The organism is Methylorubrum zatmanii, from assembly GCF_014845115.1.
GTDB classification, from domain to species: domain Bacteria; phylum Pseudomonadota; class Alphaproteobacteria; order Rhizobiales; family Beijerinckiaceae; genus Methylobacterium; species Methylobacterium zatmanii.
The window spans coordinates 56282-103320 of record NZ_NKUI01000011.1 but is presented as its reverse complement, the minus strand read 5'-3'; the positions used below and the strand labels follow the sequence as shown (position 1 = coordinate 103320).

Below are 47039 nucleotides of genomic sequence, written 5' to 3'. Positions count from 1 at the left end.
GCCGGGCCACAGCGTCTTCTGGCCGCCCTCGGGGTAATCGTAGAAGCCGCGCTTGTTCTTGCGACCGAGGCGGTTGTGGGTCTCGACCATGGTGACGAGAATCCGCTTCTGCTCCAGATCGATCGCCGCCTCGCCGAGCTGCGCCTCCGTGGCCCGCAGGATCTTCAGGCCGAGATCGAGCGCCACCTCGTCGTTGAGGGAGAGCGGCCCGACCGGCATGCCGGCCATCCGGGCCACGTTCTCGATCATCGCCGGGGGAACGCCCTCGGCCAGCATCTTATGGCCCTCACGGACATAGGCCAGGACGCAGCGATTGGCGAAGAAGCCGCGGGAATCGTTGACGACGATGCCGGTCTTCTTGATGGCGCGGACATAGTCGAGGGCGGTGGCGATGGCGCGGTCGCCGGTCTGCGCCCCACGGATCACCTCCACCAGCAGCATCTTCTCCACCGGCGAGAAGAAGTGGATGCCGACGAAGCGCTCGGGCCGCTTCGAGGCCTGGGCGAGTCCCGAGATCGGCAGGGTCGAGGTGTTGGAGGCGAAGATCGCGTGCTCCGGCAGCGCGGCCTCGACCTTGGCGATGACCTCGGCCTTCACCGCCGGATCCTCGAACACCGCCTCGATCACCAGATCGCAGTCCGACAGGGCGGCGTAATCCGGCGTGGCGGTGATGCGGCCGAGCAGGGCGTCGCGGTCGGCGGTCTTGGCCTTGCCACGGTTGATCTGGCCGGTGATGAGCTTGTGGCAATGCGCCTTGCCGGCGTCGGCGGCCTCTTGGTCGCGGTCGATCAGCACCACCTCCATTCCCGCCTGCGCGGTGACGTAGGCGATGCCCGCGCCCATGAAGCCGGCGCCGATCACACCGACCTTGCCGACCTTTGTCGGCTCCACGTCCTTGGGCCGGCGGGCGCCCTTGTTGATCTCGCCCATGGAGATGAACAGGGTGCGGATCATCGCCTGCGCCTCCTTGGTGCGCAGGATATGGGTGAAGTAGCGGCTCTCGACCTTGAGGCCGAGATCCATCGGCAGCTGCAGACCCTCGTAGACCGAGGCCAGGATCGCCTTGGCGGCGGGGTAATTGTCGTGGGTCTCGCGGCGGTAGATCGCGTTGGCCGGCGGCCAGATCATCATGCCGGCGGGCGAATAGACCTTGCCGGAGGGCGCCTTGAACTTCGGCACGTCCCAGGGGGCGACCGCCGAACCGCCTTCGCGGATCCAGGCCTTGGCCCGCTCGACGATCTCGGCCGCCGGGGCGACGGCGTGGACGAGGCCCATGTTCCTGGCCATCAGCGGCCGGATCTGCTCGCCCTTGAACAGCATCTGCAGGGCGTCGCCGGTCTGCATCAGCCGCGCCACCCGCTGGGTGCCGCCGCCGCCGGGGAACAGGCCGACCTTGATCTCCGGCAGGCCGACGCGGGTCTTGTCGTCGTCGGCGAGGACGCGGTGGTGGCAGGACAGGGCGAGCTCGAAGGCGCCGCCGAGGCAGAGGCCGTGCACGGCCGCCGCGAAGGGCTTGCCGCAGGTTTCGAGCTTGCGGAACACGAGGCTGAGGCGGCGCGCCTCCTCGAAGAAGTGGCGCATCGCCACCTCTTCCCCTTCCGAGGCCTTCAGCCGCTCATACTCGGCGCCGAGGCCCTGGAGCATGGTCAGGTCGGCGCCGCCGGAGAAGTTGCTCTTCCCCGAGACGATGACGCAGCCCTTGATGGCCTCGTCGGCCACCACCGCGTCGACGATGCCCTCCAGCTCGGCCATCACCTCCATGGTGATGACGTTCATCGAGCGGCCCGGCATGTCCCAGGTCGCGAGCGCGATGCCGTCGGCATCGGTCTCGAAGCGGAAGTTTTTCGGAGCTTCGGTCATCGCTCTTCCTCGGGCCTCGTCTGGGAAGACCGGCGGCGGAGAGCCGCCGGCGCTCATGCTCTGGGGCGCCGTCGATCCGGCGCGTCCCGCGGATTACTTCTGCGGCGTCGGCATGCCGCCCGGCAGGCCGCCCGGAGCGCCGCCCTTCTGATCGCTGGCGGCGGCCATGGTCAGCATGTTCAGCAGGCGCGTCACCACGGCCTGGGAGAGCAGGTTGACCTCGGACTTCGGGTCGGCATTCACCGCCTGGAACTTCTGATAGGTCTTGTCGTCGTAGATCTTTTCGAGTTCCTTCAGCTCGTCGAGGCTGAACTTCTCGGCGTATTGCTTCGACAGGCCGTCGAGCAGTTCCTGGCGCTGCTTGTCGAACTCGGCCTTGGCCTCCTTGCGGACCTGCGCGGCCTTGTCCTCGGGCATGGTCGAGACGGTCTTCTCCAGAGCGCCGCCGAAGCCGGTATCGAGGTTCTTCAGAACCGTCTTCTCGGTGAGCTTGGTGGCGACGGCGAGCTTGTCCGCGTTGTCGTCGGCCTTCGCCGCGAGCGGCAGAGCCAGCGCAACGGCGAGGCAGAGGGCGGCGGTTCTCGTCTTCATTGTGGCGTTTCTCCCTGAGACGGTTCGGACCGGGCCCGGAAAAAGGGCACGGCGCGGGAGGCCCTTAGCAGCGTTTTCGCGGGGAGGGCAGGGTGAGGCGGCGGCGGGAGGCCGCCCGACCCGATCACACCCGCTCGATGATCGTCGCCGTGCCCATGCCGGCGCCGATGCAGAGGGTCACGAGCGCCCGCTCCTTACCGGTACGCTCCAGCTCGTCGAGCACCGTGCCGAGGATCATCGCCCCGGTGGCGCCGAGGGGGTGGCCCATGGCGATGGCCCCGCCGTTCACGTTCACCTTGGCCGGGTCGAGGTCGAAGGCCTGCCGGAACCGCAGCACCACCGAGGCGAAGGCCTCGTTGATCTCGAACAGGTCGATATCGGCGAGCGTCATCCCGGCGCGGGCCAGCACCTTCTTGGTGACATCGACCGGGCCGGTGAGCATCAGCGCCGGGTCGGAGCCGATATTGGCGAAGGCCCGGATGCGGGCGCGGGGCCTGAGGCCCGCCGCGTCGCCGGCTTCCCGCGAACCGATCAGCACGGCGGCCGCGCCGTCGACGATGCCCGAGGAATTGCCGGCATGGTGGACGTGGTTCACCGCCTCGACATCGGGATGGGCATCGACCGCCACCGCATCGAAGCCGCCCATCTGGCCCATCTGCACGAAGGAGGGCTTGAGGCTGGCCAGCGACTGCATGTCGGTCGTGGGCCGCATATGCTCGTCGCGGTCGAGCAGGGTGATGCCGTTGATGTCCTTCACCGGCACGACCGAGTTCTTGAACAGACCCTCGTCCCAGGACTTGGCCGACCGCTTCTGGGACTCGACGGCATAGGCGTCGCAATCGTCGCGGCTGAAGCCGTATTTGGTGGCGATGAGATCGGCCGAGACGCCCTGGGGCATGAAGTAGGATTTGACCGCGATCGCCGGGTCCACCGGCCAGGCGCCGCCGGCGGCGCCGAGGCCGACGCGGCTCATCGATTCGACGCCGCCGCCGACGGTGAGGTCGTGCTGGCCGGCCATCACCTGGGCGGCGGCGAAGTTGATGGCGTCGAGGCCGGAGGCGCAGAAGCGGTTGATCTGCACGCCGGGCACGTGGTTGCCGTAATCGGCGACCAAAGCCGCCGCGCGGGCGATGTCGCCGCCGGCCTCACCGACCGGATCGACGCAGCCCAGCACCACGTCGTCGACCCGGCGGGTATCGAGGCCGTTGCGGTCCTTCAGGGCCCGCAGGGCGGTCTCGGCCAGGCGCAAAGCCGTCACCTCGTGCAGCGAGCCGTCCGGCTTGCCGCGGCCGCGGGGGGTGCGGACGTGATCGTAGATATAGGCCTCGGGCATCGTACGGTTCCTCGTCTTCCCGGTCGCCAGCAACTCCGTCCCTCCCACCCAAGTCAGGCTTGCCCGGTTTGGGCAAGCTCTCGCGGATCTCGGACGAGCCCCGAGATCGATGGGGAAGAGGGTTCGTGCGCGGCCTTAAAACGCCTCGGCCGGCAGCGCCATGGTGGTCTCGGCGCCGGCCTTGATCCGTGTCAGCCGGAGAGAGGTCTCCGGCAGCATCCGCTCCATGAAGAAGCGGCCCAGCACCAGCTTGGCCTCCAGGCGCTCGTCGCCGGCACCCTGCGCCTTCCGCGCGAGCACGGCCTTGCCGATCCGGCCCCACATGTAGCCCAGCACCACCTGCCCGAGCAGGTGCATCAGGTCGGTCGCCCCGGCACCGGCATTATCGGGCTTGGTGAAGGCGTTCTGCATCAGCCACATCACGGCGGCCTGGAGATCGTTCAGGCCCGCCTGGAGCGGCCCGACGAGGGGCTTCATGCCCTCGTCCTCGCCGTGATCCTTGATGAAGGTCTGCACCTCGGTGAGGAAGGCCATCATCGCCCGGCCGCCATCCTTAGGCAGCTTGCGGCCGATCAGGTCCATGGCCTGGATGCCGTTGGCGCCCTCGTAGATCATGGCGATGCGGGCATCGCGCACGAACTGCGACATGCCCCATTCCTCGACATAGCCGTGGCCGCCGAACATCTGCTGCGCCTCGACCGCATTGGCGAAGCCCCGGTCGGTCAGCACGCCCTTCACCACCGGCGTCATCAGGCCGAGCATGTCCTCGGCCGCCTGCCGCTGCTGCGCATCCTCCGAGCGGTGGGCGATGTCGGAGTTGAGCGCCGTCCAGAGGATGAGGGCGCGGGCCGCCTCGTTGAAGGCGCGGATCTGCATCAGGGTGCGGCGCACGTCCGGGTGGACGATGATCGGGTCGGCGGCCTTGGCCGGCTCCTTGGCACCGGTGAGCGCGCGGCCCTGAAGCCGCTCCTTCGCGTAGGCCACGGCGTTCTGGTAGGCGACCTCGGACTGGCCGAGCCCCTGGACGCCGACGGCGAGGCGGGCCTCGTTCATCATCACGAACATGGCCGCGAGGCCGCGATTCTCCTCGCCCACGAGCCAGCCCTTGGCGCCGTCGTAGTTCATGACGCAGGTGGCGTTGCCGTGGATGCCCATCTTGTGCTCGAGGGAGCCGCAGGAGACGGGGTTGCGCTCGCCGAGGGATCCGTCCGCGTTCACGAGGAACTTCGGCACCACGAAGAGCGAGATGCCCTTGGTGCCCGACGGCGCGCCCTCGATCCGGGCGATGACGAGGTGGACGATGTTCTCCGACAGGTCGTGCTCGCCGGCCGAGATGAAGATCTTGGTGCCGGTGAGGCTGTAGGATCCGTCGCCGTTCGGCACCGCCTTGGTCTTGAGCAGGCCGAGATCCGTGCCGCAATGCGGCTCGGTCAGGTTCATGGTGCCGGTCCAGGCGCCCTCGACCATCTTGGGCAGGTAGGTGCTCTTCTGCTCCGGCGAGCCGTGGACGAGCAGGGCCGCGATCGCCCCCTGGGTCAGGCCGGGATACATGCCGAGCGCGAGGTTGGCACCGGAGACGAATTCCTGCATCGCCGTGTTGAGCACGTGCGGCAGCCCCTGGCCGCCAAATTCCTCCGGCACGGAGAGCCCCATCCAGCCGCCCGCGGCATAGACCTCGTAGGCCTGCCGGAAGCCCGTCGGCGTGACGACGCTGCCGTCCTCGCGGCGGGTGCAGCCCTGCTGGTCCCCCAACAGGTTCAGGGGCGCGAACACCTCGGCGGCGAGCTTACCGCCCTCGCTCAGCACCGCCTCGACCAGATCCGGAGAGGCTTCGGAAAAGCCGGGCAGATTGGCGTAGCGCTGCAGACCGAGAACGTCATTCAAGAGGAACAGGGTGTCCTCGACCGGGGCCCGATAGCTCGGCATCGCGTCAGCCTCCCGCATGTCCTGGCGGGCCGCCCATCAGCGGGGCGGCTTCGACTCCAGATAGTTCATATGTAAACCATCTAGCAGCCGGCCCGCAAGGCCCGCCTCGCGGAAGGTCGCGACGGATTGTCATCCTCTCGGCGGTCGCCGCCGCGCGGCCAAGGCAGAAGAACGCCCCGTCAATGCCTCCTCTCAGCCGGATCCAGGCGGCAATGCGGTGTCCTTTCCCAATTCTTAACCCAGCATTTACCAAGAGCGGAAAAAGTCCCTTTTGCCAGAACCGCATTCCGCCGCTTCGCGCCTGCCACGCGCGTTGGCGGGCCGTGTGGATCGCCGGACGCTGACGACCTCGGATCTCCGCGAGATGAAACAGACCGCCCCGATCAGCCTCGACAGCTTCGACCCGGAGGTGCTCGCGGCTGCCCGCGAGGTCGCCCGGCGGGCAGGGGTGCCGCTGGAGAGCTGGATTGCGTCGGTCGCCACCCCCGAGCCGCCGAAGCCGACGCCCCGCCGCCGCCGCACCGACGCGCGGCCGCAAGCGGCCAAGCCGGGGGACAACGCCGACACGGGAGCGAGTCCGCAGGCCGGAGACGAGACAGAGCGGAAGCCGGCGGCGCCCGCGCCCCGCAAGGAGGCGATGCCGGCGCGGCGCCGGGAAGCCTCCGTCGCCGCCACCGCGCCGGATACGGCACCGGCCGCCTCGATCGAGGCCTCGCTTGGCGCCATGATGCGGCGGCTCGACGCCCTCGACCGCACGATCAGCGAGGAGCGCGAGGCCTCCCGCGCCGACGCCGCCCGACTCATCGATGAGATCGAGGCTCGGCTCTCCACCGTCCGCCGGCCGGACACCGCCGGGGCGATGCCGGAGGCGCTGGTCGAGCGCTTCGCCGATATCGAGCGGAAGATGGGCGAGATCGTCGGGCAGCTCAGCGCGCCGCGCCCCCTCGGCCGGCGCGGGCGTCCGCTCGCCAGCGAGGTGCGCGATGCCGTCGCCGAGGTGCGCCGCCGCCAGCGCGAACTGGAGGACGGCATTGCCGCCTGGAACGCCTCCGATGCGACCGGGACGTCTCAGAGCGCCGCGCCGACCGAAGACGCCCCCGTCGAGACGGCTCCCCACCAGCCGGGAGAGGGCCATTTGCCGTCCCCGGCCATCCTCGAGCTCCAGCGCGAGACCAGCCGACTGCGCCAGTCCCTTGGCGGCCTCGCCACCAGTCACGACGTGGGCGAAATCGAACAGACCATGCGCGCCGTCGCCAGCGATCTGCGGCGGGCCCGTGATCCGCAGGAACTCGCCACCATCGCCGCACCGATCGAGCTGATGCGCATCCAGGTGGAGCGGCTGGCCGAGGATGTCGCCGACAACGTTCATGCCCGGGTCGCGGGCGAGGTGGAGCGCTTGGCCGCGAAGGTCGATGAGGCCCTCTCCGGCGTCGCCGCCGGCCCCGCCGACCAGACCGCCCTCGACGGCGTGTTCGGCGAACTCGACGAGATCCGCCGCCTCGTGGCGGCCCTGGCCGGGCCGGAGCGGATCCAGAGCCTCGCCCAGGGCGTCCAGGCGATCAGCGCCCAGCTCGCGCAGATGCAGCGGGAGGCGCCGGGCGTCGCCGCCCTGCGTCCGTTGCTGGAGGAGATCCGCAGCGAGCTGAAGACGCCGGACGAATCCCGCGCATTGCTCGGGCGCTTCGAGGCGATCGCCGAGCGGATCGACCGGGCCGAGGCGGGTTCGGTCGGCGATCTGATCGGGCGGCTGGAGAGCTTGGCCGACAAGGTCGACCGCGTCAGCGCCGGCGGCAGCGGCCTCGACGCCCTGGAGCGGCACGTCCTGGCCCTGGCGAATAGGCTCGACGCGCCGCGCGGCACCGATCCGGCGGTCAGCCGCCTGGAACGCTCCATGGGCGATCTGCTGGCACAGGTCTCGGCGCTGCGCAGCGGGGCGGGCCTCGAAGCCGCCGTGGAACGCGCGGCCCGCGAGGCCGTGGCGGGCGCGGCCGGACAGCTCAAGGCGAGCGGCGGGGATCTCGGGCTTCTCCGGGCCGATCTCGCGGAACTGCGCGACAACCAGAAAAACGCGGACCAACGCCTCCAGGCCACCCTGGACGGTGTTCAGAGCGTGCTGACGCGGCTGAGCGAACAGCTCGACCGCACGATGATGACCTCCGCCGCCGCCCTCACCGCCGCCGCGCCGCAGGACCGGGCCCAGGGCGAGCGGATCGCCCACGAGCGCCCCGCCGCACCCAAGGCCGCCGGGCAAGCCCCGGCCCACCCGCGCCGGGCTGCGCCGACCGGGGACAGCGCTCAGGCGGAGCTGAACCGCCTCGCCGACGAGCTGCTGGAGCCGGGAGCCGGCCGGCCTGGATCGACCCGTCCGTCTGCGACGGAGCCGGCGCCCGGCACCGACATCAAGACGAGCTTCATCGCGGCGGCCCGGCGCGCGGCGCAGGCGGCCCAGACCGAGTCGGCAGCCGAGGCACCGACGGTGCAACGGCGCGACAAGGCGATGCCGACACCGACCGCCATCGCCGAGGCCTCGCCGGTGGCACGGATCCGCGGCGCTCTGGAAAGCCGCCGCCGCACCCTGTTGCTGGGCTTGGCCGCCGTGGTGCTGGCGCTCGGCGCCTATCAGGCCTTCCTCGCGGGGAATGGCAAGCCGGCCACCGACGTCGCCTCGACCGCCGCCGATCCCCGCACGGCACCGGCCGCCGGTTCGGATGCCGCGAGCCGCCCGGCCGAGGTGAAGGCGGAGCCGGCGCAGGGTGGCCCGGCCCAGGGTCAGACCGAACCCCGCACGGCGTTGCCGGACCCGGCCACGACGCAATCCATCGCCGAGGCGAAGGCTCCTGCCGCCAAGGCGGGGGAACCGGGCAAGCGCGCCTTGCCTCCGGTCGCGGGCATGAGCACGCTCGGCCCGGATCTCGCCGGCCTGCCGCCGGCCCTGGCCCAGCTCAAGCAGGACGCCCTTGACGGCGACGCCGCCGCGATCTGGGAGCTGGCAACCCGCGCGGCCGAGGGCCGTGGCATGACCCGCGACCTCTCCTTGGCCGCCAAGCTCTACGAGAAGCTTGCGAATGCCGGCTTCGCCCCCGCCCAGTTCAAGGCCGGCAACGCCTACGAGAAGGGCTCGGGCGTGGTCCGGGACATCGCTCAGGCGAAGCTCTGGTACGGCCGCGCCGCCGAGCAGGGCAATGTCCGCGCGATGCACAATCTCGCTGTCCTGCATGCCGAGAATCCGGCGGCCAACGGCAAGCCCGACTTCGCCCTGGCCGCGAGCGCCTTCCGCCGGGCGGCGGAACACGGCGTGCGCGACAGCCAGTACAACCTCGCCGTGCTCTATGCCCGCGGCCTCGGCGTTGGGCAGAATCTCGTCCAGTCCTATCTCTGGTTCTCGGCCGCCGCCGCCCAGGGCGACGAGGAGGCGGGCCGCAAGCGGGACGAGGTCGCCGCCAAGCTCGCTCCGAAGGATCTGGCCGAGGCCAGGAGCCTGGCCGCAGGCTTCAAGCCCCACATCGTCGATCCGGCCGCCAACGAGGCGCCGCCGCCGAAGACCGCCGCCACCCCGCCGATCTCCCTGATGGGCGCACCCTCGCCCGGCCTGCCGAACCCCAACCCCTTCCAGAAGCGCGTCGGCGCGTAGGCGGGATTTTACGAAAGCCGGAACGGACACCGCACAGGCCGCGTCCCGCAAGGGGCGCGGCCTGTGGCGTCACGGACCCCGGCCACACCGCCGGCACCGGCCGATCCGCATTTGCGTGCGGCACACAGCGGACCTCGCGAGCTCATCGCCGATGCGGAGAGAAAGCCGCGTCATCGCAGCCGCCGGGCATTGCTCGCAAAAGTTGCAACACCGAGCGAAACTCCGCTCACCATCGGATCAATCAAATACAATAACGTTCGAGCAGCGAGAATAATCCGCAGATATTTTTACTGATTTTCTGGATTAAAATTCATCACATTATTGTGTCCAAACGCACTTTTCATCACTATCCTGCGTGTTACTTGTGCTTATGCCTCTTCATTGGGCGACAATGAACATGAGAGGAGCACAACATGCTGCGTCTTGCATCGGTTACCTCGATCCTCCTGCTGGCCTGCGTCGCCGCGACGCCCGCCCATGCGCAGACAGCGCGCACGAAGGCGGGCAGCTGGTCGGCCTTGCCGTCCCAGGTCCTGCCCCCGCCGCCGCGCATCGCTGATGGCGGGTTCGGCGCGGCACCGTTCGCGGCGGGCCGGCCCTCGGGCTATTGCGACATCGTGGTGAAGCGCGGCGGCGGCAATCCGACCCAGGACATGACCGGCTCGATCGGCCACGCGAAGAGCTATCAGGCCGGCGGCGGCGGCCCGGCCCGGCAGCGGATCTGCTCCCGCTGAGAGAGCGAGGGGGAGGGTGGCGCTCGGGCACGACGATCCCGTCTCCGGCCCGGTCGGCCGAAAACAGGATCAGACCAGCGGCGCCATCTCCGCCTGGCGGGCCGGCCGCTCCATCTCCGGCTTCTCGTAAGCCGTGACGTCGAAATCGTCGCCGGGCAGCCGGGCCAGGAAGCGCTCGGCCATCTCGAACATCAGGATGTCGGGACGCACCCGCTCGACATAGGCCCAGTCGAGGCTCGACGACCAGACGAAGTGCATCTCGCGGAACGATTCCGCGAGCAGGCCGGTGAGCATGATCGGCGCGAAATGCGCGTAGGAATCCCCGAACAGCATCAGGGTGCGCGGATCGGCCTGGGGGGAGGGGTTCCGGTAGATCACGTGGGCGCCGACATGCAGGTCGCCCGCCCGGCCCGCCGCCTCGTAGGATTCGACCAGAGGGCTCGCGTAGAAGCGGGTCGCGTCGCGCTGCACCGCCCAGTTCACCACCGTCTCGCGCGGCCGCTCCGGCAGCTTGTCACCGAGATCCCACAGGCCCTCGGTGGGAAAGCGCGGGCGCTCGGCGATGTCGGGCGGGGGCACGGCGCCGCAGGCCCGCAGCAGGGCCCGATAGCCGATCAGGCAGCCGTCATAGGTCCAGTGCGAATCGGTACGGCGATAGAGCGGCTCGGCGCCGTCGCGCGCGGCACGCAGGGGGGCGACGAGATCGACGAACCCGCTCAGGCGGTCGAGACGCCGGGCGAGGCGCCGGGCCGGCGACAGGCGCGGGTCGTAGCCGAGATCGATGGTCCGGTCGTCGTAGATCGAGAGCTTTTCCGGCACGACGGTGTGGACGTAACGGATGCCGAGCGCCTGGGCGCGGGCGGCGCGGGCCTCGATCAGCCGCGCCCAGCGCCGCAGGTGCCACCAGCCGGAGAGGGAGCGCCGATACTGACCGAGCACGCCGTTGGTGCCGCCGATCAGGAACAGCCATCCCTCGCGTCCCCGATGGATGATCTCTCTGTTCCTGCGGGCCATCGCAGCTTCCTAGACGGGGCGGGGGCTCCTGAACAGCGCGCACGCGCCACAGGTCGACGGCTGGATCCGCCTTCTCGTCGCGCCATCTTGGCGGAAAGCGCGCCGGATCGGCGGCCGCCTTCTCGAGAAAGCCCTTCGCGTTGCCAGAGCCCGCGCCGCTGATCCTGACGCTGCAGATGGACGAGGCGGCCTTCGCCCGGTTCGACGGCCTGAGACGACGGCACTTTCCGGAAGCGCTGAACCACATCCCCGCCCACGCGACCCTGTTCCACCACCTGCCGGGCGAGGACGTGGCGGCCGTCACCGAGACGGTGACGGCGCTGGCCCGAACGCAGGCGGTCCCGGAGGTCGCCGTCACGGGCCTGCGCTTCACCGGACGCGGCGTCGCCTACGTGCTCGTCTCGGAGGCCTTGTCCGCCTTCCGCGAGCGGGCGGCGGCGGCTTTCCGCGACCGGCTCACCGCGCAGGACCGGCAGGGCTGGCGCCCGCATGTCACGGTTCAGAACAAGGTGGCGCCCGAGACCGCCCGCGCCCTGCACGCCGCCCTCTCGGAAAGCTTCGCACCCGCGCGCTTCCAGGCGCCGGGTTTGCTGCTATGGCGCTATCTCGGCGGGCCGTGGGAGCGGGTCGCCGCGATCCCATTCGGAGGACAGGCATGAGGCTGCCCGGTTTTGCCCGCTCCGGCGGCGGATATCTCTGGCGCGGCTCCACCGCCATGTGGCTGCGGCTCCACCTCAACGAGGTCGGGCCGCTGGTGTCGCTGCTCGCCCTCAGCACCCTGGGCTACGGCTTCTTCGCCCTGGCCCGCGAGGTCGGCGAGGGTTCGACCGCCGCCCTCGACCGCAAGATCCTGCTCGCCCTGCGCAACCCGGCCGACCTCGCGGATCCGATCGGGCCGCCCTGGCTGGAAGAGACGATGCGCGACATCACCGGCTGGGGCAGCGTGGTCACCATCGTGTTTCTGACGGCCGCCGCGGTCATCTACCTCGCCCTGTCGAACCGGCGGCGGGTCGCGGTGTTCGTCCTCGCCGCCGTCGGCGGCGGCGAAGTGGTCTCGACGGTGCTCAAGCTGTTCTACCACCGCCCCCGGCCCGACCTCGTGCCGCACGGGATGGAGGTGTTCACCGCGAGCTTCCCCTCCGGCCACGCGATGATGTCGGCCATCGCCTATCTGACGCTCGCGACCCTGCTCGCCCGGGTCGAGCGCCGCCGCCGGGTCAAGGCCCTGCTGCTGGTGCTCGGCATCGGCATGACCGTCGCCGTCGGGATCAGCCGCCTCTATCTCGGCGTGCACTGGCCGAGCGACGTGGTGGCCGGCTGGTGCGTCGGCGCCGCCTGGGCCGCCCTGTGCTGGTTCGTCGCGCTCCAGCTCCAGCGCCGGGGCGAGGTGGAGGATCCCGACCCCACCCCCGCCACCCAGGGGCCGGGCACAGGGCCCGGTGCCGGAACCGGGGTGACGGGCTGATGCGTTCCGGCCTCGTACCCGACGCGGCCTGAGGCATTTCATGAGCGACGACATCCGATTGTCCCGGCGCATCCTGCTCGCGGCGGGAGGTGCCGGCCTCACCGGGGCGGCTTTCGGCCTCGGGGGCGCCCGCGCCGCCTCCGGCCCGCCGGCACCATCGGTCCCGGCCGATACCGGCGCGATCCAGGGCGAGCGGATCGTCTTCCCGAACTGGCGCGATGCCGGCGACGCGCCGCCTCCGCCGCCGCCCGCGCCGATGCCGCCCGCCGAGCGGGTCGGCTTCGCCATCGTCGGGCTCGGGCGCCTGAGCCTGGAGGAGATCCTGCCCGCCTTCGGCGAGGCGAAGAAGGCGAAGGTCGTCGCGCTGATGTCGGGCTCGCCCGACAAGGCGAAGCTCACGGCGTCGCAATACGGCATCCCGTCCGACGCGATCTACGGATACGACCAGTGGGACCGGCTGAAGGCCAACCCGGCGGTGCAGGCGGTCTACATCGTCACGCCCAACGGCGTGCACCGGGATCAGGTGCTCGCCGCAGCCGGCATCGGCAAGCATGTGCTGTGCGAGAAGCCGATGGCGAACACCTCGGCCGAGGCGCAGGAGATGATCGAGGCCTGCAAGCGGGCCCAGGTCAAGCTGATGGTCGCCTATCGCTGCCAGTACGAGCCGTTCAACCGGGAGGTGGTGCGACTCGCCCGCTCCGGTGAGTTCGGACGCGTGAAGATGGTCGAGGCGTTCAATGGCCAGACCACGGCGCTGCCCGAGCAGTGGCGCCTGCGCAAGGCGCTGGCCGGCGGCGGCGCGCTCCCCGATATCGGCATCTACTGCCTCAACGGCGTGCGGGCGCTGCTGGGTGAGGAGCCGGTCTCGGTTCAGGCGCAGATCGTCAGCCCTGAGAACGATCCGCGCTTCAAGGAGGTCGAGGAGAGCGTCGCCTTCACCCTGCGCTTCCCGTCCGGCGTGATCGCGCAATGCGGCACCAGCTACGGCGTCCACGAGAGCCGCAGCCTCCGGGTGCACACCACCACCGGCTCGCTCGACCTGCAGAACGCCTTCGCCTATCGCGGCCAGCGGCTTTCCGTCTCCCACCGGGAGGGCAGCCACGTCCAGCGCGACGAGCCGATCCTGTCGCACAAGAATCAGTTCGCCCTGGAACTCGACCACATGGCCGAGTGCATCCTCCAGGATCGCCAGCCCCGCACGCCGGGCGAGGAGGGCTTGCAGGACATGATCCTGATGGAGGCGATCTACGAGGCGGCCCGCACCGGCGCCCCGGTCAAGGTCGGCCCGCTCGCCGGAGCCTGGGACGGGCAGGACGCCACCCGCGGACCCGCCCTCGACGAAGGGAAGTGAGGCTTCGTCCCCGGCGACATCGGCTCCCGCGTTTCGGGGCAGACCCAATCCGATCAAGCCCTTCGGGATCGCGGATTTGGGCTTCGCTCAAACGCCGCGCGGGCTGGCCGACACGCAACCCGCTCCGATCAAGCGGAGGCCGGATCAGAGGATGTCGTCACCGATCGGAAGCCGCGCGGGATCACTCCCCCCAGCGGATGAACACGGCGATGGCGAGGATGGCGAGGACAGCGAGCAGCCATGGCTCGCCGACGGTCAGCGCGTAGGCGACGAGACCGAAGAACCCGAGGGCGATGCCGAGCATGGTCGCGACGGCGACGGGGTTCATGGCGCGGGGCTCATGGCGCGATGCGTTCCGCTGGGACGTTTCCCCACGAGCGATACGGCCATGAGGTTTCGGAAGCCTTGAACCGGACCTGCCTCAGGCGTCCTGAAGCGCCCCGGCGATGCGGGCCAGGGGCGGCAGCCCCTTGACCGGACCGATGGCGGCGAGCGTCGGCGCCCCCTGCAGCAGGGTGCGGCCGGCCTCGCGCACATGCTCGACCTCGACCGCATCGACCTTGGCGATCAGTTCCTGCGGCGGGATCACCCGGCCCCAGGCCAGAAGCTGGCGGGCATTGCGCTCGATGCGTCCGCCCGGCGTCTCCAGGGCGCTGAGCAGGGACACCTTGAGCTGCGCCTTGGCGCGGGCGAGTTCCGCCGCGTCGAGCTGCTCGGCCGCCGCCCGGGTGGTGGCGATGGTGACGTCGACCAGTTCCGGCAGGTCGGCGCCGGAGGTGCCGGCGCCGATGCCGAACAGGCCGCAATCGCTGAACGGCCAGTGGAAGGCCTGGATGTCGTAGGCGAGGCCGCGCGTCTCGCGCACCTCGTGCCAGAGCCGTGAGGTCAGGCCGCCGCCGAGCGCCTGGGAGAACAGGTGCAGCGCGTAGTAGTCGTCATCGCGGAACGACAGGCCGGGCAGGCCGAGCACGAGATTGGCCTGTTCGAGCTTCTTCGCCATGCGCCGCTCGCCGCCGCCATAACGGCCGGCCACGACCTGAGGGGCCTCGGCTGCTGTGAGCCCGCCGAAATGCCGCTGCGCCGCCTCGACGATCTCGGCATGCTCCACCGCCCCGGCGGCGGCGAGCACCATCCGCTCCGGCACGTATTCGCGGGCGATATAGGCCTCGATGGCGGCGCGATCGAATCGGGTGATGGTTTCCGGGCGGCCGAGGATCGGCCGGCCGATCGGCTGGTCCGGGAAGGCCGTCTCGATGAAGGCGTCGTAGACCACGTCGTCGGGGGTGTCCTCGACGGCGGCATATTCCTGGAGGATGACGCCCTTCTCGCGGGCGAGTTCGCCGTCATCGAAGACCGAGCGGGTCAGGATGTCGCCGAGCACGTCGAGAGCCACGCCCGTATCCTCGCCGAGGACGCGGGCGGTGTAGCTCGTGCATTCGGTGCTGGTGGCGGCGTTAATCTCGCCGCCGACATTCTCGATGTCCTCGGCGATCTGCCGCGCCGAGCGGCTGGCCGTGCCCTTGAAGGCCATGTGCTCGATGAGATGGCTGAGCCCGTGCTCGTCCGGCCGCTCGTGCCGCGAGCCCGCGCCGACCCAGACGCCGAGGGTCGCGGTGGCGACACCGGGAATCGTCTCGGTGGCGACGGTCAGGCCGTTGTCGAGCCGGGTGACGGTGAGGCCCGGCGAAGCGCCGAAGGTCGAGAAGTGCTGGTTCATGTCACCTCAGGCGCCGCGGGTGATGCGGGCATGCTCCGTGATGTAGCGCTCGACCGTGGCCTGATCGTTGGCGAGGTTCGCCACCGTCTCCGGCCGAGTCATCAGGTCGGCGAGATGGGGCGGCAGGGCCGGGCGACCACCGCCGGTCGCCTGCGAGACCGCGTCCGGGAACTTGGCCGGATGGGCGGTGGCGAGCGCCACAACCGGGGTCGCCGGGTCCTTCTCGAGCAGCTTGCGGCCGGCGCGCACGCCGATGGCGCTGTGGGGGTCGAGCACCATGCCGGTCCGCCGATAGGTGCCGGCGATCTCCTCGACCACGTCGGGCTCGCGCACGGCGGTGGCATCGAACTCGCCGCGCACGCTCGCCAGCACCTCGGGGCTGAGCGAGAAGCCGCCGGACTGCTTCAGCCCCGCCATCAGCCGGCCGAGCGCCGAGGCGTCGCGGTCCAGAGCCTCGAACAGCAGCCGCTCGAAATTCGAGGAGATCTGGATGTCCATCGAGGGCGAGGTGGTGGGCTGCACGCCGCGCGGCTCGTAGGCGCCGTGCTCCAGGGTCCGTGCCAGGATATCGTTGGCGTTGGTGCCGATCATCAACCGCTCGATCGGCAGGCCCATGCGCTTGGCAACCCAACCGGCGAGGATGTCGCCGAAATTGCCGGTCGGCACCGCGAAGGACACTTTTCGATGCGGCGCGCCGAGGGCGACCGCGCTCGTGAAGTAATAGACGGTCTGCGCGGCGACGCGCGCCCAATTGATCGAGTTGACGCCGGAGAGCTTGACCGCATCGGCGAAGTCGCCGTGCTGGAACATCGCCTTCACGAGGTTCTGGCAATCGTCGAAATTGCCGTCGACGGCGAGCGCGTGCACGTTCGGCGCGTTGACCGTCGTCATCTGCCGCCGCTGCACCTCAGACACGCGGCCGTGCGGGAACAGGATGAACACGTCGACCTGATCGAGCCCCTTGAACGCTTCGACCGCCGCGCTGCCGGTATCGCCCGAGGTGGCACCGACGATGGTGGCGCGGGCGCCGCGCTGGCGCAGCACGTAGTCCATCAGCCGCCCGAGGAGCTGCATCGCCACGTCCTTGAACGCGAGCGTCGGGCCGTGGAAAAGTTCGAGCAGGAACAGGTTGTCGTCGAGTTGGCTCAACGGGCAGATCGCCGGATGGCGGAAGCCGGAATAGGCCAGCTCGATCATGGCGTCGAGTTCGGCGTCCGGGATCTCGCCATCGATGAGCGGGCGCAGCACGCGCTTGGCGACCTCGGCGTAACGCAGTCCGGCAAAGCCGGCGATGGTGTCGCGGTCGATCTGCGGCCAGCTCTGCGGCACGTAAAGGCCGCCATCGCGGGCCAAGCCGGCGAGCAGCGCGTCGGAAAAGCTCAAGGGCGCGGCGGCGCCGCGGGTCGAGACGTGCAGCAAGGATGCCTCCGGGAAGGGGGCCCGTTTACACGATCGATTCGGTCCTGTCGAAGCGGAGCCGAGGGAGATTTCGGTTTCGCCGGTCTCACGCTTTCTCGCCGGGGGCCTTCTTCAACTGGCAACCGGTGATGCGCCACTGCCCGTCGGGCTGGCGCTGGAGCGTGTAGAGCGCCACCCAGTCGATGCCCATGTCGTCCTGAAGGCTCAAGGCCTGCGCGATCTCGTCGGCGCCGGTCTCCTCGCCGGTCTCGAAGCGGTAGCTGCGCGGGCGCCGGATCGGGGCGTAACCCTTCTCGACCATGGCGAGGAAGGTTTCGGGCGAGGGAAACAGGCTGCGGATCTGCGGCGCGGCCTCGGCATAGGCCGCCGCCGGATCGTCCCGGCGCAAGGCCGCGATCTGGCGCTCGATGGTCTCTCGGGCAGCCTTGCGGGCGGCTTCGTCGGCGCAGGCCGCGGAACTCGCCAGGGCGAGGGCGATCAGGACGGCGGCACGGCGCATCGGCGGACCCTCCGGGGCTCCGGCGACGGATCTCGTGCCGCGCCGCACCCACAGGCGCTCAACGTCCTCAGCCGGCTTTCGGCTCCGCCGGTTCGTGCAGCCGCCGCCACGCGAACACCGAGAACACGCCGATCAGGCAGAGGGCGATGCCGAACCACGTGAAGGCGTATTGCAGGTGGTTGTTGGGCAGATCGACCCGAAGCTGCCCACCGCGCGGCCAGCCGCCGGGATTGGGGGTCGCATCGGCCTCGATCAGGTAGGGAGCCACCCGCGTCAGCCCCTTCGCGGCAGCGATTCCGGGAATGTCGCGGGTGAACCACGCATCCCGCGCCGGGTCGGATTCCGGCACGAACATCGTGCGCGTCTCGCTGGCCCGGAGCATGCCGGTCACCGTCGTCTCGCCCGAGACCTGGGCGGCGGCCCGGTCGGCGGGGCGCTGCAACTCGGTCGGTACGAAGCCGCGATTGATCAGGATGGTCGTGCCGTCATCCCGCTTCAACGGCGTGAGGACGTAGAAGCCCTGAAGCGCCCGGCCGGGCTCGCCCGGCGCCAGGCCATGCACCAGGGTTTCCTTGTCGTGCAGGAACGTGCCCGTCACCCGCACCCGGCGGAACTCGTCGGCCTTGGCGTCCCAGGCGCCGAAGGGGGGAGGGGCGGCGGGCGGCTCGGCGCGGGAGCGCTCGACGATGCGGGCGATCAGCGCTTCCTTCTCACCCTTGCGGGCGAGCTGCCACGTCCCCAATCCGATCAGGATGGCGAGGCAGACGAGCGTCGCGATCCCCGGCGCCAGCAGGCTGCGCAGGCGCTCGCCCCGCTCGGTCGAGGACAGGGCGGCCACTAGCGGAAGCGCCCCTGTTCGGCCTTGTTGGCGAACTGGATCGCGGCGAGCATGCCCTTGAGCGGGCGCACCATCAGCAGGCTCAAGCCGATGGCGAGGCTGCCGGCCACGAGGGCGTGGACCCAGACCGGCGGCTCGTAGGTGATCTCCATCCAGAGCGCCACGCCCACCACGACGAAGCCGACCGTGGACATCACGAAGAAGGCGGGACCGTCCGCCGAATCGAACACGGTGAAGTCCTGGCCGCAGGCCTCGCAGGCCGGTTTGAAGGCAAGGAAGCCGCGGAACAGGTGCCCCTCGCCGCAGGCCGGGCAGCGTCCGCGCAGGCCGGTCGGGATCGGGGCCGGCGGATGGATGGCGGAACGATTCACGGCTTTGCTCCTGGCTCGGCACCGATATGCTGGAACGGCCGCTGCCGCGCACGTGAAAAAGGGCGGCTCGCGCCGCCCTTCAGGGTTGTCGCCGGTGCAGGGCGACCGATGGGGAGCAGCCTCAGTGGGCCGCGCCGCCGACGCCCGAACCCCAGACGTAGATGGCGGCGAACAGGAACAGCCACACCACGTCGACGAAGTGCCAATACCAGGCGGCGAACTCGAAGCCGAGATGCTGCTTCGGGGTGAAGTCGCCCTTGTAGGCGCGCAGCAGGCAGACGGCGAGGAAGATCGTGCCGATGATGACGTGGGCGCCGTGGAAGCCCGTCGCCATGAAGAAGGTCGAGGAGTAGATCGAGCCCGCGAAGCCGAAATGGGCGTGGGCGTACTCGTAGGCCTGGCAGGCGGTGAAGATCGCGCCGAGGATGATGGTGAGCCACAGGCCCATCTTCAGGCCCTTGCGGTCACCGTGCAGCAGGGCATGGTGAGCCCAGGTCACGGTGGTGCCCGAAGTCAGCAGGATCAGCGTGTTGAGCAGCGGCAGGTGCCAGGGATCGAAGGCCTCGATGCCCTTCGGCGGCCACACGCCGCCGGTGAACTCGACGCGCTGCGCCTGGATCGGGTCGGCGGTGTAGAGGGCGGCCTCGAAATAGGCCCAGAACCACGCCACGAAGAACATCACCTCGGAGGCGATGAACATGATCATGCCGTAGCGGTGGTGAAGCTGGACGACGCGGGTATGGTCACCGGAATTGGCTTCGTGGGTGACGTCCTTCCACCATGCCAGCATGGTGTAGAGCACGCCCAGCGTGCCGGCGCCGAACACGTAGGGACCGACGGCGAGACCGGCGATCGAGAGGCCCTTCATCCAGAAGACGGCACCGAAGGCCATCAGGAACCCGGAGAACGCGCCGATCAGGGGCCACGGGCTCGGGTCGATGATGTGGTAGTCGTGGTTCTTGGCGTGCGCCCCGGCCATCGCGATTCTTCTCCCTCGCCCCTGCCCGTCGCCGCCTGACGGCCGGGCCCTGTTGCCTTGGAGGTTCGGTTGGCCCGAACCTCGGTTGAAAGACCTCTACTGCGCCGCTTGCGTCGTTGTCACGCCAGCGAGCCCCGCGACCCCTCAAAAATTGGTCGTGGAACGGGGCTTGGCCGCTTCGGCCACCGGCGCACCGTTCTTGGACGGGTAGTAGGTGTAGGACAGCGTCATCTCCGAGAGATCGCCGATATCCGGATCCTTGCGCAGGGCCGGATCGACGTAGAACACAAGAGGGAATTCCGCCGATTCACCCGGCTGCAGCGTGTGCTCGTCGAAGCAGAAGCACTGCACCTTGACGAAGTAGCCGCCCATCAATTCGGGCTGAACGTTGAAGACGGCGATCCCGGTCGAAGGGGTCGAGCCGGTATTCGTCACCTTGAAGAACACCGTCGCCGTCTGGCCGGGCACCGCGTCGACGCTGGACTGCTCGGGCTGGAAGCGCCAGGACAGGGCCTTCGACACGTTGGTATCGAAGCGGACCGTCAGCGGCGCGGAGACTTCGCCGGCCGACGCGGTCGGTGCCGCGCCAACGAGGGGCGTGCCGTTGAAACCGGTGGCCTTGCAGAACAGGCTGTAGAGCGGAGCCGAGGCCACGGCGAGGCCGCCCATGCCGAGCACGACGCCGACACAGACCAGCACCGTCCGGCGCGCGCCTCGCGCCACCTGCCTCTGCCTTTCTCCCGCATCCATCATCGGTTCAGGCCCTCAGAGCGGCCGCTGCAGGACCTGCGGCCCGAGCTTGGCGATCGTCAGCACGAAGAACAGCAGGACCAGAGCGCCGAGGGTCAGGGCGATGGCGACGGAGCGGCGGCGGCGGGCCTTGGCCTCCTCCGGCGTCAGCGGGCGGAGCCCGTCCGGGAGATCGGACATCACCGGCCTCACGCCACGACCGCGCGGAACAGGCCGAGCCCCTGCTCGGCCAGCAGGGCGGAGAACAGCAGGAACAGGTAGAGGATCGAGAAGCCGAACAGGCCCATCGCCGCCTTGCGCTCGGGCTCGCCCTCGCGCAGCCGGAACACCTGCACCGCGCCGGCCAGCATGCCGAGGCCGCCGAGCACGCCGACGACGGCGTAGAGCAGTCCGCCGAAGCCGAGCGCCACCGGCGCGAGGCCGAGGGGAGCCAGCAGCAGGGTGTACCAGACGATCTGGCGGCGGGTGGAGTCGGGGCCGGCGACGTTCGGCATCATCGGAATGCCGGCGCGGGCGTATTCACCGCTCTTCACCAGGGCGAGCGCCCAGAAATGCGGCGGGGTCCAGATGAAGATGATCGCGAACAGAATCAGCGATTCGATGCCGACATGACCGGTCACCGCGGCCTGGCCGACCACCGGAGGCAGGGCTCCGGCGGCGCCACCGATGACGATGTTCTGCGCCGTCGCCCGCTTCAGCCACATCGAGTAGATCACGGCGTAGAAGACGATGGTGAAGGCCAGGAGGCCGGCCGCGAGCCAGTTCGAGGCGAGCCCGAGGATCAGCACCGAGCCGACGGACAGGACGATGCCGAAGGCCAGCGCCTCGTCGGGGCGGATGCGCCCGTCGGGGATCGGCCGCTTGGCGGTGCGGGTCATCAGCGCGTCGATATCGGCATCCCACCACATGTTGAGGCAGCCCGAGGCGCCGGCGCCGACCGCGATCATCAGGAGGGAGATCGCGGCGATCACCGGATTCACGGTGGCGTGCGAGACCACCATGCCGACGAGCGCGGTGAAGATCACGAGCACCATCACCCGCGGCTTCAGCAGGGCGAAGAAGTCGGACACCTCGCCGCCTGCGGCGGAGGTGAGCGACGCGGTGCCGGTATCGGCGCCGAGGCTGTTCGACAGGGTCGTCATGGGTACCGTGTGACGCTTGGGTTCCAGGTCTCGGATCGATCTCGGATCGCGCCGTCTCTCGGCGCCGCCCTTTGCGGGAGGCCTCACCGATCTTGCAGCGAGGCCTCCGGGAAAGAGCGAGGACCGCCTCGGCGGTCCTCGCGATCCTGCTTGTCGGGTTGTCTTAGTGGTGGCCCTCGTCGACGATCTTGGGGAGCGTCTCGAACTGGTGGAAGGGCGGGGGCGAGGACAGGGTCCACTCCAGGGTGGTGGCACCCTCACCCCACGGATTGTCCGCGGCGCGGGACTTGGACCGGAACGCCAGGACGATGCCGATCACGAACACGACCATGCCCAGCGCGAAGACGTGGCCGCCCAGCGTCGAGACCTTGTGCCAGCCGGCATAGGCCTCCGGATAGTCGGCATAACGGCGCGGCATGCCGGCGAGGCCGAGGAAGTGCATCGGGAAGAACAGGATGTTCGCACCGATGAAGGCCAGCCAGAAGTGCAGCTTGCCGGCCCATTCCGGGATGACGTGGCCGGTCATCTTCGGGAACCAGTAGTAGACACCGGCGAAGATGATGAACACGGCGCCGAGCGACAGCACGTAGTGGAAGTGCGCGACGACGTAGTAGGTGTCGTGCAGGTACTTATCGACCGCCGAGTTCGCGAGCACGACGCCGGTGACGCCGCCGACCGTGAACAGGAAGATGAAGCCGACCGCCCAGTGCATCGCGGCGGTGAAGCGGATCGAGCCGCCCCACATCGTCGCGATCCAGGAGAAGATCTTCACGCCGGTCGGAACCGCGATCACCATGGTCGCGAAGACGAAGTAGGACTGCGTCTGGAGCGACAGGCCGACGGTGTACATGTGGTGGGCCCACACGACGAAGCCGACGACGCCGATGGCGACCATGGCGTAGGCCATGGCGAGGTAGCCGAAGACGGGCTTGCGCGAGAAGGTGGCGATGATGTGGGAGACGATGCCGAAGGCCGGCAGGATCATGATGTACACTTCGGGGTGACCGAAGAACCAGAACAGGTGCTGGTAGAGCACCGGGTCGCCGCCGCCCTCGGGCGCGAAGAAGGTCGTGCCGAAGTTACGGTCGGTGAGCAGCATCGTGATCGCGCCGGCGAGAACCGGGAGCGACAGGAGCAACAGGAAGGCGGTGACCAGCATCGACCAGGCGAAGAGCGGCATCTTGTGCAGCGTCATGCCCGGGGCGCGCATGTTCAGGATGGTGGTGATGAAGTTGATCGCGCCGAGGATCGAGCCGGCGCCCGAGAGGTGCAGCGCGAAGATCGCGAAATCGACCGCCGGGCCGGGATGGCCGGCCGCGGACGAGAGCGGCGGATAGACGGTCCAGCCGGTGCCCGCGCCGTTGGCGCCGGGCGAGCCCTCGACGAACAGCGAGCAGGCGAGGCTGGCGAAGCCGGCCACCGTCAGCCAGAACGAGATGTTGTTCATCCGCGGGAAGGCCATGTCCGGCGCGCCGATCATCAGCGGGACGAACCAGTTGCCGAAGCCGCCGATCAGGGCGGGCATCACCATGAAGAACACCATGATGAGGCCGTGGCCGGTGACGAACACGTTGTAGGTCGCCGGGTTGGAGAAGTACTGGAGCCCGGGCTCCTCCATCTCCATGCGGATGCCGAAGGACAGGAACGCGCCGATGATGCCCGCCATGAAGGCGAACACGAGGTAGAGCGTGCCGATGTCCTTGTGGTTCGTGGAGAGGAACCAGCGGGAGAAGAAGGACGGCTTGTGGTCGTGGTGGGCGTCATGCCCGGCATGTGCTGTGGCGGTGGCCATCGATCCTTGCCTTAATCCGGATGTCTGTCGCCTCTGGCGAAGGGAGGTCCGGCCGGGGCACCCGGCCCCGGCCCGGTTGAAGCGTCAGCGGGCGTCCGCGAGACGGGCGCCGTTGTCGATCGCGGCGTACTTGGTCTTCGCCTCGGTCAGCCAGTCGGCATAGGCCTGCTCGCTCACCACGCGCACGGTGATCGGCATGTAGGCGTGACGGGCGCCGCACAGCTCCGAGCACTGGCCGTGATAGGTGCCCTCACGGTCGGCCTTGAACCACCACTGGTTCAGGCGGCCGGGGACGGCGTCGATCTTGCCGCCGAAGGAGGGGATCGCCCAGGAGTGGATCACGTCGCCGGAGGTGACCTGCATCTTCACGACCTTGCCGACCGGAACGACCACGTCGTTGTCGGTGGCGAGCAGCTTGGGCTGCTGCTCCTCGTCGACGTTGGCGTCGAATGTGAAGCCGCCCTTGTCGCCCTCGGCCGGATACTCGTACGACCAGTACCAGGCATGGCCGATCACCTTGACCACGACGTCGGCCTTGGGGTCGGAGAGCTGGCCACGCAGCAGGCGGAAGGACGGGATGGCCACGGCCACGAGGATCAGCACCGGGACGATGGTCCAGGCGACCTCGATCATGGTGTTGTGCGTGGTGCGCGAGGGAACCGGGTTCGCCTTCTCGCTGAACTTGAACACGCAGTAGAGGATCAGGGCGAGAACGAAGAGCGAGATGATGAAGGCCAGCCAGTGCAGGCCGTTCTCGAACAGATTGATGTCTGCGGCCAGTTCCGTCACCGGCACCTGGCGGCCCATCTGCCACGGCTCGGGCTGGCCGATGCCAGCCGCGAGGGCGGAGGAAGACGGGACGAGAAGAGCGCCGAGTGCGGCGATCCCCCACGATGAACGATGTTGCGCCTGCGTCGTCCGCATGTCCCCGCCTGGCTCCCCTGATGCCTATGGTTTGTTGACCCTTGAATTCACGGACTGGCGTCGCAAATCCTGAGGGCTGTCCGGCCGTTATGCCGGCCTTGCCAATTCCGGCTCGACCGTGTCGCTGCCGGATGGGCGATCGCGACGTAGAACCATACTGATCGTAAAACCGCAACCACAACAGCGCCGCCAAGCGTCGCATGGACGCGGATCAGCCTTGCGCGGCCGAGCTTTCGCTCGTTTCCGAGTTTTTTCGAGGGATGTGGATGGCGGACGCGGCTCACGATTTCAACGACCATGACGGCGTGAACGGACCGGCCACAGCAGTGAAGGTCGGAACCCTGGTCGTCGCCTACGACGAGCCGGAAGCGCGACCGGATTCGCGCGCGCTCGCCGTCGAGATGCCGGTCAACGTCGTCTACGGCACCGTGCCCTACGCCGTGATGATGACCACGCCCGCCGACCTCGAAGACTTCGCCTACGGCTTCAGCCTGACCGAGGGCGTGATCGAGACGCCCGACGAGATTCGCGGCGTGTCGGTGGAGCCGGGAGAGGGCGGCCTGCGGCTCATGGTCGATCTCGCGCCGGGGCGCCTGCGCGAACACCTCGCCCGAAAGCGGGCGATCAGCGGGCGCACCGGCTGCGGCGTCTGCGGGGTCGAGGATCTCGCCGCGCTGCCGACCGCCAAGGCTCGCTCGGGAAAGGGGCCGCAGGTGACCCTGGCGGCGATCCAGACGGCGCTCACCGCCCTGTCCGACCGCCAGACCCTCAACCGCGAGACCCGCGCGGTGCATGCCGCCGGCTGGGCCCGGCTCGACGGCAGCCTCGCGGCCGTGCGCGAGGATGTGGGCCGCCACAACGCGCTCGACAAATGCATCGGCGCGCTGCTGCGCGAGGGCGTGCGGCCGGACGAGGGATTTCTCGTCATCACCAGCCGCTGCTCCTTCGAGATGGCGGAGAAGGCCGCGACCCTCGGCGCCTCGGTGCTGGTGGCGATTTCGGCGCCAACCTCGCTGGCCATCGAGCGGGCGCGCTGCCACGACATGACGCTCTGCGCCATCGCCCGCTCCGACACGCTCACCGTCTTCTCAGGGCGCGAGCGGCTGCTGCTAGCGGGGGAGGGCGCCTGAACCGCCGCCGGCCGCCTTGGCCGGCGCGCCCTCAATTCGCACCGGCCTCGCCGCTGCCGCCGGGCACCACCGTCGCGCCGCCGATCACCCGCACGTTCTTGCGGCCGCCATCGGCCGGCGGATCCTGCCACTCCTTCTTCGCGGGAGGCGCCGCCTCGGCGGTCTTGGCCGGCTCTTTCGGCTGCTCCTTGGCCGCCTCTGCGGCCGGCGCCGCCTTGCCGGGCTCGGGCTTCGTCTCAAGCTTCGGCTCGACCGCCCTGGCTGTCTTCGGTTCGGACTTCGCCGCCGGCGTCATCGCCTCCGAACCGGACTTGCCCTGACGCAGGGTCGGCTCGGGGGCGGGCGGAGCGATCCGCGCCTGGGACGGCAGCTTCGGCGACAGTGCGGCGCGCGTCGCCCGCCGCACCGCCTCGGGACGGGCGGCCGCGTCGGGGTTCAGTCCCAACGGATTGGCTTCCGGCCGGGCGGAAGGCGCAACCCGCTCGGCCCGCACCGTGCGACCGGCCTCGCGCTCCGCACCGGGGGGAGCGCTGCGGAGGGCAGGAACCGAGGGAATGTCGGCGGGAGGCACGATGCGCTCGGCCTCGCGCAGACGGCGCGGCTGCATGTCTTCCTCGGTCCAGCCATAGCCCGGCGCCGCCGGACGCGGGCGGTCGGACGGATAATAGGCGGCGCCGAGGGGTTCGCGCCCGATCACCTCGCCGTCGCGGGCATCGACCACGAGGCGCACCCGCAGGCCGCGCGGCCCCGTCGCCTCGACGCGATAGGCCCGGCCGTCGTAGCGGGGACGGCTTACTTCGGTGAAGCCGCGATCCCGCAGGCCCTCGACGATCTCCCGCGGCCTGAGCAGATCCTCATCCTCGACGACGTAGCCGCGCGGCGGTCCGTAGACCTCGCGATAGAAGCCTTGCGCATGCGCGGCTGACCAGCCGGCTCCCGTCAGGAGCAGGGCGGCGAACCCGCCGTGAAGAGCACGACCCAGCGCCGCTCGGCCGGGGGCATGACGGCTCGAAGCCATAAGGACCTCTCGAACCCAGATCATCGGTGAAGGGAAGGCCCCGGGGGCCCGCTGTTGACCGCGAGGTCCCCCGGCGTCACGGCAGACGCGATCCCCGCATTCCTCCGTGTCGGCAACGATTTCTAAACGAATGAATGGGGCGACAATGGGGACCGCCATCCTCGATGACGGCCCGGCCGGCACACCGGGCCGGGCCCGACACCGCGGCGCGCAGGCCGGTCGGGTGCACTGCGCGTATTCGAGCCATGTTCAAAAGGCCGGCCATGGCTTAATCCGCCCCCTTGCTGGAATGGCTGAAATCTGGCAACGTCCTCCTATAGGACAGCAAGACTGTCCCATTTGTCGCGCTTGGCCGTCGGGCGAGCTTTGGGGATTCCTCACGTGATCGACGTGACGTCCGAACGAGCTGATAAACCGGTGACCGCCAAGGCGATCCGGGCGAGCGCCGGCTGAGCAAGCCGGGGTTTCAGCCCGCGGGTTGGCGGGCGATTCCGGCAGGAAGCACCCGACCAGACCCGACTCGGTATAAAGAAGGCGGCGGCCCGGACACCGATGGTGTGCGGGCACGAAACATGCTCGCGTGCGGGCAGGGTCGGAGATGTGCGGACGATGCGTGAAATCCCGTCTGAACTGTCGGTGCCGGTGGCGAGCGGCGAGACCATCGCCCCGTCGCGTGTCGGCGCGACGCCGCTGATCCTGCGCGATCCCGCCTTGCCGGGGGCGCAGGGCGTCTACAATCCCGCCCACGAGCGCGACGCCTGCGGTGTCGGCTTCGTCGCGGACATGCACGACCGGCGCAGCCACACCATCGTCGAGCAGGGTCTCAAGATCCTGGAGAACATCGACCACCGTGGCGCGGTCGGTGCCGACCCGACCATGGGCGACGGTTGCGGCATTCTCACCCAGATCCCGCACGGCTTCTTCGCCGAGGAATGCTCGCGCCTCGGCTTCGAGCTGCCGCCGGCCGGCGAATACGCCATCGGCCAGTTCTTCCTGCCGAAGGATCCCGAAGCGCGCGGCATCATCAAGGACATCGTCGAGAAGACCCTCGCCGACGAGGGCCTGCCCCTGCTCGGCTGGCGCGACGTGCCGGTGGATTCCACCGATCTCGGCAAGGCGGTGAAGGAAACCGAGCCGCACCACCAGCAGCTCTTCATCGGCCGCCCGGCCAGTGTCTCCGACCAGGACGCCTTCGAGCGGCGCGTCTACATCGCCCGCAAGGTGATCTCGACCAAGGTCTACGGTTCGGGCGACCAGCGTCTGATGGAGTTCTATCCCGTCTCCGTGTCGAGCCGGACCGTGGTGTACAAGGGCATGGTGCTCGTGCACCAGCTCGGCCACTACTATCTCGACCTGAAGGATCCGCGCTACGTCTCGGCGCTGGCCCTCGTCCACCAGCGCTTCGCCACCAACACCTTCCCGACTTGGCGCCTGTCGCACCCCTACCGGATGGTGGCGCATAACGGCGAGATCAACACGCTGCGCGGCAACGTGAACTGGATGGCCGCGCGCCAGGCCAGCGTCGATTCCGAGCTGTTCGGCAACGACATCTCGAAGCTCTGGCCGATCTCCTACGAGGGCCAGTCCGACACCGCCTGCTTCGACAACGCCCTCGAATTCCTCGTCCAGGGCGGCTACTCGCTCGCCCATGCGATGATGATGCTGATCCCGGAGGCCTGGGCCGGCAACCCGCTGATGAGCGAGGAGCGGCGCGCCTTCTACGAGTACCACGCCGCCCTGATGGAGCCGTGGGACGGCCCGGCCGCCGTTGCCTTCACCGATGGCCGCCAGATCGGCGCGACGCTGGACCGCAACGGCCTGCGGCCGGCCCGCTACATCGTCACCGATGACGGCCTCGTCGTGCTCGCCTCCGAGATGGGGGTGCTGCCGATCCCGGACGAGAAGATCGTCCAGTCCTGGCGCCTGCAGCCGGGCCGGATGCTGCTGATCGACCTGGAGAAGGGCCGCATCGTCTCCGACGAGGAGATCAAGGGCGAGCTGGCCGGCGCGCATCCCTATTCCGAGTGGGTGAGGAACACCCAGATCGTGCTGGAGGAGCTGCACCCGATCCAGCCGCGGGCCTCGCGCACGGACGTGTCCCTGCTCGATCGCCAGCAGGCCTTCGGCTACACCCAGGAAGACCTGAAGCTGCTCATGGCTCCGATGGCCGTGACCGGCCAGGAGGCCGTCGGCTCCATGGGCTCGGATACGCCGCTCTCGGCGCTCTCCGACAAGCCGAAGCTGCTCTACACCTATTTCAAGCAGAACTTCGCGCAGGTCACCAACCCGCCGATCGACCCGATCCGCGAGGAGGCCGTGATGAGCCTCGTCTCGTTCATCGGGCCGCGTCCGAACCTGCTCGACATGGAAGGGGCCTCGCGCCGCAAGCGGCTCGAGGTGCGCCAGCCGATCCTCACCAACGGCGACCTGGAGAAGATCCGCTCGATCTCGCATTTCGAGGATCGCTTCGACACCAAGACCCTCGACATCACCTACCCCGCCGAAACTGGCGCGGCGGCGATGGAGGGCGCGCTCGATCGCCTGTGCGACCGGGCCGAGGTCGCGGTGCGCGGCGGCTACAACATCATCATCCTGTCCGACCGGATGGTGGGGCCGGACCGCATCCCGATCCCGGCGCTGCTCGCCACCGCGTCGGTGCACAACTACCTGATCCGCAAGGGCCTGCGCACCTCGGTCGGCCTCGTGGTCGAGTCGGGCGAGCCGCGCGAGGTGCATCACTTCGCGTGTCTGGCCGGCTACGGCGCCGAAGCCGTGAACCCCTATCTCGCCTTCGAGACGCTGATCGCGATGAAGGACGAGTTCCCGCCGGACCTGACCGACGACGAGATCATCTCCCGTTACATCAAGTCGATCGATAAGGGCCTGCTGAAGGTCATGTCCAAGATGGGCATCTCGACCTACCAGTCCTATTGCGGCGCGCAGATCTTCGACGCGATCGGCCTCAACTCCGACTTCGTGGCGCGGGACTTCTTCGGCACGGCGACCACCATCGAGGGCATCGGCATGGCCGAGGTCGCGCAGGAGACGGCCCTGCGCCACCGCGACGCCTTCGGCGACGCGCCGATCTACCGCAACGCCCTCGATGTCGGCGGCGAGTACGCCTACCGCCTGCGCGGCGAGACCCACACCTGGACGCCGGACACGGTGGCCACGCTGCAGCACGCGGTGCGCCTCGGCGCGGCCGAGCGCTACCGCGAATATGCCCGGCTGGTGAACGAGCAGGAGAACCACCTCAAGACCCTGCGCGGCCTGTTCCGCATCAAGGGGGCGGAGGAACTCGGCCGTCGGCCGGTCGATCTCGCCGAGGTCGAGCCGGCCTCCGAGATCGTCAAGCGCTTCGCCACCGGCGCGATGTCCTACGGGTCGATCTCGAAGGAGGCGCACGAGACGCTCGCCATCGCGATGAACTCGTTCGGCGGTCGCTCCAACTCGGGCGAGGGCGGCGAGGAGCCGCGCCGGTTCGTGCCGGGGCCGGACGGGCGCTCGCGCCGCTCCGCCATCAAGCAGGTCGCCTCGGGCCGCTTCGGTGTCACCACCGAGTATCTCGTCAACGGCGACATGATCCAGATCAAGGTCTCGCAGGGCGCCAAGCCCGGCGAGGGCGGCCAGCTGCCCGGCCACAAGGTCGACGCCAAGATCGCCAAGGTCCGCTACGCCACGCCGGGCGTCGGCCTGATCTCGCCGCCGCCGCACCACGACATCTACTCGATCGAGGATCTGGCCCAGCTGATCTTCGACCTGAAGAACGTGAACCCGGCGGCCGACATCTCGGTCAAGCTGGTCTCCGAGGTCGGCGTCGGCACGGTCGCCGCCGGCGTCGCCAAGGCGCGCGCCGACCACATCACCATCTCCGGCTTCGACGGCGGCACGGGCGCGGCCCCGCTGACCTCGATCAAGCATGCCGGCGGCCCGTGGGAGACCGGCCTCGCCGAGACCCAGCAGACCCTGGTGATGAACGGCCTGCGCGGCCGCGTCGCGCTCCAGGCCGATGGCGGCATCCGCACCGGCAAGGACGTGATGATCGCGGTGCTGCTCGGGGCCGATCAGATCGGCTTCTCGACCGCGCCGCTGATCGCGGCCGGCTGCATCATGATGCGCAAGTGCCACCTCAACACCTGCCCCGTGGGTGTCGCCACCCAGGACCCGGTGCTGCGCAAGCGCTTCAAGGGCACCCCTGAGCACGTCATCAACTACTTCTTCTTCGTGGCCGAAGAGCTGCGGGAGCTGATGGCGGCGATGGGCTTCACCAAGCTCGAAGACCTGATCGGTCGCTCCGATCTCCTCGACAAGCGCGAGGCGATCGAGCACTGGAAGGCCCGTGGGCTCGACTTCTCGAAGCTGTTTCACCGTCCCGATGTCGGGTCGGAGGTGGCGATCCGCCATGTCGAGACGCAGCACCACCCCATCGATACGGTGCTCGACCGCCGCCTGATCGCGGGGGCCCAGAACGCCATCGAGACCGGCGAGGCGGTCGTGCTCACCGACGTGATCCGCAATTCGGATCGCGCGGCGGGCGCCATGCTCTCGGGCGCGGTGGCGAAGAAGCACGGCCATGACGGCCTGCCCGACGACACCATCGTGGTGAAGCTCAACGGCACCGCCGGCCAGAGCTTCGGCGCATGGCTCGCGGCGGGCGTGACCCTCGACCTGACCGGCCACGGCAACGACTATGTCGGCAAGGGCCTCTCGGGCGGCAAGCTGATCATTCGTCCGAGCGAGGCGCTGAAGGCGACCTCCGCCCATACGATCATGGCCGGCAACACCGTGCTCTACGGGGCGATCGCGGGCGAGTGCTACATCCGCGGCGCGGCCGGTGAGCGCTTCGCCGTCCGCAACTCCGGCGCCATCACCGTGGTCGAGGGCATGGGCGACCATGGCTGCGAGTACATGACCGGCGGCGTCGTGGTCTCCATCGGCGTCACCGGCCGCAACTTCGCGGCGGGCATGTCCGGCGGCATCGCCTACGTGCTCGACGAGGACGGCTCGTTCCGCGACCGCTGCAACCTGTCGATGGTCGATCTGGAGCCGGTGGAGGAAGAGGACGACATCATGCGCCGCTTCCACCAGGACGGCGACCTGGAGACCAAGGGCCGGGTCGACATCCTGGCGGACATGTCGGGTCACGACGAGGAGCGGCTGTCGCAGCTTCTCACCAACCATCTCAAGTATACCGGCTCGCCGAAGGCCAAGCAGATCCTCGACGATTGGGCGGGCTACCGCACCAAGTTCGTCAAGGTGATGCCGGTCGAGTACCGCCGGGCCCTGCGCGAGATGGAAATGGCGCGGATGCCGGTGGCGGCGGAGTAGGGAGACGGGCGCGATGGCCGAGCCGACGACGCGAGTGCGCCTCGTCCGGACAGCGGGCGGACAGAGGCTCGACATCCCACCCGGCTTCATGCTGGGCGGGGACGAGGCGATCCTCCGCACGGACGGTGATCGTCTCATCGTCGAGCCCGTCGCCGTACCGTCGCTCCTCGCCGTTCTCGGCACCCTCGACGATCTCGATGAGGATTGGCCGGAGATCGAGGATGGACCGCCGGACGATGTCCGGCTGTGAGCGCCTCCAACGAAACTCCCGTCGCGCCCCGTGTGAGCGCGGTCGGTGGTGGTGAGTTTCGCGGGGCGCTGTGAATGCGGTATCTGCTCGACACCAACATCCTTTCGGCGCTCGTCCGCTCGCCGAGAGGGCCGGTGGCCGAACGGATCGGACGCGTCGGCGAGGCGCGTCTTTATACGAATGTCATCGTCGCGGCCGAACTTCGCTACGGTGCCACCCGAAAGGGCTCGGAGCGGCTGTCTCGGCAGATCGAGGCGGTACTCGGAGCGATCCCGATCGAAGCTTGGCGCGAGCCGTTCGACCGGGCTTACGCGGAACTGCGTTCCGGACTCGAGCGGGCCGGGACGCCGATCGGTGCGAACGATCTGCTCATAGGGGCTCAGGCGCTGGCGGACGGCAGCGTTCTGGTGACGGACAACACGAGGGAGTTCGAACGGATCACCGGTCTGACGATCGAGAACTGGCTGCGGCCCTGATCGATCGATTCTACACGGTGCGACGGACGCTCCTCGCGACAGGCAAAGCGGCGCGATTGGACTGATCGATGGGCAAGGTCACAGGGTTCCTCGAATACGACCGGCAGGAGCAGAAGTATCAGCTCGCCGCCGACCGCGTGCGGCACTTCCGCGAGTTCACGCTGCCGCTCGACGAGCACGACCTCTCCAAGCAGGCCGCGCGCTGCATGGATTGCGGCATTCCGTTCTGCCATGGGCCGACCGGCTGCCCGGTCCACAACCAGATCCCGGACTGGAACGACCTCGTGTTCCAGTCGGATTGGGAGGAGGCCTCGCGCAACCTCCACTCCACCAACAACTTCCCGGAATTCACCGGCCGCGTCTGCCCCGCGCCCTGCGAGGAGGCCTGCACGCTGAACCTCGAGAACCAGCCGGTCGCCATCAAGACGATCGAGCAGGCCATCGCGGATCGCGCCTGGAACATGGGCTGGGTCAAGCCCGAGCCGTCGGCGACCCGCACCGGCAAGCGCGTGGCGGTGATCGGCTCCGGCCCGGCCGGCATGGCCGCGGCCCAGCAGCTCGCCCGCGTCGGCCACGACGTGCATGTCTATGAGCGCGAGCCGAAGGCCGGCGGCCTGCTGCGCTACGGCATCCCCGACTTCAAGATGGAGAAGCGCCATATCGACCGGCGCGTGAAGCAGATGGAAGCCGAGGGCGTGGTCTTCCACTACAAGTCCCATGTCGGGGTCAACGTCCCGCTCGAAGAGCTGACCAGCCAGTTCGACGCCGTGCTGTTCTGCGGCGGCGCCGAGGAACCGCGCAACCCGCAGCTTCCGGGCCAGGAGCTCGACGGCGTGCATTACGCCATGCCCTATCTGGTGCAGTCGAACCGCCGGGTCGGCGCGGAGCCGATGCCGGGCAACGGTGAACTGCCGATCCTGGCCGCCGGCAAGAACGTCGTCGTCATCGGCGGCGGCGACACGGCGTCCGACTGCGTCGGCACCGCCTTCCGCCAGGGCGCGCTCTCGGTCACCCAGCTCGACATCCGCCCCCGTCCGCCGGAGCGGGAGGACAAGCTGACGGTGTGGCCGTATTGGCCGACCAAGATGCGCACCTCGTCGAGCCAGGCGGAGGGCGCCGAGCGCGAGTTCCAGGCCGCCACCCTTCGGCTCGAAGGCAACAGCAAGGGCCGGCTCACCGGCGTGGTCTGCGCCCGCGTCGACGAGAAGCGCCAGCCGATCGAGGGCAGCGAGTTCGTGCTGCCGGCCGACCTCGTGTTCATGGCGATCGGCTTCGCCGGCTCCGTGCGCAAGGGCCTGCTCGACGAGTCGGGTGTGGCGGTGGACAAGCGCAGCAACGTCGTCGCCGACGATCAGACCTACCTGACCTCCAATCCGAAGATCTACGCCGCCGGCGACATGCGCCGGGGCCAGTCCCTGGTGGTCTGGGCGATCCGCGAGGGCCGTCAGGCCGCGCGCGCGATCGACGAGGCGCTGATGGGCTCGACCGTGCTGCCGCGGTAAGCCCCGCGTCCTATCGAACGTTCATGGGGCCATCGCCGAAAGGGGATGGCCCTTTTTGCTGCGCCTCACCGGGGCGGGCTGTCGGCTCCTGTGACCTCACGCCCCTCCCACCGGTAGCTCGATCCGTCGCGGATGATCCGGCCGCGGGACGAAAGATGCATGCCGGCCACATCGAGCCCCTCGACGGCAGCCCGGTCGAGAATGTGCCGACGGGTGGCGACCGCCTCCGCCGGATCGGCATCCCAGATCACGGTCCAATCCGGGTGCGGCATCTGCAGCACGCGGGAGTGGATGATGTCGCCCCAGATCAGCAGCCGCTCCGATCCGTCCTCGATCAGCAGGCCCGCATGGCCGGGCGTATGTCCCGGCAGGGGAAGGAAGGAGATGCCGGGCGCGAGTTGGGCTTGGCCGGTGACGCGGCGTGTCCGGCCGGCATAAGCCGCCAGCACCGCCTGCGCGGTGTCGAAGAACGGCGTCATCGCCGCCGGCGCCCGGGCACGCGCCCCGGCATCCGACCAGTAGGCGACTTCTCGCTCCTGAAGCACCACCTCCGCATCGGAGAAGCGGGCGCGACCGTCCTGCGTGAGCAGGCCGCCCGCGTGATCCGCATGGAGATGGGTCAGCCAGACGGTGCCGATCTGATCGGGACTCACGCCCTCCGCTCGGAGTGCCGTTGTCACCCGGTCGAAGCCCGGTCCCAGAACCGTTCCGCAGCCGGCATCGAGCAGCCAGAACCGCTCATCGCGCCGGATCAGGAATGCGTTGACAGGCTCCGGTGAGGGACCGCCCGGCGGAAGGCCGGCGCGCGTGAGCAGGACCCTCCCGGCTTCGTTGTCGGCAGCCGGAATCATGCTGGGCTGAAGCGGAAACAGACCGTCGCGCAGCGGCGTGACGGTATAGGCGCCGACGCGATAGGCGGAGGAGGGGATTGCCTTCGCACCGGCGATTCTCAGGAACGGCAGGCACGCACCCGCAGCGAGCACGGATCGGCGGGAGGGCAGGAAGGACATCGACGGCAGGTCCTGAATTCACGGGGGATCGGGATCCTGGCGGGCTTCCTCGCGGCCGCCCAGGGAAGGACACCCGCTGTCGCACGGGCATTTTTCCCGAGCGTGCCTTGCATCCCTTGCGCTTCGGACGGCTGCCGGTGCCAATTTCGGGCTCGACCCACGACCGGTGACCCCGATGAGCCTGCCCGCGCACCTCGCCCTGCGCCTTCTGATCGTCACGCTGCTCTGTCTGTCGGGCGCCGTCGTCTGGACCGTCCGGGAGACCCGCACCGGTCTGCGCGAGGAGGCCGCGGTCTCGGCGGATCGGATCGCGGCCCAGCTCTCCCGGCAGCCGGGGCTCGGCAGTGTCGGGCCCGTAGCGTTGCCGCTCAGCGAGCCGCAGGCCGAGCCGACCGTCCTGATGATCCTCCCGGGCATCTGCACCGAGATCCGCCTCGGCGCCGAGACCCCGCGCCGGCTCTGCGGCGACTGGGACGGTCTCGGCACAGCACCGGCCTGGATCACGGGCGCCCTGGCGGCGGGGGCCGGCGGCGAGCCGGTGATCCGGGAGATCGTCTATCGCGGGCGCCGCCTCGGCAGCGTCGCGGCCTGGCCCGATCCCGCCGCCGCCGCGGGCCGCGCGTGGCGGCAGATGCACTTCGCGAGCGGCCTCGCCCTGTCGCTCGCCGGCACCACCGCGCTCCTCGGCTGGCTCTCCGCCGCCCGCCTCGTCGCGCCGGCGAGCCGGATCGTCCACGGCCTCGACGGCTGCGATGCCGGCCGCTCCCCTCCGCCTCTGCCGCGCTTCAGGGCCGTGGAGTTCGACCGGATCGCCACCGCCTTCAACGCCCTGGCGGAGCGCCTGACCCGCGCCGAGAGTGAGCGTATGGCCTTGATGCGGCGGCTGGTTCAGGTGCAGGAAGAGGAGCGCCAGAGCCTTGCCCGCGACCTGCACGACGCCTTCGGCCAATGCCTCGCCGCGGCAGGCGCGCTCGCGGCGGCCATCGAGGCGGGCGCCCCCGAGGACCGCGACGACCTGCGTGCCGACGCCGCCGGCATCGAGACCGTCATCGGGGCCATGCGCGAAAGTCTGCGCGGCGCCCTGACCCAGCTCGCATTGCCCGATCTCTCCGGGACCGGCCTGGGCGAGGGCCTGCGCGGGCTCGTCTCCGATTTGCAGGGACGGCTGCGGACCGGCCCAAGCCTGCATCTCGACGTAACGGGCGATCTGACCGGCCTGTCGGCGCAAGCCGCCGCGAGCCTCTACCGGATCGCGCAGGAGCTCCTGACCAATGCCCTGCGGCACGGTCAGCCGAGCCGGATCTTCCTGCGTCTGCGGCGAAGCGATGCCGGCGAGCGGCCGGTGATGCTGATCGTGGACGACGACGGCGGAGGCGAGGCCGCCAGCATCGTCGGTGGGGCGGGCCGTGGCCTTCCCGGTATCCGGGCGCGGCTCGCGGTGCTCGGTGGCGACCTGTCGCTCACCGGAAACGGCAATGGCATCCGCGCCTGCGCCACCGTTCCCATCCGCTGCTGAGGCGAGCGATGCCGACGATCCTCCTCGTCGACGACCATCCCGTCGTGCGCGAAGGCTACCGCCGCCTGCTCGAACGGCAGCCGGGCTTCACCGTCGTGGCGGAGGCCGAAACCGCAGCGGAGGCCTACCGCCTCTACAAGGCACAAGCGCCGGACCTCGTGATCCTCGACCTGTCGCTGCCGGGGCCGAGCGGCATCGAGGCGATCCGGCATATCCGGCAATGGGACGACGCGGCCCGCATCCTCGTGTTCAGCATGCGCACCGGGGCCGCCAGCGCGCGCCAAGCCTTCGCCGCGGGCGCGAGCGGCTATGTCAGCAAGGCCAGCCCGCCGCGGGCCCTGCTGACGGCCGTCGCGGGCGTCCTGTGCGGGGAGCGCGCCATGAGCCCCGACATCGCCCTGGCGATTGCGCAGGACGAGGTGGCCGGCGGGCGGAGCGCCCTCGACGAGCTCAGCCCACGCGAGGTCGAGATCCTCGGCATGACGGCCGCAGGCGCGACGGCGCAGGCGGTCGCCGAGGCGCTGTGTCTCAGCCTCAAGACGGTTCAGAACAATCTCTCGCTGATCCGGACCAAGCTCGGCGCCCGCACGGACGCCCATCTGGTCTGGATCGCCGTCGGCGCCGGGCTCGTGGCGTCTCCGCCCGGCCCGCCATCCACGGAGGATTGAACCGCCCGACGTCTTCCCGATGGGCGGGGGACCGAGGAGATCGGCGGGAATGCCGGCGATGGACCGTCATCGTTGACACGTCCGCTCCTCGCGCCTCCCGCAACAACTCATCCCAACTCATCCCGGCGGCCAACGGAAATCGTCCGCCCGGCCCGGCTGGGGCAGGGGGGCGGCGCCGCGCTGGAGGCTGCGTTCGCGGGTGCCGGTGGCGTCGCCCTCGTGCGGGCGGCCGGTGAGCAGGGTGCCGCCGGGTGAGATCTCGGGGCGGCCGAGGGGCACCACCGGCCCCGCCGCCGGCTTGACCGGCAGGCTGGGGATGCCCGGCGGTTCGGGCAGGCTCGGCAGCATCGCGGTGATCTTGCGGTCGATGGCCGCCGTGTCGTCGCTGCCCAAACCCGCGCCGCCCTCGCTCGGCGTCGCCGCGACGGCGGCGGCGGGCTGTTCGGAGGGCAGGCCGCCCTTCTCGCCCAACAGACGCTTCAGCTCGACATCGGCGAAATGGGCGACCTTGCGGGAGCCGGCGGCGGTGAAGTGGATGCCGTCCGAAGTCCGCAGCCGCGCCTCCTGGCCGTCCACGTCGGGCCCCGAGACGGTGAAGCGGTTGCGGTCGTCGACGAAGCCCGGCCAGACATCGACAAAGGATTGGCCGGCCCTCTGCACCCGCTCGCGCACGAGGTCGTTGATCGCCGCGAAATCGCGGCTCAACGTCTCGCTGCGCACCGGCGGCAGGCCAACCCAGATCAACGGGATCTTGCGGTCGGCGAAGACCTTCACGACAGCATCGACCCGGGCGGCGTAGAGTTCGCGCCACTTGTCGGACAGCGCCTCGTAGGTCTGGTCGCCGTCACGGATCGCCTGCCGGTCGTTCACGCCGACCATCATCAGGGCATAGGACAGGTTGGGTGTCGCCTTGAGGGCCTCCTCGGCGCTCTTGGCCCAATCGACCAGATCCTTGCGCACGAGCCCGCTGTCGTTCTTCGAGCGGTCGAGCACCGCGACATCGGCATTGTCGGTGAAAGCCTCGTCGATGCCTTTGGCGAGGTAGCTCGCCAGTGAATCACCGAACACCGCGACCTGGGTCGTGGGTGCCGTCTTCGTCACCTTGGGCTTGGATGGCGCGACGGTCGGCGCCGGGCTCGGCCGGCGTCGGCGCGCCGCCCGCTCCTCGTCAGAGCGTCCGGCCGTCGCGGGTGCGCGCTGGCGCGGCGGCCGGGCATAACCGGGGGGCGCCTGCTGCGGCGGCGCGGGCTGGGCGCGGGGCTGGTCCTCCCAGGGCCAGTAGAACTGGCGCGGCGCCTCTTGCGGCGGAGGCGGCGCGGCCCTGCGGGCCGGCGCCCGGCCGTAGCCGTACTCGTCGGCATAGCCCTGCCGCGCCCGGCGGCGCGGGGGAGGGGCATAATAGGGATCGGCCGAGGGCGCGTCGTAGCTGTCGCCCCATTGCGCGGCCGCCGGCTGCGGCGCCGTGAGGCAGGCTACGGCGAGCCCGAGGATGGCGAAGGCGAGAAGGCCGAGGATCGCGGGAAGACGCGACAGCGCCCAGCGACCGGTCGGGCGGCGTTCCATACGGGAGAGCCTCACGCGGAATGGGAAGGCGGACTGAGCCGATCTGATGTCGGCACAGGATAACGCAGGCAAGGCGGCGCGTCTAAGGCCGCCCCTCCAATCGCTCCAGGACAGACGGCCGGGCATAGCCATCGGCGGGCAGCCCCTCGCGGATCTGGTATTGCCGCACGGCCTCGCGCAGCCTGGGGCCAGCGCGCCCGTCCTGCTCGCCGTCATAGAGCCCCTGCGCCGCGAGGCCGGCCTGAAGGCGCTTCAGGCCCGGACCGTCGAGGCGCGCCGCGCCGTTCGGCCAGGGCGCGGCGAGGGCGGGCCCGCCCGCCAGACGGTCGGCGAGATGGCCGACCGCCAACGCGTAGGAATCGCTGGTGTTGTAGCCACGGATCACCTCGAAATTGTCGGTGATGAGGAAGACCGGCGCGCCGAGCCCGCCCGGCAGGAACAGGCTCGCCTCGCCCTCGGCGGGCAGGGGCTTGCCATCGGTGCGGCGCAGGCCGCGCGCCGCGAAGTCGGAGAGCCGCCCGCGATAGCGGCTCAGGTCGAAGCCGGCGGGCAGGCGGACCTCGTAGCCCCAGGACAAACCGGGCTTCCAGCCGAGGGAGCGCAGGTAATGGGCGATGGAGGCGAGGGCGTCGGCTTCCGAACGCCAGATGTCGCGCCGGCCGTCCCCGTCGAAATCGACCGCCTCCCGCAGGTAGACCGAGGGCAGGAACTGCACCTGTCCCATGGCGCCGGCCCAGGAGCCGACCATGCGCGCGGGCTCGATATCGCCGTTCTCCAGGATCTGGAGGGCGGCGAGCAACTCGTCGCGAAACAGGCTGCCGCGATGCCGGGCATAGGCGAGGCTCGCCAGCGACCGGATGGTCGGCAGGGAGCCGGCGCTCGCCCCGAAATCCGATTCGACGCCCCAGAAGGCCAGCACGACCGAGCGCGGCACGCCGGTCTTCGCCTCGATGGCCGCGAGGGTGGCGGAGAGCCGCTTGGCCTGCGCCTGCCCCCTGGCGATGCGACCCGGCGAAACCGCACCGACGAGGTAATCCCAGACCGGGCGGCTGAACTCGCCCTGGCGGCGGGTGCGGGCGATGACGGCGTTATCGGGGCCGCTGACGTCGGCGAAGGCCGCCTCGACGGTTTTGCGCGAGACGCCGCGCGCCTCGGCATCGGCACGCACCCCCGCGACGAAGCGGGCGAAGTCGTCGCCCTGCGCCCGCGCCGGGCCGAGGGCGGCGAAGAAAGTGGCGAAGAGAGTGGCGAAGAGGGCGAGCGCCAGGGCGGCGAGGGCTGCCCTCACCGCCGGTTCCGCTTCGCCAGGGAATCCTCCCAGGCGAAGGCCTGGGCGACGATGGCATCGAGGTCGTCGTGTTTCGGCACCCAGCCGAGTTCGTTTCGGATCCGGTCGGCGCCGGCGATGATCTGGGCCGGATCGCCGGGGCGGCGGGGCGAGAGGCGCACCTCGAAGTCGCGGCCGGAGATGCGCTTGACCACCTCCACCACTTCCAGCACCGAGTAGCCCCGGCCGTAGCCGCAATTGAGCGTCAGGCTCTCTCCGCCGCCACGCAGGTGGTTCAGCACCACCATATGGGCCTCCGCCAGATCCGACACTTGGATGTAGTCGCGCAGGCAGGAGCCGTCACGGGTCGGGTAATCGGTGCCGAACACCTCGAGATGGCTGCGCTGACCCAGGGCCGCCTGGGTCGCGACCTTGATCAGGTGGGTGGCATTGGGCGTCGATTGGCCGGTGCGCCCGCGCGGATCGGCCCCGGCCACGTTGAAGTAGCGTAAGATCCCGTAGCTGAAGCCGTGGGCGGCGGCCGCATCGGCGAGCATCCACTCGCTCATCAGCTTCGAGCGGCCGTAAGGGTTGATCGGGTTCGTCTCCAGCGTCTCGGGCACCGGCACCACGGTGGGCTCGCCGTAGACGGCCGCCGTGGAGGAGAAGATGAAATGCTTCACCCCTGTGCGCGCCGCGGTCTCGATCAGCGCCCGCGTCTTGACCGTGTTGGCGAGATAGTAGCCGAGGGGATCGGCGACCGAATCCGGCACCACGATCCGGGCGGCGAAATGCGCGACCGCGTCGATCCGGTGGCGCAGGATGGTCTCGGTGACGAGGGCTTGGTCGGCGACATCGCCGACGACGAGGCGCACCTCCGGGGGCAGGGCCCAGTCGAAACCGGTCGAGAGGTCGTCGAGCACCACGACCTCCTCGTGGCCGGCATCGACCAGGGCCAGCACCATGTGGCTGCCGATATAGCCCGCGCCACCCGTGACCAGAACCGCCATCGTCCTTTCCCCCCTCTTTCGCCCCGCTGGCCCGGCGGCCGATGCCTCAGGCAGGCTCGCTGTCGCAAAAAATCACTCGCCGCACCACCGTCAGCCGGCCGCATCGCCGCAACCTCGGGGCATTGACCGATCTGGAATAACGAAAAACGGCCAATTAAACCCAAGCGGGGCTGTTGCTGGCCATCTGCGTGCTATTTGAGGTCCATCGATAAGGGCGCATGTCGACACACGCCACAAACGGGTCCCGCCACATGAAACGAATTCGTAAGGCCGTCCTTCCCGTCGCCGGCCTCGGCACACGCTTCCTGCCGGCGACCAAGGCGGTGCCCAAGGAGATGCTCACCGTCGTGGACCGCCCCGTCGTCCAGCATGTCGTCGATGAGGCCCGGGAGGCGGGCATCGAGCACTTCATCTTCGTGACCGGCCGCGGCAAGGCAGTGATCGAGGACCATTTCGATATCGCGTTCGAACTCGACCATATGCTGCAGGAGCGCGGGAAGCAGGCGGCCTACGAAGAGTTGAAGAAGGATCTGCCCCAGGCGGGACAGACCAGCTTCACCCGCCAGCAGGCGCCCCTCGGCCTCGGCCACGCGGTCTGGTGCGCCCGCGAGATCGTCGGCGACGAGCCCTTCGCCGTGCTTCTGCCCGACATGCTGAGCCGCGGCTGCATGGCGCAGATGCTCAAGGCCTACGAGCAGCATGGCGGCAACGTCATCGCCGTGGAGGAGGTGAAGCCGGAGGAGACCCACCAATACGGCATCGTCGCCGTCGGCGAGACCTTCGGCCAGACCTTCGAGATCACCGGCATGGTCGAGAAGCCGAAGCAGGGCACCGCCCCTTCGAACTTCATCATCTCCGGCCGCTACATCCTCCAGCCCGAGATCTTCTCGATCCTCGAGCGGGGCGAGAAGGGCGCCGGGGGCGAGATCCAGCTCACCGACGCCATGATCCGCCTGTCCGAGCAGCAGAAATTCTACGGGATGCGCTTCGACGGGCGCACCTACGACACCGGCTCGAAGATCGGCTTCCTCACCGCCAACATCGCCTACGGCCTTCAGCGCCCCGAACTGGCCGAGGCGCTGAAGGCGGAGATCCGTACCCTGCTCGGCGAGGCCTGAAGCGGTTCCATGCACACACCCGTCGCAGCCATGCGCTGAGCGCATGTGAAAACGTTATCATTTTCCTTGCAAATGGTGCGGCGCGATGCGATTTGTGCATTGCGAGATCGCGATGGCGTCGCGGTCCCGCAGCCCTTCTTGGGCGTTTCCTCCCTAGACTTCGGGCCGTCCTTCGGGGCGGCCTTTTTTCTTGGCCGATCCCCTGAGCGGCCCGTTCGAGAACGCCTATTCCGCAGCGATGCGGAGGGGTGCCGCGTCGGCCATCTCGGCGGCAATGCCGGCGATCACCGCCGCGAGGTTCTCGGCCAAGTTCGCAAACCCCGCCGTGAGGGCGAGCGACTGCTCGTTCATGTAGAGCGCGCGGTTGATCTCGATCTGGAGGGCGTGCCTCCCCAATCCGGGCTCACCGTAATGCTCGGTGATGAAGCCGCCGGCATAGGGCTTGTTGCGCACCACCTTGTAGCCCAGCGCCCGCAGGCGCTCCTCCGCTCCGCTCATGAGAGCGGGCAGGCAGGCAGCGCCGAAGCGGTCACCCAGCACGAAATCGGCCTGGGCGCTCTCGTCACGGCCGAGGCTCGACGAAGGCATCGAATGACAATCGATCAGGAAAGCCCGGCCGAAGGTGCGGGCGGTGCGGTGAATCAGGCCGCGCAGGGTGCGGTGATACGGCTTGTAGAGCGTCTCGATGCGCCGCACCGCCTCCTCGACCGGCAGCTTCTCCCGGTAGATCTCCTGACCGTCGGCCACGATGCGCGGCACCGTGCCGAGGCCGCCGGCGACCCGCATGGACCGGGTGTTGGCGAAGGAGGGCAGGCGCCCCAGGAACATGCGCGGATCGAGCTCGTAGGGCTCGCGGTTCACGTCGAGATAGGCCCGGGGAAAGTTCGCCCGCATCAGCGGCGCGCCGAGCCCGACCACGGAAGCGAACAGCCGGTCGACATGGGCGTCCTCCGAGCGACGCAAGGCCAGGGCGTCGAGCCGCGAGGCGGCGAGGAAGGAGGCCGGGTAATGGGCGCCGGAATGAGGGGCGTTGAAGACGAAGGGGATGGCGTGTTGCGCCGGCTCGTCCACGACGAAGGGTGGATCGAACGTCTCGGGACCGTCTGAGGGGGAGTGGCTCATCGAGACGCGGGGGCCGAAGCGTGGCACGGAGGAAACATCCCGCCACTTTGCGGCGCTCCGCCCGCCCTGTCCACCATGCGCCGCAAGAGGCCGCAGCAGGGGCCACGCCGCCGCGTGCGGCTCGGCACGGGCAACCGTTAACATCGTGTTTACCAGCCCGCCGCTTTATGAAATGAACACCTCACAGGGCGCATGACAGAGCGCATGGGCACCGGGACGCCGTTCGATGAAGATCCTGCTCGCCGAAGACGACAACGACATGCGCCGGTTCCTGGCCAAGGCGCTGCAGAACGCCGGCTATGACGTGCTGTCGTTCGACAACGGCCTCTCCGCCTATAACCGCCTGCGCGAGGAGCCCTTCGAACTCCTGCTGACCGACATCGTCATGCCGGAGATGGACGGGATCGAGCTGGCGCGCCGCGCCACCGAACTCGACCCGGATATCAAGGTGATGTTCATCACCGGCTTCGCCGCGGTCGCGCTCAACCCGGATTCCAAGGCCCCCAAGGACGCGAAGGTGCTGTCCAAGCCGTTCCACCTGCGCGATCTCGTCAACGAGGTCGAGAAGCTCCTGGCGGCCTGACGGCGCCGGCACGGCCGGGCGCCGGAGACGGCGCCATCGGCCGCACGCTGTGTCCTGGCCGCAGTAGGAAGATCCGCGCGGCTCGCCTATATCCGTCGCTTCTTCCCCTTTCGGGCGCGACGGACCCATGCAGCCGGTCACGATCTACACCACGGCCTGGTGCCCCTATTGCTCCGCAGCCAAGACCCTGCTGCGCGACAAGGGCGTGACCTTCACCGAGATCGACGTCGAGAAGACGGCCGGCGCCCGCGCGACCATGGTTCAGCGGGCGGGCGGGCGCACCTCCGTGCCGCAGATCTTCGTCGGCGACAAACATGTCGGCGGCTGCGACGACCTCTATGCCCTGGACCGGGCCGGCGGGCTCGACCCGCTGCTCGCGGCATGACGGCGCCGCAGACGCCGAAGCCCTTCGTCGCCGCCTGCGTGCAGATGCGCGGCGGCCGCGACCCCGCGGTCAACCGTGAGGACGCGCTGAGGGCGGTGCGCGAGGCCGCCGCCGCCGGAGCGGCCTATGTGCAGACTCCCGAGACGACCTCGCTGATCGAGCGCGACCGGACCGCCCTGTTCGAGAAGGTCGGCCCGCAGGAGAGCGATGCGACGCTGGCTGCCCTCCGGGAGGTGGCGCGGGCGGAAAAGATCGTTCTGCAGATCGGTTCGCTCGCGATCCGCGACGGCGAGAAGATCGCCAACCGCGCCTTCCTGATCGATGCCGCCGGCGAGATCCAGACCTCCTACGATAAGCTCCACCTCTACGACGTCGATCTGCCGAACGGCGAGAGCTGGCGGGAATCGGCGACCTATTCCCGGGGCGATTGCGCCGTCGTGGCCGAGACGCCGCTTGCCAGCCTCGGCCTGACGATCTGCTACGACCTCCGCTTCCCCGCCCTCTACCGGGCCCTGGCGGAGGCGGGCGCCACGGTGATGACCGCGCCGGCCTGCTTCACCCGCCAGACCGGCGAGGCGCACTGGCACATCCTGCAGCGGGCGCGGGCGATCGAAACCGGCTCGTTCATGATCTCGGCGGCGCAGGGCGGCCGGCACGAGGACGGGCGCGAGACCTTCGGCCATTCCCTCATCGTCGATCCCTGGGGCCGCATCCTGGCCGAGGCGGACGGCGACCGACCGGGCGTGATCCTCGCCGAAATCGACCTCGCGAAGGTGGCGGATGCGCGCGCGCGCATTCCCACCCTGTCCCATGCGCGCAGCTTTTCCGTGCGCCGCGCCTGATCGCCCCCCATCTTCCTCTCATGATCCGTTTTACCCTCGCCTGCGCGTCGGGCCACACGTTCGAGAGCTGGTTTCCCTCCGGTTCGGCCTATGACGAGCAATCGGCCCGCGGCCTCGTGACCTGCCCGATCTGCAACTCGGCCAAGGTCGCCAAGGCGCCAATGGCGCCGGCGGTGGCACGCACCGACCTCGGACGGCGGGACGCGATCCCGGCCGCGCAAGCCCCGGCGGGCGCATCGGGGCCGGAGCCGGCCGCCCCGTTGCCGACGATCGCGGAGCCGGAGCGACAATTGCGGGCCCTGTTACGGGCCGTGCGCGAGCATGTCGTCGCCACCGCCGAGCATGTCGGCGACCGCTTCGCCGACGAGGCGCGGGCGATCCATTACGGCGAGGCGGAAGGCCGGCCGATCTACGGCGAGGCGAGCTTGCACGAGGCGAAGGCCCTGGCCGAAGAAGGCATCGCGGTGATGCCGCTGCCGCCGGCCCCCGACGACCGGCACTGACCGGGCTTCGCCGGCGTCACGCCTCGATCCGCCCCGCCGGAAACCGGAGCGTGACCTTGGTGCCGCCGGAAGGCCGGCTTCGACGTTCGCGGGTGCCGCCGATCTGGCGGCACAGGGCGTCGATCAGGGTCGCCTCGAAGCAGCCCTCCGCCGATGCGCCGGCACCGACCTCGGCCCCATCATCCTCGACCGTGACCAGGACCGCATCCGCATCCCGGGTGATGCGCAGGGTCAATCGCCCGGCTCTCTCGGGGAAAGCGTGCTTGATGACGCCGGCGACGAGTTCGTTGAGGATCAGGGCGAGCGGCCCCGCCGCCTTCGGCCGCAGCCGCAGCGGCATGAGATGGAGATCGACGGCGATGTCATCCCGGCCCGAGGCCTCGATCAGGGCTCCGGCGACCGTTCGGATCAGTTGGCCGAAATCATAGGCCGACCCCTGGCCCGCACTCTCCTCCTCGGGCTCGCGGTAGAGCGCGCCCAGGGCCTCGACGCGCCCCATCGCCTCGGACAGGGCCGCGCGGACGGCAGGATCGGCTGTGCTGCTGCTCTGGAGCGACAGCATCGCCGAGATCATCTGGAGATCGTTGCGGGCGCGGTGGCCGATCTCGCGCAGCAACAGGGCATTGGTCTCAAGCGTCGCCCGGCTGCGGTCGCGCTCCTCGACCAGGGCGTGACGCTCGCTCACATCGAGCTGCGAGGCGAAGAAGAACAGCAACGTGCCGTCCTCGTCATGGACGGGACTGATGTATACCGCGTTGTGGAAGGTCGAGCCGTCCTTGCGGTAGTTCAGAAGTTCGACCTGCACATCACGCTCGGAAGCGATCGCCGCACGGATCCGCGCCACCGCGTCGAGATCGGTGTCGGGCCCCTGCAGGAACCGGCAATTGCGGCCCGTCACCTCCAGGCGCGTATAGCCGGTCAGCCGGAGGAAGGCGTCGTTGGCATAGACGATCGGGTTATCGAGTCGGTTCGGATCGGTGATGATCATCGCCATCCGCGTGGCGCGGACCGCCGCCGCAAACGGATTGCCCTTGCCGGACCGGGCCCCGGCCCAGACCCGTTCCGTCAGCTGCCACTCTTCTCCAGACTCCATCCGCTCCCGATCGCCCCTCACGGTGTGTCGCCGCGAACCCAACCTGCCGCGTCGTCAAAGCAGGCGGCGATCACCATATCAGGGGCGAGCGAGGCGCGACATCGTTCGCCCGCCGCCACTCACCCCGTTTCGACGGACAGTAAAGGGAAGAAGCCATGCTCCTGTTCCGCAAGCGGCCGGAGATGCCGGCGCCGTCCGAAGCCCTTCCCGGCCGGCCGGAGGCGCTGCCGACCGCCGAACGCCATTTCGTCAACGGGCAGCCCTTGAAGGGCCCCTATCCGGAGGGGATCGAGACCGTCGTGCTCGGGCTCGGTTGCTT

Annotated in this window: 42 protein-coding genes (1 of these 42 cut by a window edge); 18 read left to right on the top strand and 24 right to left on the bottom strand. The window is 69.5% G+C overall.

Translation table 11 applies throughout. The annotated features are described in order from the left end of the window. The 4 genes from MZTS_RS01890 to MZTS_RS01875 form a co-directional block, all read right to left on the bottom strand. The coding region (locus MZTS_RS01890; RefSeq protein ID WP_192280858.1) for an FAD-dependent oxidoreductase at positions 1 to 1860 on the bottom strand (1860 nt) is incomplete at its 3' end. 93 nt (positions 1861 to 1953) lie between these two features. Further along, entirely contained in the window at positions 1954 to 2451 is a 498-nt protein-coding gene (locus tag MZTS_RS01885; protein ID WP_192280855.1) for a hypothetical protein, read from the bottom strand. 124 nt (positions 2452 to 2575) lie between these two features. Continuing rightward, positions 2576 to 3784: an acetyl-CoA C-acetyltransferase gene (locus tag MZTS_RS01880; RefSeq protein ID WP_192280852.1), complete on the bottom strand. Its 1209-nt coding sequence runs from the start codon at positions 3782 to 3784 to the stop codon at positions 2576 to 2578. 135 nt (positions 3785 to 3919) lie between these two features. Then, the gene (locus MZTS_RS01875; RefSeq protein WP_192280850.1) at positions 3920 to 5710 is read right to left on the bottom strand and encodes an acyl-CoA dehydrogenase C-terminal domain-containing protein; all 1791 of its coding nucleotides are present in this window, start codon (positions 5708 to 5710) and stop codon (positions 3920 to 3922) included. A 364-nt stretch (positions 5711 to 6074) separates the two neighbouring features. Here MZTS_RS01875 and MZTS_RS01870 point away from each other — a divergent pair, with 364 nt between their 5' ends. Then, on the top strand, positions 6075 to 9341 hold the full coding sequence (locus MZTS_RS01870; protein ID WP_192280847.1) for an SEL1-like repeat protein: 3267 nt from the start codon (positions 6075 to 6077) through the stop codon (positions 9339 to 9341). A gap of 413 nt (positions 9342 to 9754) precedes the next feature. Beyond that, complete coding sequence (locus MZTS_RS01865) at positions 9755 to 10075, top strand: hypothetical protein (RefSeq protein WP_009865761.1); 321 nt, start codon at positions 9755 to 9757, stop codon at positions 10073 to 10075. A 69-nt stretch (positions 10076 to 10144) separates the two neighbouring features. On the opposite strand, the gene MZTS_RS01860 is transcribed toward MZTS_RS01865, so the two are convergent. Continuing rightward, the gene (locus tag MZTS_RS01860; protein ID WP_192280844.1) at positions 10145 to 11089 is read right to left on the bottom strand and encodes an alginate O-acetyltransferase AlgX-related protein; all 945 of its coding nucleotides are present in this window, start codon (positions 11087 to 11089) and stop codon (positions 10145 to 10147) included. Between the two features lie 140 nt (positions 11090 to 11229). On the opposite strand from MZTS_RS01860, the gene MZTS_RS01855 reads away from it, so the two are divergent. Genes MZTS_RS01855 through MZTS_RS01845 form a run of 3 tightly spaced genes read left to right on the top strand, consistent with a single transcriptional unit; the run spans position 11230 to position 13905 of the window. Further along, complete coding sequence (locus MZTS_RS01855; RefSeq protein ID WP_192280841.1) at positions 11230 to 11748, top strand: 2'-5' RNA ligase family protein; 519 nt, start codon at positions 11230 to 11232, stop codon at positions 11746 to 11748. Then, the gene (locus tag MZTS_RS01850) at positions 11745 to 12554 is read left to right on the top strand and encodes a phosphatase PAP2 family protein (protein WP_009867144.1); all 810 of its coding nucleotides are present in this window, start codon (positions 11745 to 11747) and stop codon (positions 12552 to 12554) included. Before MZTS_RS01855 ends, MZTS_RS01850 begins: the two co-directional genes overlap by 4 nt. A gap of 40 nt (positions 12555 to 12594) precedes the next feature. Next, the gene (locus MZTS_RS01845; RefSeq protein WP_009867143.1) at positions 12595 to 13905 is read left to right on the top strand and encodes a Gfo/Idh/MocA family protein; all 1311 of its coding nucleotides are present in this window, start codon (positions 12595 to 12597) and stop codon (positions 13903 to 13905) included. Positions 13906 to 14086: 181 nt separating this feature from the next. On the opposite strand, the gene MZTS_RS01840 is transcribed toward MZTS_RS01845, so the two are convergent. The 12 genes from MZTS_RS01840 to coxB form a co-directional block, all read right to left on the bottom strand. After that, positions 14087 to 14233 carry a hypothetical protein gene (locus MZTS_RS01840; protein ID WP_192280839.1) on the bottom strand — a complete coding sequence of 49 codons (147 nt, stop codon included), beginning with the start codon at positions 14231 to 14233 and terminating at the stop codon, positions 14087 to 14089. Positions 14234 to 14326: 93 nt separating this feature from the next. Continuing rightward, positions 14327 to 15622, bottom strand: a complete 1296-nt coding sequence (locus MZTS_RS01835; RefSeq protein ID WP_009867142.1) for a M16 family metallopeptidase — start codon at positions 15620 to 15622, stop codon at positions 14327 to 14329. Positions 15623 to 15628: 6 nt separating this feature from the next. Continuing rightward, positions 15629 to 17041 (bottom strand): threonine synthase, encoded by a 1413-nt coding sequence (thrC, locus tag MZTS_RS01830; protein ID WP_192280835.1) that lies wholly within the window; start codon positions 17039 to 17041, stop codon positions 15629 to 15631. 85 nt (positions 17042 to 17126) lie between these two features. Further along, the gene (locus tag MZTS_RS01825; RefSeq protein WP_009866430.1) at positions 17127 to 17540 is read right to left on the bottom strand and encodes a DUF4864 domain-containing protein; all 414 of its coding nucleotides are present in this window, start codon (positions 17538 to 17540) and stop codon (positions 17127 to 17129) included. A gap of 67 nt (positions 17541 to 17607) precedes the next feature. Further along, the gene (locus MZTS_RS01820) at positions 17608 to 18378 is read right to left on the bottom strand and encodes an SURF1 family cytochrome oxidase biogenesis protein (protein ID WP_192280832.1); all 771 of its coding nucleotides are present in this window, start codon (positions 18376 to 18378) and stop codon (positions 17608 to 17610) included. After that, a complete protein-coding gene (locus MZTS_RS01815; protein WP_009861955.1) occupies positions 18378 to 18749 on the bottom strand; it encodes a DUF983 domain-containing protein in 372 nt (123 codons plus the stop codon). The genes MZTS_RS01820 and MZTS_RS01815 overlap by 1 nt, the downstream gene beginning before the upstream one ends. Positions 18750 to 18870: 121 nt before the next feature. Then, on the bottom strand, positions 18871 to 19728 hold the full coding sequence (locus tag MZTS_RS01810; protein WP_192280829.1) for a cytochrome c oxidase subunit 3: 858 nt from the start codon (positions 19726 to 19728) through the stop codon (positions 18871 to 18873). Positions 19729 to 19872: 144 nt separating this feature from the next. Continuing rightward, positions 19873 to 20481: a cytochrome c oxidase assembly protein gene (locus MZTS_RS01805; protein ID WP_192280826.1), complete on the bottom strand. Its 609-nt coding sequence runs from the start codon at positions 20479 to 20481 to the stop codon at positions 19873 to 19875. Positions 20482 to 20493: 12 nt separating this feature from the next. After that, complete coding sequence (locus tag MZTS_RS01800; RefSeq protein WP_192280823.1) at positions 20494 to 20658, bottom strand: hypothetical protein; 165 nt, start codon at positions 20656 to 20658, stop codon at positions 20494 to 20496. 8 nt (positions 20659 to 20666) lie between these two features. Further along, positions 20667 to 21620: a heme o synthase gene (locus tag MZTS_RS01795; RefSeq protein ID WP_192280820.1), complete on the bottom strand. Its 954-nt coding sequence runs from the start codon at positions 21618 to 21620 to the stop codon at positions 20667 to 20669. Between the two features lie 163 nt (positions 21621 to 21783). Beyond that, on the bottom strand, positions 21784 to 23412 hold the full coding sequence (ctaD, locus tag MZTS_RS01790; protein ID WP_192280817.1) for a cytochrome c oxidase subunit I: 1629 nt from the start codon (positions 23410 to 23412) through the stop codon (positions 21784 to 21786). 84 nt (positions 23413 to 23496) lie between these two features. Beyond that, entirely contained in the window at positions 23497 to 24336 is an 840-nt protein-coding gene (gene coxB, locus MZTS_RS01785; RefSeq protein ID WP_009863216.1) for a cytochrome c oxidase subunit II, read from the bottom strand. A gap of 266 nt (positions 24337 to 24602) precedes the next feature. Here coxB and fdhD point away from each other — a divergent pair, with 266 nt between their 5' ends. Next, a complete protein-coding gene (gene fdhD / locus MZTS_RS01780; protein WP_192280814.1) occupies positions 24603 to 25466 on the top strand; it encodes a formate dehydrogenase accessory sulfurtransferase FdhD in 864 nt (287 codons plus the stop codon). A gap of 31 nt (positions 25467 to 25497) precedes the next feature. Here fdhD and MZTS_RS01775 read toward each other — a convergent pair whose 3' ends face one another. Then, positions 25498 to 26484, bottom strand: a complete 987-nt coding sequence (locus MZTS_RS01775) for a PepSY domain-containing protein (protein ID WP_192280811.1) — start codon at positions 26482 to 26484, stop codon at positions 25498 to 25500. 609 nt (positions 26485 to 27093) lie between these two features. Between MZTS_RS01775 and gltB the strand changes: the two genes are divergently transcribed. The 4 genes from gltB (at position 27094) to MZTS_RS01755 (ending at position 34040) form a co-directional block, all read left to right on the top strand. Next, the gene (gene gltB / locus MZTS_RS01770; RefSeq protein WP_192280808.1) at positions 27094 to 31812 is read left to right on the top strand and encodes a glutamate synthase large subunit; all 4719 of its coding nucleotides are present in this window, start codon (positions 27094 to 27096) and stop codon (positions 31810 to 31812) included. A gap of 13 nt (positions 31813 to 31825) precedes the next feature. Continuing rightward, the gene (locus MZTS_RS01765) at positions 31826 to 32062 is read left to right on the top strand and encodes an antitoxin (protein ID WP_192280805.1); all 237 of its coding nucleotides are present in this window, start codon (positions 31826 to 31828) and stop codon (positions 32060 to 32062) included. A 74-nt stretch (positions 32063 to 32136) separates the two neighbouring features. After that, positions 32137 to 32538 (top strand): type II toxin-antitoxin system VapC family toxin, encoded by a 402-nt coding sequence (locus tag MZTS_RS01760; protein ID WP_009862724.1) that lies wholly within the window; start codon positions 32137 to 32139, stop codon positions 32536 to 32538. Between the two features lie 68 nt (positions 32539 to 32606). Further along, complete coding sequence (locus MZTS_RS01755) at positions 32607 to 34040, top strand: glutamate synthase subunit beta (RefSeq protein ID WP_192280803.1); 1434 nt, start codon at positions 32607 to 32609, stop codon at positions 34038 to 34040. A 65-nt stretch (positions 34041 to 34105) separates the two neighbouring features. Here the strand turns inward: MZTS_RS01755 and MZTS_RS01750 are convergent, their stop codons facing one another. Further along, positions 34106 to 35050: an MBL fold metallo-hydrolase gene (locus MZTS_RS01750; protein WP_009864094.1), complete on the bottom strand. Its 945-nt coding sequence runs from the start codon at positions 35048 to 35050 to the stop codon at positions 34106 to 34108. 175 nt (positions 35051 to 35225) lie between these two features. Here MZTS_RS01750 and MZTS_RS01745 point away from each other — a divergent pair, with 175 nt between their 5' ends. Beyond that, positions 35226 to 36566: a sensor histidine kinase gene (locus MZTS_RS01745; RefSeq protein ID WP_192280800.1), complete on the top strand. Its 1341-nt coding sequence runs from the start codon at positions 35226 to 35228 to the stop codon at positions 36564 to 36566. A gap of 8 nt (positions 36567 to 36574) precedes the next feature. After that, entirely contained in the window at positions 36575 to 37234 is a 660-nt protein-coding gene (locus MZTS_RS01740) for a response regulator transcription factor (protein ID WP_009864274.1), read from the top strand. Between the two features lie 117 nt (positions 37235 to 37351). Here MZTS_RS01740 and MZTS_RS01735 read toward each other — a convergent pair whose 3' ends face one another. From MZTS_RS01735 to galE, 3 genes are all read right to left on the bottom strand, one after another. Continuing rightward, positions 37352 to 38797 carry an SGNH/GDSL hydrolase family protein gene (locus MZTS_RS01735; RefSeq protein ID WP_192280798.1) on the bottom strand — a complete coding sequence of 482 codons (1446 nt, stop codon included), beginning with the start codon at positions 38795 to 38797 and terminating at the stop codon, positions 37352 to 37354. 82 nt (positions 38798 to 38879) lie between these two features. After that, positions 38880 to 40085 carry a lytic murein transglycosylase gene (locus MZTS_RS01730; protein ID WP_192280796.1) on the bottom strand — a complete coding sequence of 402 codons (1206 nt, stop codon included), beginning with the start codon at positions 40083 to 40085 and terminating at the stop codon, positions 38880 to 38882. Continuing rightward, the gene (gene galE / locus MZTS_RS01725) at positions 40082 to 41074 is read right to left on the bottom strand and encodes a UDP-glucose 4-epimerase GalE (protein ID WP_192280793.1); all 993 of its coding nucleotides are present in this window, start codon (positions 41072 to 41074) and stop codon (positions 40082 to 40084) included. The genes MZTS_RS01730 and galE overlap by 4 nt, the downstream gene beginning before the upstream one ends. Before the next feature lie 251 nt (positions 41075 to 41325). On the opposite strand from galE, the gene galU reads away from it, so the two are divergent. Then, positions 41326 to 42192, top strand: coding sequence for a UTP--glucose-1-phosphate uridylyltransferase GalU (galU, locus tag MZTS_RS01720; protein WP_192280790.1), 867 nt, complete (start codon positions 41326 to 41328; stop codon positions 42190 to 42192). 225 nt (positions 42193 to 42417) lie between these two features. Here galU and MZTS_RS01715 read toward each other — a convergent pair whose 3' ends face one another. After that, positions 42418 to 43314 (bottom strand): N-formylglutamate amidohydrolase, encoded by an 897-nt coding sequence (locus MZTS_RS01715; protein ID WP_192280867.1) that lies wholly within the window; start codon positions 43312 to 43314, stop codon positions 42418 to 42420. 226 nt (positions 43315 to 43540) lie between these two features. Between MZTS_RS01715 and cpdR the strand changes: the two genes are divergently transcribed. From cpdR to MZTS_RS01695, 4 genes are all read left to right on the top strand, one after another. Continuing rightward, positions 43541 to 43897, top strand: a complete 357-nt coding sequence (gene cpdR / locus MZTS_RS01710) for a cell cycle two-component system response regulator CpdR (RefSeq protein WP_003603128.1) — start codon at positions 43541 to 43543, stop codon at positions 43895 to 43897. Between the two features lie 127 nt (positions 43898 to 44024). Further along, complete coding sequence (gene grxC / locus MZTS_RS01705) at positions 44025 to 44282, top strand: glutaredoxin 3 (protein ID WP_009863379.1); 258 nt, start codon at positions 44025 to 44027, stop codon at positions 44280 to 44282. Beyond that, positions 44279 to 45124 (top strand): carbon-nitrogen hydrolase family protein, encoded by an 846-nt coding sequence (locus MZTS_RS01700; protein WP_192280787.1) that lies wholly within the window; start codon positions 44279 to 44281, stop codon positions 45122 to 45124. Before grxC ends, MZTS_RS01700 begins: the two co-directional genes overlap by 4 nt. Positions 45125 to 45144: 20 nt before the next feature. Next, positions 45145 to 45627 (top strand): DUF1178 family protein, encoded by a 483-nt coding sequence (locus MZTS_RS01695; protein WP_192280784.1) that lies wholly within the window; start codon positions 45145 to 45147, stop codon positions 45625 to 45627. A gap of 16 nt (positions 45628 to 45643) precedes the next feature. Here MZTS_RS01695 and MZTS_RS25440 read toward each other — a convergent pair whose 3' ends face one another. Continuing rightward, positions 45644 to 46720, bottom strand: coding sequence for a PAS domain-containing protein (locus tag MZTS_RS25440; RefSeq protein ID WP_009866659.1), 1077 nt, complete (start codon positions 46718 to 46720; stop codon positions 45644 to 45646). 155 nt (positions 46721 to 46875) lie between these two features. On the opposite strand from MZTS_RS25440, the gene msrA reads away from it, so the two are divergent. Then, on the top strand, positions 46876 to 47039 hold the 5' portion of the coding sequence (gene msrA, locus MZTS_RS01685) for a peptide-methionine (S)-S-oxide reductase MsrA (protein ID WP_009866660.1). Its footprint extends 496 nt past the window's final position; the window shows 164 of its 660 coding nt (coding positions 1-164); the start codon lies at positions 46876 to 46878; the stop codon falls past the right edge of the window.

Excerpts from the sequence above, each read along its gene's own strand:
- gltB (WP_192280808.1), top strand. The coding sequence starts at position 27,094 with ATGCGTGAAATCCCGTCTGAACTGTCGGTGCCGGTGGCGAGCGGCGAG.
- MZTS_RS01800 (WP_192280823.1), bottom strand. The coding sequence starts at position 20,658 with ATGTCCGATCTCCCGGACGGGCTCCGCCCGCTGACGCCGGAGGAGGCC.
- MZTS_RS01745 (WP_192280800.1), top strand. The coding sequence starts at position 35,226 with ATGAGCCTGCCCGCGCACCTCGCCCTGCGCCTTCTGATCGTCACGCTG.
- MZTS_RS01835 (WP_009867142.1), bottom strand. The coding sequence starts at position 15,622 with ATGAACCAGCACTTCTCGACCTTCGGCGCTTCGCCGGGCCTCACCGTC.
- grxC (WP_009863379.1), top strand. The coding sequence starts at position 44,025 with ATGCAGCCGGTCACGATCTACACCACGGCCTGGTGCCCCTATTGCTCC.
- MZTS_RS01875 (WP_192280850.1), bottom strand. The coding sequence starts at position 5,710 with ATGCCGAGCTATCGGGCCCCGGTCGAGGACACCCTGTTCCTCTTGAAT.
- MZTS_RS01760 (WP_009862724.1), top strand. The coding sequence starts at position 32,137 with ATGCGGTATCTGCTCGACACCAACATCCTTTCGGCGCTCGTCCGCTCG.
- MZTS_RS01850 (WP_009867144.1), top strand. The coding sequence starts at position 11,745 with ATGAGGCTGCCCGGTTTTGCCCGCTCCGGCGGCGGATATCTCTGGCGC.
- galU (WP_192280790.1), top strand. The coding sequence starts at position 41,326 with ATGAAACGAATTCGTAAGGCCGTCCTTCCCGTCGCCGGCCTCGGCACA.
- MZTS_RS01885 (WP_192280855.1), bottom strand. The coding sequence starts at position 2,451 with ATGAAGACGAGAACCGCCGCCCTCTGCCTCGCCGTTGCGCTGGCTCTG.
- fdhD (WP_192280814.1), top strand. The coding sequence starts at position 24,603 with ATGGCGGACGCGGCTCACGATTTCAACGACCATGACGGCGTGAACGGA.
- MZTS_RS01750 (WP_009864094.1), bottom strand. The coding sequence starts at position 35,050 with ATGTCCTTCCTGCCCTCCCGCCGATCCGTGCTCGCTGCGGGTGCGTGC.
- MZTS_RS01810 (WP_192280829.1), bottom strand. The coding sequence starts at position 19,728 with ATGGCCGGGGCGCACGCCAAGAACCACGACTACCACATCATCGACCCG.
- MZTS_RS01715 (WP_192280867.1), bottom strand. The coding sequence starts at position 43,314 with ATGAGCCACTCCCCCTCAGACGGTCCCGAGACGTTCGATCCACCCTTC.
- MZTS_RS01805 (WP_192280826.1), bottom strand. The coding sequence starts at position 20,481 with ATGATGGATGCGGGAGAAAGGCAGAGGCAGGTGGCGCGAGGCGCGCGC.
- MZTS_RS01865 (WP_009865761.1), top strand. The coding sequence starts at position 9,755 with ATGCTGCGTCTTGCATCGGTTACCTCGATCCTCCTGCTGGCCTGCGTC.
- MZTS_RS01695 (WP_192280784.1), top strand. The coding sequence starts at position 45,145 with ATGATCCGTTTTACCCTCGCCTGCGCGTCGGGCCACACGTTCGAGAGC.
- MZTS_RS01700 (WP_192280787.1), top strand. The coding sequence starts at position 44,279 with ATGACGGCGCCGCAGACGCCGAAGCCCTTCGTCGCCGCCTGCGTGCAG.
- MZTS_RS01845 (WP_009867143.1), top strand. The coding sequence starts at position 12,595 with ATGAGCGACGACATCCGATTGTCCCGGCGCATCCTGCTCGCGGCGGGA.
- coxB (WP_009863216.1), bottom strand. The coding sequence starts at position 24,336 with ATGCGGACGACGCAGGCGCAACATCGTTCATCGTGGGGGATCGCCGCA.
- galE (WP_192280793.1), bottom strand. The coding sequence starts at position 41,074 with ATGGCGGTTCTGGTCACGGGTGGCGCGGGCTATATCGGCAGCCACATG.
- MZTS_RS01880 (WP_192280852.1), bottom strand. The coding sequence starts at position 3,784 with ATGCCCGAGGCCTATATCTACGATCACGTCCGCACCCCCCGCGGCCGC.
- MZTS_RS25440 (WP_009866659.1), bottom strand. The coding sequence starts at position 46,720 with ATGGAGTCTGGAGAAGAGTGGCAGCTGACGGAACGGGTCTGGGCCGGG.
- MZTS_RS01765 (WP_192280805.1), top strand. The coding sequence starts at position 31,826 with ATGGCCGAGCCGACGACGCGAGTGCGCCTCGTCCGGACAGCGGGCGGA.
- MZTS_RS01840 (WP_192280839.1), bottom strand. The coding sequence starts at position 14,233 with ATGAACCCCGTCGCCGTCGCGACCATGCTCGGCATCGCCCTCGGGTTC.
- MZTS_RS01870 (WP_192280847.1), top strand. The coding sequence starts at position 6,075 with ATGAAACAGACCGCCCCGATCAGCCTCGACAGCTTCGACCCGGAGGTG.
- MZTS_RS01735 (WP_192280798.1), bottom strand. The coding sequence starts at position 38,797 with ATGGAACGCCGCCCGACCGGTCGCTGGGCGCTGTCGCGTCTTCCCGCG.
- MZTS_RS01860 (WP_192280844.1), bottom strand. The coding sequence starts at position 11,089 with ATGGCCCGCAGGAACAGAGAGATCATCCATCGGGGACGCGAGGGATGG.
- MZTS_RS01795 (WP_192280820.1), bottom strand. The coding sequence starts at position 21,620 with ATGACGACCCTGTCGAACAGCCTCGGCGCCGATACCGGCACCGCGTCG.
- cpdR (WP_003603128.1), top strand. The coding sequence starts at position 43,541 with ATGAAGATCCTGCTCGCCGAAGACGACAACGACATGCGCCGGTTCCTG.
- MZTS_RS01825 (WP_009866430.1), bottom strand. The coding sequence starts at position 17,540 with ATGCGCCGTGCCGCCGTCCTGATCGCCCTCGCCCTGGCGAGTTCCGCG.
- MZTS_RS01775 (WP_192280811.1), bottom strand. The coding sequence starts at position 26,484 with ATGGCTTCGAGCCGTCATGCCCCCGGCCGAGCGGCGCTGGGTCGTGCT.
- MZTS_RS01740 (WP_009864274.1), top strand. The coding sequence starts at position 36,575 with ATGCCGACGATCCTCCTCGTCGACGACCATCCCGTCGTGCGCGAAGGC.
- ctaD (WP_192280817.1), bottom strand. The coding sequence starts at position 23,412 with ATGGCCACCGCCACAGCACATGCCGGGCATGACGCCCACCACGACCAC.
- MZTS_RS01755 (WP_192280803.1), top strand. The coding sequence starts at position 32,607 with ATGGGCAAGGTCACAGGGTTCCTCGAATACGACCGGCAGGAGCAGAAG.